The organism is Gordonia sp. AC31 (genome assembly GCF_031844505.1).
GTDB lineage: Bacteria > Actinomycetota > Actinomycetes > Mycobacteriales > Mycobacteriaceae > Gordonia > Gordonia hongkongensis.
This window is the reverse complement of record NZ_JAUZVK010000020.1, coordinates 1-57,671: the sequence shown is the minus strand read 5'-3', so window position 1 is coordinate 57,671 and position 57,671 is coordinate 1. Positions and strand designations below refer to the sequence as shown.

39 protein-coding genes and 1 tRNA gene (1 of these 40 running past the window's edge) are annotated in these 57,671 nt (G+C 68.3%); 22 read left to right on the top strand and 18 right to left on the bottom strand.

Annotation, left to right across the window (positions count from 1 at the left end):
- The 6 genes from Q9R39_RS19915 to Q9R39_RS19890 all read right to left on the bottom strand — a co-directional run.
- A protein-coding gene (locus Q9R39_RS19915; protein ID WP_211540442.1) for an erythromycin esterase family protein crosses the window boundary here: on the bottom strand, positions 1-146 show its 5' end (the start). It extends 1,801 nt beyond the left edge of the window; 146 of the gene's 1,947 nt are visible here — the first part of the coding sequence; its start codon is at positions 144-146; its stop codon lies beyond the left edge, outside the window.
- Positions 147-213: 67 nt separating this feature from the next.
- Positions 214-459, bottom strand: a complete 246-nt coding sequence (locus Q9R39_RS19910) for an acyl carrier protein (protein ID WP_058251833.1) — start codon at positions 457-459, stop codon at positions 214-216.
- Between the two features lie 9 nt (positions 460-468).
- Positions 469-1,464: a dihydrolipoamide acetyltransferase family protein gene (locus Q9R39_RS19905; RefSeq protein ID WP_091344348.1), complete on the bottom strand. Its 996-nt coding sequence runs from the start codon at positions 1,462-1,464 to the stop codon at positions 469-471.
- Between the two features lie 58 nt (positions 1,465-1,522).
- Positions 1,523-1,738: a hypothetical protein gene (locus Q9R39_RS19900; protein WP_058251835.1), complete on the bottom strand. Its 216-nt coding sequence runs from the start codon at positions 1,736-1,738 to the stop codon at positions 1,523-1,525.
- A gap of 9 nt (positions 1,739-1,747) precedes the next feature.
- Positions 1,748-1,876 carry a hypothetical protein gene (locus Q9R39_RS19895; protein WP_269434032.1) on the bottom strand — a complete coding sequence of 43 codons (129 nt, stop codon included), beginning with the start codon at positions 1,874-1,876 and terminating at the stop codon, positions 1,748-1,750.
- A gap of 25 nt (positions 1,877-1,901) precedes the next feature.
- On the bottom strand, positions 1,902-2,336 hold the full coding sequence (locus Q9R39_RS19890; RefSeq protein WP_139114208.1) for a hypothetical protein: 435 nt from the start codon (positions 2,334-2,336) through the stop codon (positions 1,902-1,904).
- 329 nt (positions 2,337-2,665) lie between these two features.
- On the opposite strand from Q9R39_RS19890, the gene Q9R39_RS19885 reads away from it, so the two are divergent.
- Positions 2,666-3,139: a hypothetical protein gene (locus tag Q9R39_RS19885; protein ID WP_058251837.1), complete on the top strand. Its 474-nt coding sequence runs from the start codon at positions 2,666-2,668 to the stop codon at positions 3,137-3,139.
- A 9-nt stretch (positions 3,140-3,148) separates the two neighbouring features.
- Positions 3,149-3,658, top strand: coding sequence for a DNA glycosylase AlkZ-like family protein (locus Q9R39_RS19880; RefSeq protein ID WP_175404319.1), 510 nt, complete (start codon positions 3,149-3,151; stop codon positions 3,656-3,658).
- A gap of 202 nt (positions 3,659-3,860) precedes the next feature.
- Here the strand turns inward: Q9R39_RS19880 and Q9R39_RS19875 are convergent.
- Positions 3,861-3,934, bottom strand: a tRNA-Leu gene (locus Q9R39_RS19875).
- A gap of 111 nt (positions 3,935-4,045) precedes the next feature.
- Here Q9R39_RS19875 and Q9R39_RS19870 point away from each other — a divergent pair.
- On the top strand, positions 4,046-4,669 hold the full coding sequence (locus tag Q9R39_RS19870) for an ANTAR domain-containing response regulator (RefSeq protein ID WP_058251875.1): 624 nt from the start codon (positions 4,046-4,048) through the stop codon (positions 4,667-4,669).
- Positions 4,670-4,863: 194 nt separating this feature from the next.
- Positions 4,864-6,228: an ABC transporter substrate-binding protein gene (locus tag Q9R39_RS19865; protein WP_058251839.1), complete on the top strand. Its 1,365-nt coding sequence runs from the start codon at positions 4,864-4,866 to the stop codon at positions 6,226-6,228.
- Positions 6,229-6,321: 93 nt separating this feature from the next.
- On the opposite strand, the gene Q9R39_RS19860 is transcribed toward Q9R39_RS19865, so the two are convergent.
- The 4 genes from Q9R39_RS19860 to Q9R39_RS19845 are packed head-to-tail and all read right to left on the bottom strand — an operon-like array spanning position 6,322 to position 10,446.
- The gene (locus Q9R39_RS19860; protein WP_058251840.1) at positions 6,322-7,134 is read right to left on the bottom strand and encodes an ABC transporter ATP-binding protein; all 813 of its coding nucleotides are present in this window, start codon (positions 7,132-7,134) and stop codon (positions 6,322-6,324) included.
- A complete protein-coding gene (locus Q9R39_RS19855; RefSeq protein WP_058251841.1) occupies positions 7,131-8,186 on the bottom strand; it encodes an ABC transporter ATP-binding protein in 1,056 nt (351 codons plus the stop codon). The genes Q9R39_RS19860 and Q9R39_RS19855 overlap by 4 nt, the downstream gene beginning before the upstream one ends.
- Complete coding sequence (locus Q9R39_RS19850) at positions 8,179-9,168, bottom strand: branched-chain amino acid ABC transporter permease (protein ID WP_058251842.1); 990 nt, start codon at positions 9,166-9,168, stop codon at positions 8,179-8,181. The genes Q9R39_RS19855 and Q9R39_RS19850 overlap by 8 nt, the downstream gene beginning before the upstream one ends.
- A gap of 3 nt (positions 9,169-9,171) precedes the next feature.
- Complete coding sequence (locus Q9R39_RS19845; protein WP_311278025.1) at positions 9,172-10,446, bottom strand: branched-chain amino acid ABC transporter permease; 1,275 nt, start codon at positions 10,444-10,446, stop codon at positions 9,172-9,174.
- Between the two features lie 239 nt (positions 10,447-10,685).
- Between Q9R39_RS19845 and Q9R39_RS19840 the strand changes: the two genes are divergently transcribed.
- The 6 genes from Q9R39_RS19840 to Q9R39_RS19815 all read left to right on the top strand — a co-directional run bounded on the left by Q9R39_RS19840 (position 10,686) and on the right by Q9R39_RS19815 (position 18,210).
- Positions 10,686-11,258, top strand: a complete 573-nt coding sequence (locus Q9R39_RS19840; protein WP_311278024.1) for a GNAT family N-acetyltransferase — start codon at positions 10,686-10,688, stop codon at positions 11,256-11,258.
- 60 nt (positions 11,259-11,318) lie between these two features.
- Entirely contained in the window at positions 11,319-14,099 is a 2,781-nt protein-coding gene (polA, locus tag Q9R39_RS19835; protein WP_311278023.1) for a DNA polymerase I, read from the top strand.
- A complete protein-coding gene (locus tag Q9R39_RS19830; protein ID WP_311278022.1) occupies positions 14,099-15,184 on the top strand; it encodes an isocitrate/isopropylmalate family dehydrogenase in 1,086 nt (361 codons plus the stop codon). Before polA ends, Q9R39_RS19830 begins: the two co-directional genes overlap by 1 nt.
- A gap of 359 nt (positions 15,185-15,543) precedes the next feature.
- On the top strand, positions 15,544-16,443 hold the full coding sequence (locus Q9R39_RS19825; protein ID WP_311278021.1) for an ABC transporter substrate-binding protein: 900 nt from the start codon (positions 15,544-15,546) through the stop codon (positions 16,441-16,443).
- Position 16,444: 1 nt separating this feature from the next.
- Positions 16,445-17,407: an amino acid ABC transporter permease gene (locus Q9R39_RS19820; RefSeq protein WP_247449444.1), complete on the top strand. Its 963-nt coding sequence runs from the start codon at positions 16,445-16,447 to the stop codon at positions 17,405-17,407.
- Positions 17,404-18,210, top strand: a complete 807-nt coding sequence (locus tag Q9R39_RS19815; protein ID WP_272498183.1) for an amino acid ABC transporter ATP-binding protein — start codon at positions 17,404-17,406, stop codon at positions 18,208-18,210. The genes Q9R39_RS19820 and Q9R39_RS19815 overlap by 4 nt, the downstream gene beginning before the upstream one ends.
- 6 nt (positions 18,211-18,216) lie before the next feature.
- On the opposite strand, the gene Q9R39_RS19810 is transcribed toward Q9R39_RS19815, so the two are convergent.
- Complete coding sequence (locus Q9R39_RS19810; protein ID WP_078113172.1) at positions 18,217-19,080, bottom strand: class I SAM-dependent methyltransferase; 864 nt, start codon at positions 19,078-19,080, stop codon at positions 18,217-18,219.
- A 17-nt stretch (positions 19,081-19,097) separates the two neighbouring features.
- On the opposite strand from Q9R39_RS19810, the gene Q9R39_RS19805 reads away from it, so the two are divergent.
- Positions 19,098-22,112: a BTAD domain-containing putative transcriptional regulator gene (locus tag Q9R39_RS19805; RefSeq protein ID WP_311278020.1), complete on the top strand. Its 3,015-nt coding sequence runs from the start codon at positions 19,098-19,100 to the stop codon at positions 22,110-22,112.
- On the opposite strand, the gene Q9R39_RS19800 is transcribed toward Q9R39_RS19805, so the two are convergent.
- Positions 22,062-23,159: a class I SAM-dependent methyltransferase gene (locus Q9R39_RS19800; protein WP_311278019.1), complete on the bottom strand. Its 1,098-nt coding sequence runs from the start codon at positions 23,157-23,159 to the stop codon at positions 22,062-22,064. The genes Q9R39_RS19805 and Q9R39_RS19800 overlap by 51 nt on opposite strands.
- A 17-nt stretch (positions 23,160-23,176) precedes the next feature.
- On the opposite strand from Q9R39_RS19800, the gene Q9R39_RS19795 reads away from it, so the two are divergent.
- A complete protein-coding gene (locus tag Q9R39_RS19795; RefSeq protein ID WP_277244742.1) occupies positions 23,177-23,308 on the top strand; it encodes a hypothetical protein in 132 nt (43 codons plus the stop codon).
- A gap of 202 nt (positions 23,309-23,510) precedes the next feature.
- Here Q9R39_RS19795 and Q9R39_RS19790 read toward each other — a convergent pair whose 3' ends face one another.
- Positions 23,511-24,089: a 2'-5' RNA ligase family protein gene (locus tag Q9R39_RS19790; RefSeq protein ID WP_205334145.1), complete on the bottom strand. Its 579-nt coding sequence runs from the start codon at positions 24,087-24,089 to the stop codon at positions 23,511-23,513.
- A gap of 225 nt (positions 24,090-24,314) precedes the next feature.
- Here Q9R39_RS19790 and rpsA point away from each other — a divergent pair, with 225 nt between their 5' ends.
- Positions 24,315-25,793, top strand: a complete 1,479-nt coding sequence (gene rpsA / locus Q9R39_RS19785; protein WP_058251851.1) for a 30S ribosomal protein S1 — start codon at positions 24,315-24,317, stop codon at positions 25,791-25,793.
- A gap of 76 nt (positions 25,794-25,869) precedes the next feature.
- Here rpsA and Q9R39_RS19780 read toward each other — a convergent pair whose 3' ends face one another.
- Positions 25,870-26,469 carry an SWIM zinc finger family protein gene (locus Q9R39_RS19780; protein WP_280359771.1) on the bottom strand — a complete coding sequence of 200 codons (600 nt, stop codon included), beginning with the start codon at positions 26,467-26,469 and terminating at the stop codon, positions 25,870-25,872.
- Positions 26,466-28,061 (bottom strand): DEAD/DEAH box helicase, encoded by a 1,596-nt coding sequence (locus tag Q9R39_RS19775; protein ID WP_396275706.1) that lies wholly within the window; start codon positions 28,059-28,061, stop codon positions 26,466-26,468. The genes Q9R39_RS19780 and Q9R39_RS19775 overlap by 4 nt, the downstream gene beginning before the upstream one ends.
- Before the next feature lie 234 nt (positions 28,062-28,295).
- On the opposite strand from Q9R39_RS19775, the gene Q9R39_RS19770 reads away from it, so the two are divergent.
- The 4 genes from Q9R39_RS19770 (at position 28,296) to Q9R39_RS19755 (ending at position 31,999) form a co-directional block, all read left to right on the top strand.
- Positions 28,296-29,042 (top strand): TetR/AcrR family transcriptional regulator, encoded by a 747-nt coding sequence (locus tag Q9R39_RS19770; protein ID WP_280359770.1) that lies wholly within the window; start codon positions 28,296-28,298, stop codon positions 29,040-29,042.
- Between the two features lie 91 nt (positions 29,043-29,133).
- The gene (gene aztD, locus Q9R39_RS19765) at positions 29,134-30,366 is read left to right on the top strand and encodes a zinc metallochaperone AztD (RefSeq protein WP_311278017.1); all 1,233 of its coding nucleotides are present in this window, start codon (positions 29,134-29,136) and stop codon (positions 30,364-30,366) included.
- A 128-nt stretch (positions 30,367-30,494) separates the two neighbouring features.
- Positions 30,495-31,391 (top strand): dephospho-CoA kinase, encoded by an 897-nt coding sequence (gene coaE / locus Q9R39_RS19760; protein WP_058251879.1) that lies wholly within the window; start codon positions 30,495-30,497, stop codon positions 31,389-31,391.
- A 215-nt stretch (positions 31,392-31,606) separates the two neighbouring features.
- Positions 31,607-31,999 carry a hypothetical protein gene (locus Q9R39_RS19755; RefSeq protein ID WP_396275703.1) on the top strand — a complete coding sequence of 131 codons (393 nt, stop codon included), beginning with the start codon at positions 31,607-31,609 and terminating at the stop codon, positions 31,997-31,999.
- A gap of 1 nt (position 32,000) precedes the next feature.
- Here the strand turns inward: Q9R39_RS19755 and Q9R39_RS19750 are convergent, their stop codons facing one another.
- Positions 32,001-32,594, bottom strand: coding sequence for a DUF402 domain-containing protein (locus Q9R39_RS19750; protein WP_311278015.1), 594 nt, complete (start codon positions 32,592-32,594; stop codon positions 32,001-32,003).
- 94 nt (positions 32,595-32,688) lie between these two features.
- Here Q9R39_RS19750 and Q9R39_RS19745 point away from each other — a divergent pair, with 94 nt between their 5' ends.
- The 3 genes from Q9R39_RS19745 to Q9R39_RS19735 all read left to right on the top strand — a co-directional run bounded on the left by Q9R39_RS19745 (position 32,689) and on the right by Q9R39_RS19735 (position 36,144).
- A complete protein-coding gene (locus Q9R39_RS19745; protein WP_311278014.1) occupies positions 32,689-33,354 on the top strand; it encodes a hypothetical protein in 666 nt (221 codons plus the stop codon).
- Between the two features lie 20 nt (positions 33,355-33,374).
- Complete coding sequence (gene uvrB, locus Q9R39_RS19740; protein ID WP_058251857.1) at positions 33,375-35,531, top strand: excinuclease ABC subunit UvrB; 2,157 nt, start codon at positions 33,375-33,377, stop codon at positions 35,529-35,531.
- Between the two features lie 169 nt (positions 35,532-35,700).
- Positions 35,701-36,144, top strand: a complete 444-nt coding sequence (locus tag Q9R39_RS19735) for a universal stress protein (protein WP_058251858.1) — start codon at positions 35,701-35,703, stop codon at positions 36,142-36,144.
- A 47-nt stretch (positions 36,145-36,191) separates the two neighbouring features.
- Here Q9R39_RS19735 and Q9R39_RS19730 read toward each other — a convergent pair whose 3' ends face one another.
- Positions 36,192-37,109, bottom strand: coding sequence for a hydroxymethylglutaryl-CoA lyase (locus Q9R39_RS19730; protein WP_311278013.1), 918 nt, complete (start codon positions 37,107-37,109; stop codon positions 36,192-36,194).
- Between the two features lie 603 nt (positions 37,110-37,712).
- On the opposite strand from Q9R39_RS19730, the gene Q9R39_RS19725 reads away from it, so the two are divergent.
- On the top strand, positions 37,713-45,905 hold the full coding sequence (locus tag Q9R39_RS19725) for an amino acid adenylation domain-containing protein (RefSeq protein ID WP_396275702.1): 8,193 nt from the start codon (positions 37,713-37,715) through the stop codon (positions 45,903-45,905).
- The coding region (locus Q9R39_RS19720) for a non-ribosomal peptide synthetase (RefSeq protein ID WP_311278011.1) at positions 45,902-57,671 on the top strand (11,770 nt) is incomplete at its 3' end. The genes Q9R39_RS19725 and Q9R39_RS19720, both read left to right, overlap by 4 nt.

Sequence of the window (57,671 nt, the reverse complement as noted above, 5' to 3'; positions counted from 1 at the left end):
TCCTCGTGGCCTGGCAGTCCGAGCTTGCGAACCACGAACACATCCAACGGTAGTCGCAGAGCCGATGCCACCTCGAACGCGACCGGAACCCCGCCACGCGCCAATGCGAGGACGACGACGTCGTCGTGATCGTGGAATCCGGACAAGAGTTCGGCGAGGACCCGTCCGGCCTCGCGACGGTCGCGAACAACTGGGGTATCGTCATCGGCGAGTTCATCGCGGGATTCCCTTCACGTACCGAACGACGTCGGTGACGGTTTGCAAAGTGGCATAGTCGTTCTCGGGCACTTCGATCTCGAGCCGCTTCTTGATGCCCGTCAAGAAGCTCAGCCAGTCGACCGAGTCCAGTTCGGCGATTTCGCGTATCGGCTCATCGACCGAGATGCTCTCCCTGGACAGTTCTGGTGCTACCGCGAGCAGAGCGTCCACGACCGCCGTGGTGATCGTCTCGTCGTCCATGAGTGCTCCTCAAAGCTCGTTTGGTTGTTGCAGCAGTTCTCGGACGGCGCAGAGAAATCGTGCGCCCTGGCGCCCGTCGCTGGCTCGATGGTCGGCCGACAGTGACGTGTTGACGAGCGGCACAGGGCGCATCTCGCCGTCGATCACCCAGGGTCGATAGGTCATCGTTCCGGTGCCGACCAGCGCGACCTGCGGCGGATAGATCGCGCCGAACACGGTCTCGACGCCGTTGTCGCCGAGATTGGTCACGGTTATCGTCGAGTCCGTGAATTCCGAGCTGCGAAGTCGGCCGCTACGGGCACGGGCCACCAGATCGATCAGGTCGGCCTGCAGGGCGTCGAGTGATTTGTCCGTCACGTCGTGAATGGCAGGGGCGATCAATCCGCCTCGCCGCAAGGCGATCGCCACACCCACGTGAACGCGTGCTTGCGGTGTGAAATCGTCGTCGCGCCAGAATCCGTTCATCTCCGGGTACCTCTGCGCGGCCAGTGCCACCGCCTTGAGGAAGAGAACCGCGGAGAGGATCCGTTCCTCCACGGGACGTCGGGCTTTGCGTTCGGACAACCATCTCGTCGCCGCTTCCATCGGGATCGTCTCGGCGAGGTAGTAGTGCGGGATCTCTCGTTTGGAACGACTCATCGCGGCCGCGATCGTCCGGCGCATGTCACTCGCGCGTCTGTCGGGCTCATCCGGGCGACAATGCTCGACGTCGTCGAGAGTGATCGCGCCATCAGGTCCGGTTCCCCGGACACGACCGGGATCGACGGCGAGTTCTCGCGCGCGACGGGCGGCTGCGGGGGAGATGCGCACTCGGCTCCGCACGCCCGGGCCGGTGTAGGGGCCTACCGGCTTCGTGGACGCCGCCGGAGCCCGGGGCGCGGCCCGGTCGACGGAGATGCCCGAGCCATCTCCGGGGCGGGCTCTGGCTGGGCGGGCTCTGGTTGGGCATGGATGGCCGCCTCCGGCGACGTCGCTTCGCCGGGACGGGGTTGCGCCGCGTCGCATGCCGCCTCACCCGGTTCATAGAAGGTTGCCATCACCGTGCCGACCGGGATGGTCTCGCCTAGGTGGCGCTGCGCAGTACCTCTCCGGTCGCTTCGCCTTCGGCGTCCCTGACCCGGGCGAGGAATCGCATGAGCGTGCCGCCCATCGGCATCGAGAGGGTCACCGCCAGACTGGCCGGGGCCGAGGCGCCACCGGCGTCCTCGATGTCGATCGACGCCGTCTCGCGATGCGGATCGTCTGCTCGTCGACTCGCGTCATCATTCGGTGCCGCCAAGACGCGTCCTCAACAACGGGACGCGACCCGCATCGGCACACTGCCCGCAAGGACGTCGGTGACGACGGGTCCTGGAACCGGGAGGTAATGCAGGATCGTCAACGACGTACCGAAGGCAGTACCGACAGTGTCCTTCATCGAATCGTCCCTCCTAGTTGCGAGATCACGGTCGTGGGCGGGTGCGGGAGCCGAGCTCGTGACGCACGGACATGCCGAGTCCGATCAGGACGGCTCCGACGCCGACGCAGGCGGCCTGCAACGGATTGAGCGTGCGGATCACGGCGAGTTGCACGCCGATCCATCCGATCAACCATCCTCCGGCAAAGATCGAGATCATCGCCGTGTCGGAGCGTTGATTGTTATGTAAAAGCCAGGCTGCGACCGTCATCGGGAGTCCGACCAGTAGCGCCAACCCGATCCCGGCCAGCACCGGACTGTGCCAGGGAAGGCGCGCATTGACCGTCGGCCCGAAGTCGGTGCCACCCCCGGCCAGTCCCACCGCCCCCGCGTAGGCCAGCAGCGCGGTGAGTGCGGTGAAAAAGACAGCGAGCGATCGTTTCCAGCCGATGCGACGATCCATCGAAGAGGTCGTGGCCATCGGCATGTCCGTTCGTGGTGCGTGGTCTGCTCCAATGTCCATCATCGATGTCGACAGACACGGCGAGGAGGGGCGAAGGTCACCTATGTCTGAAGTCGTGACCGTGCCGCCGTCCGGGGCACACGGTGCGACCCTCGAGGGTCGTGGTTAGGGACTTTGGACTCGGGCGTCTCAACTGCGCATGGGTTCAACTGGACTTGGTGACGTGCGCGCGCCAATCCTCGTCGCACTCTGTCACGGTTCCGGACCGAGTCACACCGGCTCTTCGCCGACGACAAGCAGGCTCGACGTCATCTCCGTGCGACGCTCCAGCACAGAAGGAGGCCCACATGGCTCTCAGTTCGACAGTCTCACCGGCATCCGGCCGCCGCCGGTTCGGCTATCTGGCCACTCTGGTCGTCGACGGCGCCCTCCTCGGGTTGCTGGTGCGATGGCCGGGCTGGGATACGGTCCCGTTCCTCACCGAGGAAACAGGCGATGTGCTCGGCTGGCTTATTGCGGCACTGGTAGCGGGAATCGTCGTCAACGCGGTGTACCTCATCGCCGACCCGCCGCCGCTGAAAGCCATCGGCGAAGTGGTCTCCGATGCGATCACCCTCGTGGCCCTGATCCGTCTCTGGCAGGTCTTCCCGTTCGACTTCGCCGATGAGTCCACCGTGCCGTGGACGACGCTCACGCGCACGGTGCTCATCGTGGCCATCGCGGGCACCGTGCTCGCCCTGGTGGTGACAGTCGTCCGCTTCGTTCGTCACGCACTCGTCGATCGCTCGACAACAGAACCTACGAGTGCGTCCGATCGGTGAGTGTGCGGCGTGGCTGACAGTGTCTCGGCGGAGCAGGTGATCGCGTATCGGTTGTCCGCGCACGGGTTGGCAAATCGTCTGGGAGACAATGGTATTGTCGCGGGCAGTGCACGATGCGGCATCCAGAACAGCCCACCAGGATCTGCGCTTCTGTCGCTGCACGCGAGGGTGCACGGCGTGACGGCAAACATGGTCGCAGCGGCTGTGGAGGACCGAATACTGCTGCAAACCTGGGCGATGCGAGGCGCACCGTACTTCATCCCCACCCGGGACGTGACGGTGTTCACCACTGGTGTGCTACCCGCCAGCGACGACGCACTGCGCCACTTCGTCAGCGGCGCCCAACAGTTGCTCGATGAGCTCGGCATGACAATTACCGACGCCGTCGAGCTGTGTGGTGTCGAAATCTGCGACGTCCTAGGGCGGGGGTGTCAGATGGTCTGTGTAAGTCCAGTGCTCATCAGTGAGAGGACAATCTATGAGCATGGCGTTAGACGACATGAATCGCGCCGGGTTTGAATCGGGAATCGGGTCCATACGGGTGTTTTCCAGTCGGCGTTTACACCGACGGAGACGAAGCGAAACAGGGAAGGGTGATTACCTGTCGGTCGGAGAGGCAAAAGACTGAGGCGGGGAGATCGGGTGTCATGCGTCTGCCATGCGTCATCTGTGCATGGCAAGGACGAGAACCCGGAAACCACCTTTGAACATGTGAGCTACGTGCCCCCGGTCAGACTCGAACTGACACTGGACGGGTTTTGAATCCGTTGCCTCTGCCAATTGGGCTACGGGGGCCAGTGCGCGGGTTGCCCGCGCCGGGAACCAACTCTAGATGATCGGCCGAGCGGCCTGCCAACCGGTACTCTGCGTGCACACAGACGTGGCGTCAGCGACGTGGAGGAGGGGATGGTGACGGTGACCGACAGTGCGACGACCGCAGCCGGTGAGACCACGACAACACACCGCGTGCTGGTGGCCGAGGACGATTCCTTGATCCGGATGGACCTGATCGAGATGCTCCGCGAAGAGGGGTACGAGGTCGTCGGGGAAGCGCCGAACGGGCAGGTCGCGGTGGAACTGACCGAGTCGCTGTCGCCCGACCTCGTCATCATGGACATCAAGATGCCGGTGCGCGACGGTATCGATGCCGCGACCGAGATCGCCGAGAAGCGACTCGCCCCGGTCGTCATGCTGACCGCGTTCAGCCAGCGCGACTTCATCGACAAGGCGCGCGACGCCGGCGCCATGGCCTATCTCGTCAAGCCGTTCACGAAGGCCGATCTGGTGCCGGCCATCGAGGTGGCGGTGAGTCGCTACCAGGAGCTCAAACAGCTCGAGCGCGAGGTCGCGACCATGAACGAGCGGCTGGAGACCCGCAAGCTCGTGGAGCGGGCCAAGGGCCTGCTGATGGAGAAGCAGGCTCTGTCCGAACCAGAGGCCTTCAAATGGATACAGCGCGCGGCCATGGACCGCCGGACCACCATGAAAGCCGTTGCGCAGGTTGTCGTCGAGACGCTCGGCAGCGACTGATCCAGAACCCCTGGACGACGCAATGCCTCTGCGCGCAAACCAGTTTCACTGTCTTTACGCAGCCGCAACAAGATCGCGCTAGCTTTTCTCCTGCGAGGCGCGGTTCGCCCTTCGGCGATGCGCCGCCTTCGTGACAAACGCCGAACGCACCGGCCGACCGCCGAACGCAGAGGCCAGACGCAAGGAGAGCATCGATGTCCGTACGCTTTTTGAGGAGCGGGGCAGTGGTCGTGACCGCGGCGGCGACGCTGGTGATCGCGGGCTGTAGCAGTTCAGATTCGGGTTCCGACGGCGGTTCCGAGGCGTCGTCGAGTGCCGCCGTCGAGTCGACCCCCGCACCTCCGGGCCTCGGCCTCGCGCAGAAGCTGGCGTGCAACCCGCCCAAGGCTGTCCCCGGCCCGGCGAGCACGGCCGCACTCAAGGTCGGCACCCTGCTTCCGGCGACCGGTTCCCTGGCCTTCCTCGGACCGCCCATGGAGGCGGGCGTGGAGCTCGCGATCAAGGACATCAATGCCGCCGGCGGGGTTCTCGATCAACCCGTCGAGCTGGTCACCGGTGACTCCGGAGACACCACGACAGACACGGCCAACGCCACCGTCGACCGCGAACTCAGCGCCGGAACGCAGGTGATCATCGGTGCCGCGTCGTCCTCGGTGTCGTTGAAGGTGATCGACAAGGTCGCCAACGCGGGTGCGGTCATGTTCTCGCCCGCCAACACCTCCGACGAATTCACCTGCTACGAGGACAAGGGGCAGTACTTCCGCACCGCACCGGCGGATACCCTCCAGGCGCAGGCGCTCTCGCAGACGATGGCCGAGGACGGCGTGCAGCGCGTGTCGATCCTCGCGCTCAACGACCCGTACGGAACCGGACTGGCCGACAACACCGTTCGCGATCTCGAGGCCGCGGGTGTCCCGGCCGACCAGATCCAGAAGATCATCTACGACCCGAACGCCCAGTCGTTCAACGCCGAGGTCGATCAGGTGAAGAACTTCAACCCGGACGGCATCGCGGTCATCGGTTTCGAGGAGAGCGCCAAGATCATCACCCGTATGCACGAGGTGGGCATCGGCCCGAGCGACGGCAAGCTCGTCTACGGTGTCGACGGCAACATGGGCAACGCCCTCGGTGAGGCTGTCGGTCCGGGCCTGCTCGCAGGTATGAAGGGCACCACGCCGCTCACCCAGACCAGCGGTGACTTCCAGGCGGCCCTGAAGGAGGTCGACGGCGATCTCATCGACTTCAACTACTCGGGTGAGAGTTACGACGCCACGGTGCTGAGTGCTCTCGCGGCCACCGCGGCCAAGTCGACCGACGGCCGCGCGATCGCGGCAAACATCATCGGGGTGACCAACGGCGAGGAGAACTGCGACTCCTACCAGGCCTGCCTGGACCTGCTGAACGGTGGCAAGACGATCGCCTACGTCGGCAAGACCGGCAACCTGGCGTTCAACGCAGCCGGTGAGCCGAGTGTCGGCTCGTACGGTGTGTTGGAGTTCGACGACGCCAACAAGCTGCTCACCCCGACGCGCAAGTACGTCTCGGTCGCGGCGCAGTAAGACCCGCACACGACGAGACCCCCGGCTTCGGCCGGGGGTCTCGTCGTCGGTGCGGTCGGCGGGGGGAAGTGCCGTCGGGACGGGCCTATGACCTCAGTTCTTCTCGGAGCTGCCCGCGAGCGTGCCGAGGTAGAGCTCGATGATCTTGGGGTCGGTGGCCAGGTTGCGGCCGGTGTCGGTGTAGGCGTTGCGGCCCTGGTCGAGGACATACCCGCGGTCGCAGATCTGCAGGCACCGCCGGGCGTTCTGCTCGACCATGATGATCGAGACGCCGGTGGCGTTGATCGCCTTGCAGCGGATGAACACCTCGTCCTGGAACATCGGGGACAGACCGGCCGACGGCTCGTCGAGTAGCAGTACCGCCGGGTCCATCATCAGCGCACGGCCCATCGCGACCATCTGCCGTTCGCCGCCGGACAGCGCACCTGCCTTGATCTTTCGCCGTTCCGAGAGCAGCGGGAAGAGTTCGGACACGAAGTCGAACCGCTTGGCGAAGGTCTTGGGCCGCAGATAGACGCCCATCTCGAGATTCTCCTCGATCGTCAACGCGGGGAACACATTCTGTGTCTGCGGGACGTAACCGACACCCTTGTCGACGAGAACATGGGCCTTGGCCGAGGTGATGTCGTCGCCACGGAGGGTCACCGAACCCTTGCGCACCGGGATCAGTCCGAACAGGGTCTTCAACAGCGTCGACTTCCCGGCACCGTTGGGGCCGATGATCCCGACGATCTCCCCGTCACCGAGGTAGAAGTTGCATTCCTCGAGGATGTTGATGCCGGGCAGGTAGCCGGCGGTGATGTCGTCGGCCCGCATCAGGGCGTTGCCGGCCAGCTTGCGGTGCTCCTCGGCGGTGGCCGCGAGTTGCGCGGGCGTCAGCTGTCCGGGACCGGGGTCGGTGCTCATCGTCCGTCCTTCTTCGTGTCCGGGGTCGTGGGGGGCAGTTCGGTGACCTCCGAGAGATCCCCGCCGTCCTCCAGCGTCGCCTCGATGGCCGCCTCGACCTTCTCGGCGAGTACGGCGGTGGCGCCCACCGGCCGACCCTGGTCGTCGAACTCGAGGGCCTGGTCGTGGTGCCCGCCGAGGTACGCGTCGACGACGGCGTCGTTGTCGCCCAACCGATCCGGGAGCGACTCGGCGATGATCTGACCCTGGGCCATCACGACGACCCAGTCGCTGATGTCGCGGATGACGTCCATGTCGTGTTCGACGAAGACGACCGTGACCCCTTCGTCCCGCAACGACTTGATGTGTTCGAGCAGACTCTGGGTGAGGGCCGGGTTGACACCGGCCATGGGCTCGTCGAGCATCACGATCTCGGGGTCGGTCATCAGCGCGCGCGCCATCTCCAGCAGCTTGCGTTGCCCGCCCGACAGGGAGCCGGCGAAATCGTCGGCCTTGGCGTCGAGCTTGAAGCGCCGGAGCAACTCGTGTGCGCGTTCGGTGACCTCGGCCTCCTGTCTGCGCCACACCCAGGGCGCGAGTGCGGCGAGGAAATGCTCGCCCCGCTGCCCGGTTGCGCCGAGCCGGACATTGTCCAGCACAGTCAGTTTCGCGAGAGCCTTCGTGAGCTGGAAGGTGCGCACCATGCCGCGGCGGGCCACCTGATGCGGAACCATCCGGCCCAGGGAGTCGCCGTTGAGCGACCACGTGCCGGAGTCGGGCTTGTCGAAGCCGGTGATCAGGTTGAAGAAGGTGGTCTTGCCCGCGCCGTTGGGGCCGATGAGGCCGGTGATGGCGCCGCGCTGCACCTCGAGATGATCGACCTGCACCGCCTTGATGCCGCCGAAAGTGCGGGAGATGTTGTCCACCACGATGATCGGATCGGGTTTGGGCGAACCCGACTCGGCGGCAACGCCGGCGAACAGCTGGGCACGCTCCGCGGCCGACAACGCGGTGAGGTCCCGGCGCGTCGCCCGGATGGCCGCAGTACCCGTGTAGGCGGAGTCGTCAGGCATCGAGCTGCACCTCCCTCTTGTTCCCGAGCAGGCCCTGCGGTCTGAACACCATCATCAGGATGATCGCCAGACCGAGCAGAACGTAGCGGAATGCGCCGACCTGCTGCGCGGACAGATTCAACAGCGGGTCGTCGCCGGACGTGGCCTGCCGCAGCAGTGCGTCGGGCACGGCGAGGAGGAACCAGAACAGCATGGCACCGAGCACCGGGCCGAACACCGTCGCCGCCCCGCCGAGGATCAGCGCGCCGTAGGCGAAGAAGGTCTGTGCGGTCGAATAGAAGTCGGGATTGATCGACTGCGTTGCAAAGGCATTGAAGACACCCGCGAGGCCGCCGATGCAACCGCCGAGTACCAGGGCCTGCATCTTGTAGAAGTACGCGTTCTTACCCAGCGAGCGGGCGGCGTCCTCGTCCTCGCGTACCGCCTTGAGGACGCGGCCCCACGGACTGCGGACGAGCAGGTACACCATCACACACAGCAGGCCGACGACGATCCAGCCGACCACCATCGACCACAGGTCGCCGCCGAGGAACTTGACCCCGAGGAACGAGTACTGCTTGCCGTTGTCGAACGGGCTGATGGAGAAGAAGCTGCCCGCGTATCCGTAGATGCCGTTGGTGGAGCGGGTGAAATCGTCGGTCGACGTCGAACGGAAGACCAGACGCAGGATCTCCGATGCGGCGATGGTGACGATTGCCAGGTAGTCCGCGCGCAGACGCAGGGTCGGGAGGCCGAGCACCACGGCCAGCATCCCGGCCGCGGCGATGCCGATGATGGCGCCGAGCCACAACGGCTGGTCGTAGTTCACCGCCATGATCCCGACGCCGTATCCGCCGAGCAGTGCGAAGGCGATCTGGCCGAAGTTGAGCAGGCCGGCGTAGCCGAAGTGCAGGTTCAGGCCGATGGCCAGCAGGGCGTAGAAGATCGCCGACGGGCCGATCAGCTGGGCGATCGCTATCTGGAGCGCTGAGATGATGTCCATGGGTCAGCCGATCCTCGCTCGAGATCCGAGAATGCCCTGGGGCCGGATGGTCAGGATGATGATCAGGATCAGCAGCCCGCCGATGTATTTCAGGTCCGGACTGAGGATGTAGGTCGACAACTGGACCAGCAGACCGACGATGACACACCCGAGCAGTGCGCCGTAGGCCGTGCCGAGACCGCCGAGTGTGATGCCGGCGAACATCAGCAGGAGCAGTTTGAAGCCCATCTCCCACTGCACCCGGCCGCCGAGCTCGGAGAGCGCGAACATCACGCCGCCGAGTGTGGCCAGACCGCCCGCCAGGGCCCACACGAACAAGATGACCCGGTCGACGTCGATACCCGACGACTCGGCGAGATCCTTGTTGTCGGCGACCGCTCGCATGGCCTTGCCGATCCTGGTGCGCTGCAACAGCAGTGCGACGCCGAGCAGGACCACGATGCTGATGATGATGCAGGCCAGGTTGACCGGTGTGATCGCGAAGGGGCCCGAGCCGATCTGGGTCTGCGCCTGATAGTCGTCGAACGGTTCGGCGCGATCGGAGAAGAAGATCAGGATCAGGTAGCGAAGCACCAGCGACAGGCCGATCGACACGACGAGCATGGCGATCAGCCCGGTTCGTCGTCTTCGCAACGGTCTCCACAGACCGAGCTCGTTGAGGATGCCGATACCGATACCGACGATCACCGCCAGGATCGTCGCCGGGATCAGCTGGACGCCGAGCTTGACGTTGATCACCCATGCGATCACCGCGCCGAGTGTCACCAACTCGCCGTGCGCGAAGTTCGTCAGTCCGGTCGTGCCGAAGATGAGGCTGAGACCGACGCCGGTGATCGCGATGATCAGGCCGAAGCGTATGCCGTCGATGGCCAGCCGTGTCAGTTCGGAGACTGCCGACACCTCGGTGCCGGTGCGGACATCGCCGAAGGAGAAGATGACCGGTCGCGCGGTGCCACCGCTGACGTCGACGGGCAGCTCCGCCTTCTGCACCTCGACGCCATCGGGGAGTGAGTCGGTGTCGATGACGATCGTGTACTGGCCGGGCGGCACGTTGATGGACCACGCACCCGTGGCCGACGAGGTCGCGGTGCCGACAACGGTTCCGGACGCGTCCTTGGCCTCGAGTTCGACGCCTGCGACCTTGTCCGTACCGTTGCGCAGCACGCCGAAGACGCGGACCGAGTCGCCGGGCGCGGCCGCGGCCGGGGAGGCGCCGAACAGCCCGAACAGCATCGACGCGGCGAGAAACACCAGCATCGCGATCGCCGACCGGCGCATCGGTGGAAGGTGGCCAGACGGATGGCTCTCGTGATCGGGACGGTCGTCGAGAGCACATCGTGGCGGCGTCTGCGGCGTGGTGCCGGCGCGTTGCGATGTCACCCTGCGGGACATTAGCGCCAGCGTCGTCACCACGTGGCGACAACGACGTTTCCCGGAGGTAACTTCTCCTCGACGCTGCCCAGTCGGGAAGACGCGATGTGCTGTCGGAGACCCGATCCGGGTCGTACGCTGGTCCGATGGTCCCGGTCAGCGTGTCCACCACAACAGACGTCGAACTCGCCGCTTCGTTACTGGCACAGGCCTTCGCCGACGACCCGGTGACGGTCTGGATGCAGCCCGACACGGCGCGGCATCTCATCATGTTCCGCACCCTGCTCAAGTACAGCCACGGCCCGAATTCGACGCTCGATCTCGCGATGCGTGACGGGCAACCGGTCGGTGCCGCCGCCTGGGATCCCCCGGGCCACAAGGTCTCGGCCCTGTCGCAGATGGTGTCGATGGTCAGCTTCTTCCGGGCGATGGGCTCGCGGATGAGCCGCGGGATGAAGCTCGAGGAGGAGTTCGGCAAACGACGTCCCAAGGAGCCGCACTGGTACCTCGGTCAGATCGGGGCGCCGGTGCACGGGATAGGAGTGGGCACCTCCCTGCTGGGGCACCGACTCGAGCAGATCGACGGGCCCGCCTATCTCGAGTGCTCGAACGTCCGCAACGTGCCCCTCTACGAGCGTTTCGGGTTCAGCGTGACCGAGGAGTTCGAACTGCCGCTCGACGGCCCCAAGGTGTGGTCCATGTACCGGCCCCTCCCGTGAGAGGCCGAGTGTGAGGAGTCCGGCAGGCTGTGTCGGGGGCGGTCACTAGACTCGGCGATTGTGAGTCCAGCGCAGAGTTCCCCGGCAACGACCCCAGCCAAGGCCACCGGATCGACGGGCAAGGCGGCACCCGGAGCCAAGGGCAAGACCAAGCAGCCGGTGTTGATGCTGCTCGACGGGCACTCCCTGGCGTACCGGGCGTTCTTCGCGCTCCCGGCGGAGAACTTCAAAACTCATTCGGGTCAGACGACCAACGCCGTCTACGGCTTCACCTCGATGCTGATCAACCTGCTGCGCGATGAGGAGCCCACGCACATCGCCGCGGCCTTCGACGTCTCACGCAAGACGTTCCGGTCGGAGATGTATCCGGAGTACAAGGCGCAGCGGTCCAAATCCCCGGACGAGTTCAACGGCCAGGTCGATCTCACCAAAGAGGTCCTGGACGCGCTGGGTGTCTCGGTGCTGGCCATCGAGGGTTACGAGGCCGACGACATCATCGCGACCTTGGCGACGCGGGCCCGGGAGGATGGTTACAAGGTCCTGATCGTCACCGGCGACCGCGATTCGCTGCAGCTCGTCGACGCCTCCACCACGGTGCTCTATCCGCGCAAAGGTGTCTCGGACCTCACGCGGTTCACGCCCGAGGAGGTCGAGAAGAAGTACGGTCTCACCCCCACCCAGTACCCCGATTACGCCGCGCTGCGCGGCGACCCCAGCGACAACCTGCCGGGTATCCCCGGAGTCGGGGAGAAGACCGCCTCGAAGTGGATCCGCGAGTACGGGTCGCTCGCGGCCCTCGTCGATCACGTCGACGAGGTCAAGGGCAAGGTCGGCGACGCATTGCGCGCTCATCTGGCGTCGGTACAGACCAACCGACAGCTCACCGAGCTCGTCCGGGACATGCAGCTGCCGACGTCCCCCGACGACCTGGCCATGGTCGGGTGGGACCGGGACCGTATCCACCAGCTGTTCGACGACCTGGAATTCCGGGTGTTGCGGGACCGTCTCTTCTCGACGTTGAGCTCGGTCGAACCCGAGGCGGAAGCAGGTTTCGATCTCGACGGTGCGGTCCTGGGTGCCGGTGAGGTCGCCGGATGGCTGACCGAACATGCGCGCACCGGTCGCGTCGGTCTCGCCGTCACCGCCCCGCATGTCGTGGTCGGGGCGGACCCGACCGGGGTGGCGATCGCGGCCGCTGATGGGACCTCCGCCTATGTCGACGTGACCGCGCTGAATCCCGAAGACGAGGCGGCACTGGGGGATTGGTTCGCCGATCCGTCCGCGCCGAAGGCGGTTCACGAGGCGAAGTGGGCCGTACACGCGCTGCGCTCACGCGGCTGGAAGCTCGACGGTGTCACCAGCGACACCTCGCTCGCGGCCTACCTGGTCCGACCGGGACAACGGACGTTCAACCTCGACGACCTCGCGCTGCGCTACCTGCGTCGTGAACTGCGCGCCGACGGCGGCCCGGGCGACGGCCAGATGTCGCTGCTCGACGACGATTCCGACGGTCGGGTGGCCGAACAGCACATGCTCGAGGCGCGGGCGGTCCAGGAACTCGCCGACACGCTCGACACGGAACTGGACCGGATCGACTCCAAACCGCTGCTCACCGAGATGGAACTGCCGCTGTCGTTCGTGCTCGCCGATGCCGAGGCCGCGGGCATCGCCGTCGACGTCGACCACTTCGGTGCCCTCGAGCGGATGTTCGCCGACCGGATCCGCGCCGCGGCCGAGGCGGCCTACGAGGTCATCGGAGAACAGATCAACCTCGGTTCGCCGAAACAGTTGCAGACCATTCTCTTCGACAAGCTGGACATGCCGAAGACGAAGAAGACCAAGACCGGCTACACCACCGACGCCGACGCGTTGCAGTCGTTGTACGAGAAGACCGAGCATCCCTTTCTCGCACACCTCCTCGAGCACCGCGACGCGACGCGGCTGAAGGTCACTGTCGACGGGCTGCTGAAGTCGGTCGCGGACGACGGACGTATTCACACGACGTTCAATCAGACGATCGCCGCGACGGGACGCCTCTCGTCCACCGAACCGAATCTGCAGAACATCCCGGTGCGTACCGAGGCGGGCCGCGAGATCAGGCGGGGCTTCATCGTCGGCGCCGACACCGCGACCGGTGTGCCCTACGACTGCCTCATGACCGCCGACTACAGCCAGATCGAGATGCGGATCATGGCACACCTGTCGGAGGACGCCGGCCTCATCGAGGCCTTCAACACCGGGGAAGACCTCCACAACTTCGTCGGGTCACGGGCCTTCGGGGTGCCGATCGACGAGGTCACCACCGAGATGCGCCACCGGGTGAAGGCCATGTCGTACGGACTCGCTTACGGGCTCAGCGCATTCGGGCTCGCCGCCCAGCTCAAGATCAGCCGCGACGAGGCCAAGGAGCAGATGGAGGCGTACTTCGCGCGGTTCGGCGGGGTGCGCGATTATCTGCACGACGTGGTTGCCGAGGCCCGCCGAAACGAGTACACCGCAACACTGTTCGGTCGCCGGCGGTATCTGCCCGATCTGAACAGCGACAACTGGCAGCGCCGGCAGTCCGCGGAACGGATGGCGCTCAACGCTCCCATCCAGGGCACCGCCGCCGACATCATCAAGGTCGCGATGATCAACGTCCACAAGCGCCTCGCAGCTGAAGGGCTCAGGTCGCGAACACTTCTCCAGGTCCACGACGAACTCGTGATCGAGGTCGCCTCGGGTGAGCGGGAGGCCGTCGAGGTCGTTGTCCGGGAGGAGATGGGCAATGCCATCACCTTGTCCGTCCCGCTGGAGGTGTCGGTCGGGTTCGGACGCTCCTGGGACGACGCAGCTCACTGATGGGTGACCGGGACAGAGAGTTCGGAGTCCTCGTCGGGGACGGGATCGGACCCGAGATCGTGCCGGCGGCGGTGACGATCGCCGAGGCAGCCGCTCGTGCGGAGTCGATCGAGATCAGTTGGCAGCAACTACCTTTCGGGCTGTCTGCGATCACCTCGCACGGCGATCCGGTGCCCGCGGAGACGCTGACGGCCCTCGACGAGCTCGGCTTCTGGATCATCGGTCCCCACGACTCGGCGGCGTACCCGCCGGGTCATGGCGACCGCACGCCGGGAGCGGTCCTGCGAACCCGGTACGACCTGTTCGCCAATCTCCGTCCCGCCCGGGCATTTCCGGGTGTTCCGGCGCTCCGGTCGGACATGGATGTCCTGATCGTGCGGGAGAATTCCGAGGGCTTCTACGCCGATCGCAACATGGCGGTCGGCAGTGGCGAATTCATGCCGACACCCGACGTGGCACTGGCGGTCGGGCTCGTCACACGCGCGGCATCGGAGCGAATAGCGCGAGTCGCATGCGCCGCCGCGATCGAGCGCGCGGGTTCCGACAGGCAGCCGCGGTTGACCATCGTGCACAAGGCGAACGTCCTGCGCATGACCACCGGCCTGTTCCGGGATGCGTGCCGCGACATCGCCGCCGGGTTCCCCGAGATCGAGGTGTCCGAGCAACACGTCGATGCCATGGCGGCGCTGCTGGTTCGGCGTCCCGCGGACTTCGACGTCCTCGTCACCGAGAACCTCTTCGGCGACGTGCTGTCCGACCTCGCCGGCGAGCTCGCCGGTTCGCTGGGCATCGCCGGTTCGGTCAACAGCTCGGAGTCCCGCGTGATGGCGCAGGCGTCGCACGGTGCCGCACCCGACATCGCCGGGCGCGGCATCGCGAACCCGGTCGCGATGATCGCCTCGGTGGCAATGGGTTTTCAGAGGTACGGGCAGATGACCGACGACGCGGCCCTCGTCGCGGCCGGTGCCCGGATCGACTCGGCGGTTGCCGAGACGCTCGCGCACACCGCGACCCGCGACCTGGGCGGCGAGGCGAGCACCGCCGAGTTCGCCGACGCGGTGGTCCGGCGGATCGTCGAGCGATGAGCTACGCGAGCGGACTACGAAAAAATTCGTTGTGCTCGGAGGGAGGCCGATTACTGCTCCCTGAGGTGCGAGGAGCGCAAGCGACGACCCCCGTTGCTCCCTGAGGTGCGAGGAGCGCAAGCGACGAGCCGCGAAGGGTCCCGCAACCCGTCTCACCAGGACCCTTCGTGACGCAGCCTCCGCAAGCTCCGGCCGCTCCTCAGGGAGCAGGTGGTGACGCAGCCTCCGCAAGCTCCGGCCGCTCCTCAGGGAGCAGGTGGTGAGGCGCTCGCTACACGCGTGAACGGTGGGTGGCGAGCCGGGGTGCGGCGGGCGAACTACAGTGAGTTGGTGCGATCGGCCGGACGAAGGGTAGTGGTGTGACGCGGGTGGCTCGTTGGCTCGGCGTCCTGCTCGCCGTCGTGGTCGTCGTGACCGGGTGCGTGGACAACGAGGCGCGGGAGCGCGCCGGCCAGGTCGTCCCGATCGACGTCGACGTCGCGACCGTGCCGGAGATCGCCGCGCTGGTCCCACCCGAGATCGCGCGCACCGGACGCCTGATCGTCGGGGTCAACATCCCGTACCAGCCGAATGAGTTCAAGGACGCATCGGGAAAGATCATCGGCTACGACGTCGACCTGATGAACGCCGTCGGCAAGGTGCTCGGACTCGTTCCTGATTACAAGGAGTCCCAGTTCGACACCATCATCCCCTCGGTGCAGGCCGGGACCTATCAGCTGGGGATGTCGTCGTTCACCGACACCCTCGAGCGCGAGAAGCAGGTCGACTTCGTGACCTACTACAGCGCGGGCGTGCAGTGGGCGCAGGCGAGCGACAACGACGACGAGATCGACCCCGACAACGCCTGCGGGCTCCGGGTCGCGGTGCAGACCACCACCTATGAGGACACCGACGAGGTTCCCGCCAAGAGCGCGGCGTGCGTCGCTGCGGGCAAACCGGCGATCGACAAGGTCCGGTTCGACAGCCAGGACGAGGCCGTCAACGCACTGATCCTGGGTCGGGTGGACGCGATGTCGGCCGACTCACCAGTCACGGCCTACGCGATCAAACGCACCGAGGACCGTCTGAAGCCCGCCGGCGGGGTCTTCGACTCCGCGCCGTACGGGTGGCCGGTGCGGAAGGGCTCACCGCTCGCGCCCGCACTGCAGCGGGCCGTGCAGTACCTGATGGACAACGGACAGTACGAAGAGATCGCGGCCAACTGGGGCCTCGAGGAGGGCATGATCGATGTCTCCGTCATCAACGGCGCGGTGAGCTGACATGACGTCACCGCACAGCACCGCCGCCTCCCCGCCGGACGAACCCGAACCGATCCAGGCGGTTCCGCTCCGTCGTCCCGGACAGTGGGTCGCGGCGGTGATCATCGTCGTGCTGGGTGCACTGTTCGTCTACGGTGCCGCCACCAACGAGGCATACAGCTGGGGCACGTACGGCAACTATCTCTTCGACTCGCGGATCCTGTCGGGGGTCGGTTACACGCTCGCGCTGACCCTGCTGTCGATGACCATCGCCATCGTGCTCGGCGTCGTCCTCGCGATCATGCGGCTGAGCCCGAACCCGGTGTTGCGCGGGACCTCGTGGGTGTATCTGTGGGTCTTCCGCGGCACCCCCGTGTACGTGCAGCTGGTCTTCTGGGGCCTGTTCCCGGCGATCTACAAGCAGATCGACCTCGGCATCCCGTTCGTGCACCAGTTCGTGTCGCTCGACATCCAGACGCTCAACGCCGCGTTCCTCTTCGCGGTCATCGGACTCGGCCTGAACGAGGCCGCGTACATGGCCGAGATCGTCCGCGCCGGTGTGTCCTCGGTCGGTGAAGGACAGACCGAGGCGTCGGTGGCACTGGGTATGTCGTGGGCGCAGACCATGCGACGAACGGTGCTGCCCCAGGCCATGCGGGTGATCATCCCGCCCACCGGCAACGAGCTGATCAGCATGCTCAAGACCACGAGCCTGGTGGCGGCGGTGCCGCTCACCCTCGACCTCTACGGACGACAGCGGGACATCTCGGGCGTGATCTTCGAGCCGATCCCGCTGCTTCTCGTCGCGTCCACGTGGTACCTCGTCATCACCAGCGTCCTGATGGTGGGCCAGTACTACGTGGAGCGCTACTACGCGAAGGGCGCGACCCGACAGCTCACGGCGCGGCAACTCAAGACGATGGCCGACGGCGCGGCCACTGCGCCCGGCGGCGCCGCCGGGCCGGCAGGGGGAGAGAAGGCATGAGTCCCGCAGAAGACACGGCCGCACCGGCCGCCGGCGGATCGCCGCCGCCGATGGTGGTGGCCGACCGGGTCTGCAAGAGCTTCGGTTCGGTCCAGGTCCTCAAGGGGATCTCGCTGGAGGTGGCGCGCGGCGAGGTGCTGTGTCTCATCGGTCCGTCGGGATCGGGGAAGTCCACGTTCCTCCGCTGTGTGAACCACCTCGAAGTCGTCAACGCCGGCCGGCTCTACGTCGACGGTGATCTTATCGGCTACCGGGAACGCAACGGCAAGCTCCACGAGATGAGCGCCAAGGACGCGGCGACCCAGCGACGCGACATCGGCATGGTGTTCCAGCATTTCAATCTGTTCCCGCACCGCACGGCCCTCGAGAACGTGATCGAGGCGCCGATGCAGGTGAAGCGTCAGTCGCGTTCGGAGGCGGTCGACAAAGCCCGCTACCTGCTGGACCGGGTCGGCCTGTCCGACCGGGCCGACGCCTATCCGGCCCAGCTGTCGGGTGGCCAGCAGCAGCGTGTCGCCATCGCGCGTGCGCTCGCGATGGACCCCAAACTCATGTTGTTCGACGAACCCACCTCGGCGCTCGACCCCGAACTCGTCGGCGATGTCCTGAAGGTGATGCGTGAGCTGGCTGCGTCGGGCATGACCATGCTGGTCGTCACGCACGAGATGGGTTTTGCCCGGGAAGTCGCCGACCAGCTCGTGTTCATGGACGGCGGCGTCGTCGTGGAGAAGGGGAACCCTCGTCAGGTCCTCGCCGATCCGAGAGAACAGCGCACTCGGGAGTTCTTGTCGAAGCTGCTGTGAGCGCCGCTAGTCGGCCTTGTGGCTGCAGAATATGGCTGTTCCCGGAAAGTAGCTGCCGCGCAACGGGCTCCATTGCCCCCAGGTGCGGTCGAAACCGTCCGGCCACTCGGGTTCGATGATGTCGTCGAGAATGAACCCGGCGGCCCGGAGTTCGCGAACACGGTCACCGATGGTGCGGTGGTGCTCGACGTAGGTCAACGTTCCGTCGGCATCGGTCTCGGTGTACGGCGTGCGGTTGAAATAGGGGATCCGTACGGTCAGGCCCTCCGGCCCGGGATCGTCGAGGAACATCCAGCGCATCGGATGATTGACGGCGAAAACCCAACGCCCACCGGGCTTCAGCACCCGTGCGACCTCGTTCATCACCCCGGCCGAGTCGGCGACGAACGGTACCGCGCCGAAGGCCGAACAGGCGGCGTCGAACGACGCGGCCGCGAAGGGCAGGGTCTCGGCGGTCGCCTGGACGAGCGGGACCCGCACGCCTTCCGCCGCCATCGCGTCGAGTCCGATGCCCAGCATCCGCCGCGACAGGTCGACGCCGACTGCGCGCGCGCCGTGCGCGGCCAGCCACCGGGCACAGGGCGCCGAACCGCAGCCGATCTCGAGGATGTCCTGGTCCTCGATGTCCCCCAGGAGCCCGACATCGGCCTCGCGTAAACCCTCCGGACACCATACGAAATCCCCGCCTGCGGCATGGGCACCGAGAAAGTCGCCGTGCTCGACGTGATAGTTCTCCGCGTCGTGATCCCACCACCACCGGCTGGCACGGTCGCTGGTCGCGGAGTCCACGTCGCCGAGGATCCTCGGGGGACGGCTCGACCCCGGGCCGTTCGATGTCGTTTGTTCGGATTCCGCCTGGTTGGGGGACATCCTGCGATGATAAGGCCATGGTCTGTCTCACTCTGCTGGGTCCGGTGGACACACCGGATGACGCGGGTGTGTCCCGACCGCAGTTCGGCACGCCTCGCCTCCGCTGTCTGCTCGCCGCCCTGGCATCGCGCGCGAATGCGGTTGCCGATGTGGACTGGCTGACCGACATCCTGTGGCCCGACGCGCCGCCGGCCACCCCGGAGTCGGCCCTGCACAACCTCGTCTTCCGACTACGAACCACCCTGCGGCAACGTCAGGTCGACGGCCGTCTGCGAGTCGTCACGACCGCGCCCGGGTACACGCTCATCGTCGATCGGACCGATGTCGACGCACTGCTCTTCGACGACACCGTGGCACGGGCCGTCGCCGTCGTCGATGCCGAGCCCCAGCTGGCTGTCGATCTGCTCGACCAGGCCGAGAGTCTGTGGCATGGAACGCCATACGGCGAGTTCGCCGACTGTGCCTGGGCGCAGCCGGAGGTCGGGGCGCTCCTCGAACGGCGTGTCCTGGCCGCGGAGACAGCTGCCGATGCCCTGGTCACCCTCGGCCGTCCGGAAGACGCCTATGTCCGGTTGCTGCCCTTCGTCGATGATCATCCCTATCGCGAGGGGCTCCACCTCCGGGTAATGGCGGCGCTGTGGCGGACGGATCGTGCGGCCGAGGCGCTCGATGCCTACCAACGGTTGCGTCGACGCCTCGCGGAGGATCTCGGCACGGACCCGGCCCCGTCGGTCCGCGAGCTGCATGCCCGCATCCTCGACGGGGACCCGCCGCCGCGCCGCGTCCGCGGGGATCGGCGGCCGGCCGGAACAGTCGCGGTACCACATACCGAAATCGGCGCGGCGAACCATGATTCGGGCCAGCTGATAGGCCGGGATGCCGACCTGACGGGCCTGACGGCCACCGTGCGGGGACGCGGGGTCGTCACGATTCTCGGCCCCGGTGGTGTCGGCAAGACGGCGCTTGTCCGGCACCATGCCCGGTCGGCGAGTGACCGTCCCGTCTGGTTCGCCGAACTGGCAGCGGTCGCGAGCCGCGACGCGGTGGTGCACCTGGTGGCGTCGGCGACAGGCCTGTCGATGCGTCGCGATGTCGCGGCCCTGGACGCACTCACCGGCGCGCTGACCGGTCGACGCGGACTGCTCGTGCTCGACAATTGTGAGCACGTCCTCGAGGCAGCGGTCGAACTCGTTGTCGCGCTGCAGGATCGGTGCCCCGATATCACGGTGCTCGCCACCTCACGGGTGCCGCTGGGAATTGCCGCCGAACAGATCATCTCCCTCGATCCACTTCCGGTGCCGGACGTGGATGCGGCGCCCGCCGCCATCGAGTCGTCGGATGCCGTCCGGCTGTTCTGTGTCCGTGCCCGGGCACGCGATCCACGCTTCGAGCTGAACGAGGCAACTGCGCCGGCGATCGCGGAGATCTGCCGACGGCTCGACGGCCTGCCGCTCGGTGTCGAGCTCGCGGCGACGAAGGCGCGGGCGATACCCCCGGCAGTGCTCGTCGACCGACTGCACTGGCGTTTCCGGGTCCTGCGCGGTCCGCGCGGGATCGCGCCCCGGCACCGGAGCCTGCACGCTCTCGTCGACTGGTCCTATGGACTGCTGAGCGACCCGGCGCGTGGTCTGTTCAACGTCCTCAGCATCTTCCCCTCCCGGTTCGGCCTCGACGATGCGGAGTTCCTGGCCGCGGCGACGGGAGTGCTGGACCGCGAAGACGTGGCCGATGCGATGGCCGAACTGGTCGACGCGTGCATGGTGTCGGTCGATCCGGGGGGCTACCTCCTCTTGGAGACGTTGCGTGCCTTCGGTATCGATGCATTGGCGAGTCGGGACGCCCTCGACGGTGCGCGGTGCGCGCACACCGCGTGGGTCGCGGACTGGCTGGGTCCGTTGGGGTGCGAGGTCTACGGTCGCGGACACCTCGACGCCGCGCGCCTGGTCGATGCACGGCTCGACGATGTGCGGCAGGCGATCGATCATGCGAATGCTCACGACCCCGCTCTCGCCGACACGATCCTGCAGGGGTCGATCCCCTTCCTCGAACTGACCATGAGTCCGGAGGTCACCGCGTGGGCGCGGATGCTCATCGACCGTCACGACGACTCGTCGCTGGGGCCCGCGGTGTGGGCGGTGTCGGCCGGCGGTGCCCGCTTCGACGGCGACCTGCCGACCGCGCGGCGGTGCACGCGCCGGGGCCTCGACGCCGGCCCCGACCCGTCGGTCCGCGTCTACCTCCACATGATGCTCGTGGACATCGGGCTGTTCCAGGGGGATCTCGACGCTGCGCTCGACGACGCGCGGACGTTCCGCGAACTCGCACTGGCGGCCGGCATGCCGGGGGCGGCGCACATGGCCGACATCAGTGCACTGCTCATCCGCGCCTACCGCGGCGAGGACGCGTACCCGGCCGCGCGGTCCCTCGAGATCGCCTGTGCCACAGGGGGTGAAGACGTTGTCGCGGCCTGGTGTCGCTATGTGTCCGGCGAGTGTCTGCTCGACGCCGATCCCGGGCGGGCGCGGCAACTCCTCGAGGGTGCCATCGAGTCCGCGCGCCGACACGGTGACCGGTACCTACTGGGGGTGGCGATGGCGTCGCGGGCGTCGATCGAGGCCCGTTCCGGCGCAACCGACGCCGCCGCCCGGTCGTACGTGGAGGTGCTCGAGCATTTTCGGCAAGCGGGAAACTGGACGAATCAGTGGGTGACCCTGCGCTCGGTGATCGACGTCCTGGTCGATCTCGGGCGGTGCGAACAGGCGGCTCTGATCCTCGGTGCCACCCGGCGAGCACACGAGGCGGCCGGGTCCGATCCGTTCGGGAACGACGTCGAGCGACTCGGTTCCGTCGAGAATCGAATCCGAGCAGCGTTGGGCGAGGCGGTGACGGTCGATCTCGTCGCGACCGGTGCCGCCACGGCTCCGTCCGATGTTGTCGACGTCGCCGTCACCTCGTTGCGCGCCGGGCGCGCACCGACGGGGTCAGGTCGTCAGCTCGTAGAAGCGGAAGAAGCTGAAATCCTCGATGGGTAGGACCGTCACGTCGGCGTAACCCGCGTCGTGCGCGTACCGACGCAGCGTCGACGGTCGGAACACCGTGCCGGTGGCCGCGGACGGTGGTGAACTCATCGAGTCCGGCAGACACACCAGCAACGAGAACCCGTACATGATCTTGTCGAGATCGTCTGCGGGACCGTCGAACTCGTCGGATACGGCTTCATCCATGACGATCAGGGAAGCTCCGGGCGCCAGTGCGCGCCGGACCGCGGCGAGGACCTCGACCGGCCGCGGCATGTCGTGTAGGCACTCGAACGCGAAGGCGGCGTCGAACGGGCCGTGCGCCGCCGCCTCGTCGCCGTCGGCGACGAGGAACGTCACGCGGTCGATGACACCCGCCGACTCGGCATGCGCACGGGCCATCCGTACCGACGCCTCGTCGACGTCGAGCCCGATGAAGGTGGCCTCCGGGTAGGCCCGTGCGAGTGCGATGGTCGAGTGGCCCGCTCCGAACCCGACGTCGGCGATCCGCGCCCCGGGCCGCGACAACCGCTCGTGCAGGGTTTCGACGCCGGCCAGCGCGGGCGCGAGGCGTGCGTCGAACCAGGGCCGGTTGAGATCGGCCTGGCACTCCCGTGCGTCGGCGCCCAGGGTCTCCCAGCTGACGCCCCCACCGTTCCGGTAGGCATCGAGCAGCTCCGGGAGACGGCGTGCCGACGCCGCGAACATGCGGGGGAGCGCGCCGAGGTACGACAGGCTGGTGGTGTCGGTGAGTACCTCGGCGACGCCCGGCGAGATCGCGAAGGTGTGCGGCCGGGTGGTGAGGTCCGCGTCGAGAATGCCGAAGGCGCTCTGCATCTCCAGCCATTCCCGGGCATAGCGTGCGTTGGTGTCGGTTCGTTCGGCCAGCCCGTCGGCGGTGAGGGGGCCCGATTCGGCCAGGCATCGGTACCACCCGAGGCGCTCGCCGAGGTACACGCTCATGGTCTCGGCGGTGGCGAGCGTCGAACCGAAGAGTCGTTCGGCGAACTCGTCGGCGCTCGGTGCTGGTCGATCGGTGGAGGATCTCAGTGTTTCGGTCATACCCAGATCATCGGGCCGTGGGCTCTCGAGTCACTCTCATCGTGATCTCGGAGGCCTTCACCCGGTGGCGGTGGGACGCGCTCGTCGCCGTGGCGACGACGTGGGTCACAACCTTCGACGACCCCGGTCCGAAGACCCTGCTTGGGTAACCTGAGCGCCGTGGGCGACCAGACTTGCCGATGCGGTCACGACCGATCGGCTCACGAGCACTACCGGACGGGTACGGATTGCGCGCTCTGCGGCGAGCGGTCCTGCCCGCGGTTCCGTCCGGACTCCCGGCTTCGTCGGCTACTCGGCGCGTTGCCGGGCCGACGGGGAAACGGCGGCTCCTCCGTCTGACCCGCAGTGCGATCAGCAGGCCCGCCCCGCGAGCACGACGTCGGTTCCCGCATCTGGATTCCAGCGTCGCAGTGCGGTGAACTCGCCGACGATCTCGGCGCGGATGTCGAGGATGTCGAAGGCGCGGACGAGCTGTTCGGCGTCCATCCGCCGCGCGAGGGTGACGTGCGGGGTCCACTGCCCGGGAACGGTGTGCGCGAACGGCATTCGGCGACCATCGGTCGAGGCTGTCGCCGTGTCGGCCGGCTCGGGGTCGACGAACTCGGCGGATAGCCGCGAGACCTGGGCGTGGACCGACAGTAGTTCGCTCGACGGCACCACGAGCCGCGCGAGCGTGGATCGTCGACCGCCGCCGAAGACGATCGGAGCGCCGAGCCGCATCCCCACCGGCAGGCGCATGGCGACCGCGGCCAGTGCCGCATCGGCGTTCCCGTCGATCCGGGACGCGGCCACCAGCGTCACGTGGGGCCGATTCGTCGGCGACGCGACGCGACCCTGATGGGGGAGTCCGGCTGCGGCGAGGGCGTCCCATTCGGCCCGAACCTGCTGGTCGGACGAGTCGTCGAGGAGGAGTTCGAGTGAGTGCGCCACGTGGGGATCGTCTCATCTCCCGTCGGGCCGCACGTCCTGGCGGCCTCGTGCGACGAGCCATTTGCCCAGCACAATGCCGCTGGAGTAGGCTTCTACACGCGCGTGTGCCCGATGACGCGCGGTTCGCACCTGCCCTGACCGGTGACAGGCCGGTCCAGGTGGTGTCGATCAACAGAGCTTTGCAGAATCGTACCTACTACACACCTGTCCGGAGCAACTCAACATATGTCGTCCCCCACGATCACCTCGCCGCAAGTAGCCGTCAATGACATCGGCACTGCCGAGGACTTTCTCGCCGCCATCGACTCCACGATCAAGTACTTCAACGATGGCGACATCGTGGAAGGCACCATCGTCAAGGTCGACCGGGACGAGGTTCTGCTCGACATCGGTTACAAGACCGAAGGCGTCATCCCTTCTCGCGAACTGTCGATCAAGCACGACGTCGACCCCAATGAGGTCGTCAACGTCGGTGACGAGGTCGAAGCCCTGGTCCTCACCAAGGAGGACAAAGAAGGCCGTCTGATCCTCTCCAAGAAGCGTGCGCAGTACGAGCGGGCTTGGGGCACCATCGAGGAGCTCAAGGAGAAGGACGAGGCCGTCAAGGGCACCGTCATCGAGGTCGTCAAGGGCGGCCTGATCCTGGACATCGGCCTGCGCGGCTTCCTCCCGGCATCGCTCGTGGAGATGCGCCGCGTCCGCGATCTGCAGCCGTACATCGGCAAGGAGATCGAGGCCAAGATCATCGAACTCGACAAGAACCGCAACAACGTGGTCCTGTCGCGTCGCGCATGGCTCGAGCAGACCCAGTCCGAGGTCCGCAGCGAGTTCCTGCACCAGCTGCAGAAGGGCCAGGTCCGCAAGGGCGTCGTGTCCTCGATCGTCAACTTCGGTGCGTTCGTCGATCTCGGCGGCGTCGACGGTCTGGTCCACGTCTCCGAGCTGTCCTGGAAGCACATCGATCACCCGTCCGAGGTCGTCGCCGTCGGCGACGAGGTCACCGTCGAGGTCCTCGACGTCGATCTGGACCGCGAGCGTGTGTCGCTGTCGCTCAAGGCAACTCAGGAAGATCCCTGGCGCCAGTTCGCCCGCACCCACGCCATCGGCCAGATCGTGCCGGGCAAGGTCACCAAGCTGGTGCCGTTCGGTGCGTTCGTCCGGGTCGACGAGGGCATCGAGGGTCTGGTCCACATCTCCGAACTGGCCGAGCGCCACGTCGAGGTGCCGGATCAGGTCGTCGCCGTCGGTGACGACGCGATGGTCAAGGTCATCGACATCGACCTGGAGCGTCGTCGGATCTCGCTGAGCCTGAAGCAGGCCAACGAGGACTACACCGAGGAGTTCGACCCCTCGAAGTACGGCATGGCCGACAGCTACGACGAGCAGGGCAACTACATCTTCCCCGAGGGCTTCGACGCCGAGACCAACGAATGGCTCGAAGGCTTCGAGAAGCAGCGTGAGGCATGGGAGGCCCGGTACGCCGAGGCCGAGCGTCGCCACAAGATGCACACCGCCCAGATGGAGAAGTTCGCCGCTGCTGCCGCAGAGGCCGCCAACGCCCCGACCGACTACTCGTCGGCGTCGGAGAGCCGCGGCGGATCGTCGTCGAGCAGCAGCTCGACCGGCGGATCGTCGGCCGGCGGTTCGCTGGCCAGCGACGAGCAGCTTGCCGCACTGCGTGAGAAGCTGTCGGGCAACGCCTGACACGCCTCGCTCACCGAGCACGATGAAGAAGCCCTCCCGGGAGACCGGGAGGGCTTCTCTCGTCTGGTGCCGACGGTCAGTCGGGCGCCCCGGTGCGACGCCGAGCACTCCAGTAGTCCCGGGCGTCGAAGGTTGTTAGTGCCGCCCACCGCAGCGGCATCCGGCTCGGTGGTCCATCCGGGTGGTCCGTGCCACCGGCGACTCCGCTGCGCCGTGCTTCGAAGTCGCGTAGGCGGAGGGCCAGCAAGGGCTCTCGATCGACGGCCGCGGCGAGGGCATAAAGCGTGGCGAGGATGTGCAGGCACCGGTCGCCGCGGGCGCGGCAGGAGCAGTCGGCGACCTCGAGAACCGGTGACGACCACGACGCCGCTTCGATGAGGCGACGATGCATGTCGTCGGTCGGTTCGGTGGATTCGCCGAGCATCCCCCTCACCGTCGTCGCGTTCGCCGGGGTCATGGCATCGAACTCGAGATGTGCCATCGACGCCTCGCCGCCACGCTGCACCAGACCGCTGACCGAACGTCCGTCGACGGTGAGCGTGACGCCGCCGTTGCGGGCGACACTGCGGGCTCGTGGCGCCGAGGCGTTGGGGCCACGCGCCGAGATCGGCTCGGCGAGCCGGACGATCTCGGCGCCCCAGCGGGTGAACCCGAATTCGGCAGGAGTGCTGGTCATCGCGCCTCCCGGTGACGCCGCAGGATGTCCATCAACCGCTCGTCGTCGAGGCCGGTCAGCTCGGTGAGGGCGGACGTGTCGTCCGCGTGCGCGCCGAGCGCGGACTTGCGCCGGTGCAGGCGATCGATGTGCTCTTCGAGGGAGGTGGCCGAGGTTAGGGTGGTGATCGTGACGGGACGTTCCTGGCCGATTCGGTGCACCCGGTCGGACGCCTGGGCCTCGACCGCCGGGTTCCACCAGCGGTCGAAGTGGATGACGTCGCAGGCGCGCGTGAGGGTGAGCCCGACGCCGCCGGCTTTGAGGCTCATGACCATCAGCCCGGGGCCTTCGCCCGCCTGGAAGGCGGCGACGAGTTCGTCGCGACGGCTCGCCGAGAGACCGCCGTGGAAGAACGGTGCCTCGACCGCCAGTTGTTCGGCGAAGTGCCGGACGAGGAGTTCACCGGTTTCCCGGTACTGGGTGAAGACGAGCGTGGGGGAGCCGGTACGCAGGTTGTCACCGAGGATCTCTGTGCACACGTCGAGCTTGCCCGAGCGTCCCGCGAGCACCCGGGTGTCGCCGGTGACGAGGCCGGGATGGTTGCAGATCTGCTTGAGCCGGGTGAGTGTGGCGAGAATCCGTCCGTGTCGTTCGAATCCGTCGCCGAAGCCGGTGTCTTCCACGCGCGCGAGGTGAGCGTCGTAGAGCTGCGCCTGTTCGTCGGTGAGATCGACGAGCACCGGATTGCCGATCTTCGGCGGCAGCGCCGAGGCCACACGGGATTTGGTGCGCGCCAACATCACCGGCGCGACCGCCACCCGAAGTCGTCGCAGCGCGCCGGCGTCGCCGTCGTCCACGGCTTTGGTGAAGCGCCGCCGGAACACCGCCCGGTGAGGAAACAGTGCGGGCGCGACGACCCGGAGAATCGCCCAGAGGTCGTCGAGACTGTTCTCGATGGGAGTGCCGGTCAACGCGACGTGAGCCCGGGCGCCGACGGTGCGCGCCGCGCGTGACACCTGGGTGCGCGGATTCTTCAGGGCCTGCGCCTCGTCGAACACGGCTGTGGCCCAGTCGAATCGACGGACATCGGCGATGCTCAGTCGCAGTCTCGCGTAGGAGATCACGGTGATCGAACCGGGCCCGTCCGGCGCATGCTCGAGGGGGCCGGTGTACACGTTCAGATCGGGCGCGAAGCGGGCCACCTCGTGACTCCAATTGGTCACGAGGCTGGTCGGGCAGACGACCAGCTGTGGTCCCTCGTGCGCCCGAAGCGTCAGCAGTCCGATCGCCTGGACGGTCTTGCCCAGTCCCATCTCGTCGGCCAGCACGGCACCGCCGGTGACCTCCACGGTGCGGGCCAGCCAGGCGATACCGCGAATCTGATACGGCCGCAGGTGGGCTCGCAGAGTGTCTCGCAGTATGTCCTCGGCGGCGAGAGACTCCTGCAGCGCTGTACGGGCGAAGTCCGCAGTCGTCACCGCCGTCCCGGTGGGATCGATCTCGGCGTGTGCGGCGAGCGGCAGCGGTGTCGCGGAGTCGCCGGCGAGTGTGCGTCGCCACGCTTCGACCGACTCCGCGACTCGGCTCGGATCACCCTGGTCGCACGCGGCCAGGAGTGCCGGGGGATCGACGAGTTCGCAGCGGACGTCGCGAACGACGAGGTCGCGGCCGTCCGGGACCGCGAGACGGCAGGTGTCCGACAGGTTTCCGGCATCGGACTGGTGGGAAGACCAGAGCGCGAACTGGTGCAGGTCCGGCAGATAGGTGGCCTGAGTGGGCAGTGGACGCTCCTCTTGGTACGGTGTACGGGGTTATGGCTCAGTACACCGTACGGGAAAGGCGTCGCCGTGTCGACCGCAGATGATGCACGCACGCTGGTCCGACTGCTCTGGCGGGCCGAGGCCGGAGATGGCGGTCCGCGGCGGGGGCCGCGGCAGCGGGTGTCGGTCGACGACATCGTGACGGCGGCGATCGACCTCGCGGACGAGCGCGGGCTCGGTGCCGTCTCGATGCGCGCCCTGGCCGCCGAACTCGGCGTCGGGCCGATGAGTCTGTACACCTACGTGCCGACGCGTGACGTGCTGGTGGCGCTCATGATCGATCACGTGACAGCACGGACTCCGATGCCCGGGCCGGCACCGACCGTCGTCGAGTCCCTGGCGGGAGTCGCGCGCGCACTGCGTGCCGAGTGTCTCGACCACCCATGGCTGCTGGCGGCCTCGCCGTGGCGCCAGGTGCTGGGCCCGCACCGCCTGGCCCGGTACGAGCGGCAGCTCGAACTGCTCGAGGCGACCGACATCTCGGATGTCCAGCGGGACAACATCATCGCACTGCTCGGTGCCTTCGTGGCCGGCAACGCCCGCGAGGCGGTCGGGGAGCGGACGGCCGCCGAGGAATCCGGGATGAGCGACGCGCGATGGTGGGAGATCGTCGGTCCTGAACTCGCGGCGGTCATCCCCGATGGTGCGTACCCCCTGTCGGATCGGGTCGGCAGTGCGGTCGGAGAGATCCATCAGGCGCCCGGCGCCCCCGATGACGCCTTCGAATTCGGACTCGCCCGCGTGCTCGACGGGTTGCGGCCGTTGCTGGCCTGATGCCGGGGTGTTCGCGAGGAGCGGCCGTTGCGGGCCACCATCATCCCATGCGTTGTTGACAATGATTTTCATATCCATGTTCACTGTTCGGGTGTTTGCACAACGGACAAAACTGACCCGCTCTCTCGCGTTTCTCACCGCCGCGTCGTTCGCGCTCGTCGCCTGCGGGAGCGAGGATTCGAGCGAATCCGCGCCCGCCTCCAGCTCGGCCGCGGCCGTCGAGCAGCAGAGCGCCACGCCGCGCCTCGCGCTCAGCTACGACGGCGGCATCCTGGTCCTCGACGCGGAGTCGTTGGAGCAGGTCGCCGACCTCCCGATCGACGGCTTCATCCGACTCAACAGCGCCGACAACGGCCGTAATGTGTTCGTCTCGGAGTCGGACGGGTTCCGGGTTCTCGACATGGGTACCTGGACGCGTCAACACGGCGACCATGGTCACTACTACACGACGACACCGGCCCTCACCGACATGACGTTCGGCGGTGAAGAGCCGGGACACGTTGTGCCACACGACTCCCGGATCGCCCTCTTCACCGACGGCACGGGCCAGGTCGACATCGTCGAGCCCGCCGAGCTCCTGCGCGGGAACCCGGCGTCGACCTCGTTCACACTTCCCGAGCCGCACCACGGGGTCGCGGTGTTCCGTGAGGACGGCACGGTCGTCGTCACCGTCGGAAACGAGGAGTCGCGCAGCGGCATCGCGATCCTCGACCCGGAGCGCAAGGAGATCGTGCGCAACGACCAGTGCCCGGGTGTGCATGGCGAGGCCGCCGGCGCCGGCGGAGTGCTCGCTTTCGGTTGCGAGGACGGACTGCTCATCGTGAACGGGAACGACATCCGCAAGGTCGAGAGCCCCGACGAGTACGGCCGCATCGGCAACCAGGCCGGCAGCGAGGAGTCCCCGATCATCCTCGGCGACTACAAGTCCGATCCGGACGCCGAACTCGAACGGCCGACCCGGTTCTCGCTCACCGACACCCGCACCGGCCAGCTCCGGCTCGTCGACCTCGGCACCTCCTACAGCTTCCGGTCCATCGAGCGCGGTCCCGGCGGGTCCGCCGTGATCCTGGGAACCGACGGTGCCCTGCACGTCTTCGACGCCGACACGGCGGCCAAGACCGCCACGATCCCCGCCATCGGCGCGTGGACCGAACCCGACGAGTGGCAGTCCCCGATGCCGAACGTCGTGGTGCAGGAGGGCATCGCCTACGTCAGCGACCCGGCGGCCAAGAAGATCGTCGCCGTCGATCTGAACAAGAACGAAAAGGTAGGCGAGGCGGACCTGCCGCACGAGACCATCGAACTGGCGGCCGTCACCGGCTGATACCTCAACCCGAGGAGACCTCGTCTCGACGTCGTGACCTGCTGAGGGTCATCGCGCGAGACGGGGTCTCTGGTGTTCGGCGGGGCCCTTCCAACGTGTCGCAGACGGAATTTGTCACACTGGTGGGCGTGATCAGGCTTGGGCTGACCGGTGGCATCGGGGCCGGCAAATCGACTGTGGCAAAGACGTTCGTCGAGCGGGGCGCGTACATCATCGACGCGGACAAGGTCGCCCGGGAGGTGGTCGAGCCGGGATCCGAGGGTCTGGCTGCGCTCGTCGAGGCGTTCGGTCCGGACATCCTGGCCGCCGACGGGAGTCTCGATCGTCCGGCTCTCGCGGCGAAGGCCTTCGTCGACGACGAGTCGCGGCTGACGCTCAACGGCATCACCCACCCGCTCATCGGTGCGCGGACCCAGGCCATGCTCGACGACGCACCGGCCGACGCAATTGTGGTGCAAGACATCCCGCTGCTGGTCGAGAACCACACGGCGCCGTTCTTCCATCTGGTCGTGATCGTGTTCGCCGAGGCCGACGTGCGGTTGCACCGGCTGACCACCATGCGGGGTGTCGCCGAGGCCGATGCCCGTGCCCGCATCGCCGCGCAGGCGACCGACGAGCAGCGTCGTGCCGTGGCCGACGTATGGCTGGACAACTCGGGCGCCCCCGAGGAACTGGCGGCATCGGCCGCCCGGGTCTGGGACGAGCGCCTCGTGCCGCTCGAGCTGAACGTCCGCGAGCGTCGCGTCGCCGAGTCGGTGCCCGGGCTCGTGGCAGCAGAACCGAATCCCGATGGTCCGTCCGCGCGTCTGGTGAACCGATTGTGGGCGCTCGCCGGCGAACTTGCCACCGCGGTCGACATCGTCAACCCGGCGACGGTCGAGTTGCGGGTGACCGCACGTGACGCCGGCGCCGCGGAGGGCTTGGCGGATCGTCTCGCCGACGGTGGATTCGCACCGGCCGGACCGGATCAGTACGGGTCCTGTGACCCGGGGCGGCCGGCCGCGGTGCGGGTCGTGACACGCTGACCGGCGGTTGGCACAAAAACTGACTACAAACGTTGCCAAAATTGGCACATGCTGCCCCGTCCGCTGCTAACTTGTGAGTCGCACGCCCCCGCAGTGGGGGTGGTCGCTGAGGACGAAGCCCAGGAGTGGAGTACAGCATGGTCGGTCGGGGAAGTCGGAGTCGCGCGCGGATTGCCAGTGGCGCAGTAGCTTTCGGTGCAGTTGCGTGCGCAAGCGTGGCGCTGGCCGCGCCGGCGGAGGCGGCGCTGCAGGGCATCGCGGTGGACACTCTTCCGGGTTACGGCTCGTCGGCCAACGGCTCGTTCAACTACGGGGTGTACGGCGCGGGATGTTCCTACACACTGTCGGTTCTCGTCAGCGATCCGCGTTCGGCGAAGTCGAATCTGAAGGTCACCCTGGTGGGCGCCGGGCGCTCGGTCACGATCTACGACCAGAAGCCCACGAGTGTCGAGATCCGGCCCAAGTGGCGGCCGTCGACCCCGGGCCGCTACCTGCTGAAGGCGACCCTCGACGGAGTCGAGAAGTCGAGGGCGGTCACGGTGGGCACCGGCGTCCAGCTCCCCGACTTCATCCGTAACGGATCCTGTTTCGTGCTGCCGACGTACTGATCTACCGGGCCTCGCCGTGGCGACGGTGGTCGTGGTCGCGAAAGGCCACCGCGCCACCCGCCGCGGCGTCGAGCCAGGCCTGTATGTCGTTGCCGTGTTCCGCCGCACCGACGAGTGCACGCGTGGCGATCCCGACGGCTTCGACGCACTGCCCGGTGTCGAGCAGTCCCTCACGGTGGGCCTCGAGCAGCTCGTCGGTGTCGAGCAGCAGGGGAGGGGTGCCCGGCACGTCGACGAGATCGAGGTACCAGTCCTCGGCATGCCACCGGCCGTCGTCGTCGGGGCCGGCGAACCGGCCGACATCCAGGTACAGGCGCTGCCCTTCACGGTAGCCGCCCTGGTAGTGGAAGATGTTGGCGCGCAACCCCAAGGCGGGTAGCAGCCATGACTCCAGGTGGTCGAATCTGGGGTGCCCGGGAGCGTGGCGCGACATGTACAGCCCGAAGTCGGTGACGCGATACTCCTCTACCTCCCGGACGAATCCCTTGTTGTCGGTGTTCGTCATCGCCGGGACGTCGAAAGTCTCGCATTTGGGCGGGTGCAGCGGGTGCGGTGCTGACCCGGGGTCGGCGGTGCGCCCGCCATCGCTCGTCATGCTCTGAATCTAGACAGCCTCACCGACGATCTCAGGGTGAAAGCCCGAGTTCTCACCGATGCGTCCGACCGCCGATTCGCGGGATGGTCGGAACATGAGGACTTTCGTCGCCGAACGGGGCCGTGGAGTGGCCCGCGAACGAATCACAGCGCGGCCGACCGTCAAGTGCGCACGGCACCTGCTGCTGTGGATACATGTGCTCTCGTCGGTCTGTTGGATGAGCCAGGCGCTCGCGATGGCGGTTCTGATGCTGAGTCCCGGGGACGGGGGCGCGGTCGCAGCACACGTCCTCGACACCACGGTCCTGGTGGTCTCTGCCAATGTGTCCGCGATGTCGGGATTCCTGCTGTCCGCGACGACGCCGTGGGGCTTCTTCCTCCACTGGTGGGTCCTCGTGAAGTTCGCGATCACGGTGAGCCAGCTCGTCGTCGGGATCTCGGTGCTCTCACCAGCTCTCGACTCAGCGGCGCGCGCCCGCGAAGTCGCGTCGACCGGCCTGCTCGCGTCGACGGTCCTGATGGCCACGTTGATCGCGTTCCAGGGCTGGCTGTCGATCGCGAAACCGTGGTCGCGCGTGCCGCGCCGGTCCCGCGGCAAGGCGCCGGTTCCGGGCCCGGCGGTCCGGATCGCGGCGCCCGTCGCGGTCCTCGCCGACGTCGGGGTGTTCGTCGTCGTCGGCCAGCCGATCCCGCTGTGCTCGGCGCTCGTGCTCGTCGCCGCGCTCGTCGGACGCCGGTCCGCGGGAACATCAATGTCATAGGTCGCGTTTACCCTGGCACTATGGCTTTTGCAGCAGAACGCCCCGTCATCGCGCACTCGGAGTTCCGGCCGGTCGGCGAGATCGAGCGGACCGATGCCCGCCTGCAGGTCGTCAGCGAGTACGAACCGGCCGGCGACCAGCCCGCCGCCATCGAAGACCTCACCCGCCGGATCAAGGCCGGGGAGAAGGACATCGTCCTCCTCGGCGCGACCGGCACCGGAAAGTCGGCGACCACGGCCTGGCTCATCGAGCAGGTGCAGCGCCCGACGCTCGTGATGGCGCCGAACAAGACGCTCGCAGCGCAGCTCGCGAACGAACTGCGCGAGATGCTGCCCAACAACGCGGTCGAGTACTTCGTCTCGTACTACGACTACTACCAACCAGAGGCGTACATCGCGCAGACCGACACCTACATCGAGAAGGACTCGTCGATCAACGACGACGTCGAGCGCCTACGTCACTCGGCGACGTCGAGCCTGCTGTCGCGACGCGACGTGGTCGTCGTCGCCTCGGTGTCCTGCATCTACGGCCTCGGTACGCCGCAGTCCTATCTCGACCGGTCCGTCGAGATCGAGGTCGGTCAGGAGATCGATCGCGACGCCCTGCTGCGTCTGCTCGTCGACGTCCAGTACACGCGCAACGACATGTCGTTCACCCGCGGCAGCTTCCGGGTGCGCGGGGACACGGTCGAGATCATCCCGTCCTACGAGGAACTGGCTGTGCGCATCGAGTTCTTCGGCGACGAGGTCGAGTCGCTGTATTTCCTGCATCCGCTGACCGGTGACGTCGTGCGCCAGGTCGACTCGCTGCGCATCTTCCCGGCCACCCATTATGTTGCCGGGCCCGAGCGTATGGAGAAGGCGATGGCGAGCATCGAGCGCGAGCTCGAGGAACGACTCGCCGAGCTGGAGGGCAAGGGCAAGCTGCTGGAGGCCCAGCGTCTGCGCATGCGCACCACCTACGACCTGGAGATGATGCGTCAGGTCGGATTCTGCTCAGGCATCGAGAACTACTCGCGCCACATCGACGGCCGAGCCGCGGGGAGCGCGCCGGCCACGCTCATCGACTACTTCCCGGACGACTTCCTCCTCGTCATCGACGAGTCGCACGTGACGGTGCCCCAGATCGGCGGCATGTACGAAGGCGACATGTCGCGCAAGCGCAACCTCGTCGAGTACGGATTCCGGTTGCCTTCGGCGGTCGACAACCGACCGCTCACATGGGACGAGTTCGTCGACCGCATCGGACAGACCGTCTATCTGTCCGCGACTCCCGGGCCCTACGAACTGGGCCAGTCCAACGGCGAGTTCGTCGAACAGGTGATCCGTCCGACGGGACTCGTGGACCCGCAGGTCGTGGTGAAACCCACCAAGGGCCAGATCGACGATCTGGTCCATGAGATCCGCGAGCGAACCGATCGCGACGAGCGCGTCCTGGTGACCACCCTGACCAAGAAGATGGCCGAGGATCTCACCGATTACCTGCTCGAACTCGGTATCCGCGTCCGGTACCTGCACTCGGAGGTCGACACCCTGCGTCGTGTCGAACTGCTCCGCCAGCTGCGGTCCGGTGATTACGACGTTCTGGTCGGCATCAACCTGCTCCGCGAGGGTCTCGACCTGCCCGAGGTCTCGCTCGTCGCGATTCTCGACGCCGACAAAGAGGGCTTCCTGCGGAGCACCACGTCGCTCATCCAGACGATCGGTCGCGCGGCCCGCAACGTGTCCGGCGAGGTCCACATGTATGCGGACAAGATCACCGACTCGATGCGCAACGCCATCGACGAGACCGAGCGGCGTCGCGAGAAGCAGATCGCGTACAACAAGGCGAACGGCATCGATCCGAAGCCGCTGCGCAAAAAGATCGCCGACATCCTGGACCAGGTCTACAAGGAAGCCGAGGACGAGGCCGTGGCGGTCGGCGGTTCCGGACGCAACTCCAGCCGCGGACGCCGCGCACAGGGTGAGGTGTCGAAAGCCGGTAGTTCGGGGGTCATCGAGAAGCGTGACGTGTCGATGATGCCCCGCGCCGAGCTCGCCGACCTCGTGTCCCAACTCACCGACCAGATGATGAGTGCCGCTCGGGATCTGCAGTTCGAACTCGCCGGACGACTCCGCGACGAGATCGCCGATCTGAAGAAGGAGATGCGAGGGATGGACGCGGCCGGGATCAAGTGACGTCTGTTCGGGGTGGCAGCGTCGGGTTCACGATGTGCCGATCACCACGAACGGGGGACAGACGCGCCCGTGGCACACTAATGTCCCCGTGCAGGACCCCTGCATTGTGGGTATACGCGATGACGCCTCGCTGATGGGCAGCGAGGCGAATTCATGTCGAGAGGTTGGGATGAGCTCTTACGAAACCGTCGTCGTCGGAACGGACGGCTCCGAGTCGTCGATGAAGGCTGTGGAGCGTGCGGGTGCACTCGCGGGCGACGCTCAGTTGGTGATCGCGTGCGCGTACTTCCCGAACGAGCGCGGAGCCGGCGACGCCGCGGATGTCCTGAAAGACGAGGCGTACCAGGTCACCGGATCGACGCCGACCGAGGAAATCCTGCGAACCGCGAAGGAACGGGCCACCAAGGCCGGTGCGTCGAACGTGGTGCAGCGCCCGGTCAAGGGTGCTCCGGTCGACGCGCTCCTGCAGTTGGTGAGCGACGTCAAGGCCGATCTTCTCGTCGTGGGCAATCGCGGCCTGAATTCGATCGCCGGCCGGCTCCTCGGATCGGTCCCCGCCGATGTGGCCCGCAAGTCGGCGTGCGACGTGCTGATCGTCCACACCACCGGATAGTCGACGAAGGGTATCCCACCGGTGCGTTCGCACCGATGGGGTCCCGCTCAGATGTCCCCGTCTGCGCGGACGGCCGGAAATGCTCCGGCACGTCCGAGGAGTGCGGGGACATTCTTGTCGAGGGCCCGGCCCAGCCACGCGGCGGTGTCGATCAGCCCCTGCATGTCGACACCCGTGATGACCTCGGACCGATCGAGTGCGTAGACGAGATCCTCAGACGCGATGTTGCCGGTCGCCGCGGGCGCGAACGGACACCCACCGAATCCGCCGACACTGGCGTCGATGGCGCCGGCACCCGAATCGAGCGCGGTGAGAGCATTCGCGTAACCGGTGTTCCGCGTGTTGTGGAAGTGCCAGCGCTGTGGAATACCGGGTGCACTATCCGTCGTGCGGGCGGCGAGATCGCGGACCTGCGCCGGGACCCCGACGCCGATCGTGTCGGCGAGAGCGATCTCGTCCGGGGCGGCCTGATCGGTCAACCGCGCCACGATGTCGGAGATCCGGCGCGGGTCGACCTCGCCCGTGAACGGGCAGCCGAACGCGACCGCGATGGTCACCGTCGTCGCGAGGCCGGCCGCACGCGCGTCGCGCACCACGTCGACGGCCGCGGAAACGGTGTCCTCGACGCTGCAGCCCTGATTACGGCGGCTGAACGCCTCGGTGGCCACGACGACCGCGTTCACCTCGTCGACCGCGGAGGCGAGAGCGCGGTCGAGACCACGACGATTCAGGACGAGCCCGATATAGGAGACACCGTCCACGCGGGGCACCCCGGCCATGACCTCCTCGGCGCCGGCCATCTGCGGTACGCGTTTGGGGTTCACGAAACTCACCGCCTCGATCCGGCGCAAGCCGGCGTCGACGGCCCGGGCGATGAACTCGATCTTCTCCTCGACGGAGAGCAGGGTCTGCTCGTTCTGCAACCCGTCCCGCGGGCCCACCTCGATCAACTGCACGTCTGACACCAGTCCGATCTTGCCTTGTCCGGCGCTGCGACTCCATCGATCGAGGCCCCTCGCTTCGCTCCCGGCGCCGGTGTCCATTCGGCCCGCTCGCTTCGCTCCCGGCGCCGGTGTCTATTCGGCCCGCTCGCTTCGCTCCCGGCGCCGGTGTCTATTCGGCCCGCTCGCTTCGCTCCCGGCGCCGGGCGAAGCCGTGTCCGAGATGCCGTTCTGCCCCGGTGTCGGTCGAACGACCGAATCCTACGGTCCCGGAACCACGCCAGACGGTACGAAAGTGACCAGTGTGGCTCCATCGCACTCGGGTGATCCCATCTGTCACACCAGTTTTCGAACTCGTCTGATCGTCGGGAACGGCCGGTCGTGCGGGATGTATCACTTTTCGAAGCGGATGCGATGTACCGCGTATGATTCGTTGCTGTTCGACGATCGCTGCGGGGGGACGCGGGGGCGTCATCGTCGAGCGACCCAATCGCCGAAACCGACGTCGGACGTTGCATGGATGACACTGTGTCCCACCGAGATGGGACTGGGGGAGACTGGCGCCCGGGGGCACCCCGCGCGCCCCGAGGGGCGGATCTACTGGATCTGACCGCGGCCCAACGCGCCATGTGGTTTGCCGAGAACCTGGTCGACGACTCGGTCACCGTCGCGCACTACCTCGACATCGTCGACGACGGACGCCCGTTCGATCGGGAGCTGTTCCGTCGGGGAGTGCTGGAGGCGGCACGCGACCTGCAGACGGCGTACACGCGTGTGATCGAGGTCGACGGCACGCCTCGGCAATACATCGACTTCTCCGTTCCGTTCGACGTGATCGACGTCGATCTGCGGACGCACCCGGATCCCGAATCGGCAGCCGCCGACTGGATGCGCGCCGACCATCAGCGGTCGGTGGACCTGCTGGCCGATCCGGTCGCCGTCGCGGCCTTCATCCGGATCGCCGACGACCGGACGTACTGGTACATGCGCGGTCACCACATCGCGTTCGATGGATACGGCGCACTGATGTGCTTGCACGAAGCGGTGGCGCGCTACAACGAGCACCGCGCGCCGAGTTCTGCTGCGGAGGTCGCTGCCACGGTCCCGCCGCGAACCGGACGCCGACCGGTCCGCCGCGCCAGCATCGCCGAAGTGGTCGCCGACGACGCCGCCTACCGGCAGAGCACGCGGTTCGAGAAAGACCGCGAATTCTGGCAGGAACGCGCCGCCGGGCTCCCCGAGCGGGTCAGCCTCGCGGCACACCCGGCCACCGCCGGCGTCCGCAACGAGACCGTCGTCTCCGCCGGGCTGCTCGGTCCCGAACTGGATGAGGCACTGCGTCGGTGCGCCCGGTACCTCGACGCCTCGGTTGCCGCCATCCTCACCGCCGCGTTCGCCGCGTTCCTCGCGCGCATGTCCGGCAGCGACGACATCGTCCTCAGTCTGCCGGTCACCGCACGGACGACGGCGCGCGTCCGGCACTCGGCCGGGATGGTCTCCAACATGTTGCCGCTGCGCGTGGACGGAATCTCCTCCGCGACGTGCGCCGACGTCGTCGTGGCGGTCAGCGCGGAGATCACCGCGGGTCTGCGCCATCAACGGTATCGATCCGAGGACATCAGGGCGGCAGCCGGTTTCGGTGATGCCCGCGGCACGTCGTTCGGACCGCTGGTCAACCTGTTGCTGTTCGACAAGCCGATCGTCATCGACGGCGCCCGCGTGCGCTATCACATGCTGTCCGCCGGTCTGGTCGAAGACCTGGTGATGAACGTCTTCGCGGCCGGCCCGGAGGCCCCGCTGGAAGTGGGTCTGCACGCGAACCCCACGCTGTACGGGTCGGCGGAACTGGAGGCACATCGCGGTCGCCTGCTCAACGTGCTCACACAGTTCGTCGCGCACCCGAACCTGCCGGTCACCGACCTCGACCTGCTGATGGCCGGGGAGTCGGCAACCCTGGATCACCTCGGTTCCGGCGGGCCGGCCGTCGGCGTGGTCGGTGAGCACGTGCTGGCCGCCTTCGATCGCCAGGTCGAGTCGACGCCGGACGCGGCCGCGGTGACGTTCGGCGACACCACCCTCACCTACCGCGAATTCGCGCGTGCGTGCGACACATTCGCGGACCGGTTCACGAGTCTGGGCGTCCGGCGCGGCGATCGCATCGTCGTGGCACTGGACCGCTCGATCGAGCAGGTGTGCGCCGTGTATGCCGCGATCGGGCTGGGTGCGGCCTACGTGCCGGTCGATCCGGCCGAACCGGAAGAGAGGCGGCAGGCGATCATCGCCGCGGTCGAACCCGCCCTGGTCGTCGACGCACACTTCGTCGCCGGTCTCGCCTCCCCGCGTCGAGGTCCGACGGCACGGCCGCATCGGGAGACCCGAGTTCCGGCTGATCTGGCCGCCTACGTCATCTTCACGTCAGGATCGACCGGGACCCCCAAAGGTGTCGAGATCGGTCATCGGGCGATCGAGCAACGCCTCGGGTGGATGCAGCACGATCACCCGATCGCCGCGGGGGACGTCGTGCTGTACAAGACGCCGGCGACCTTCGACGTGTCGGTCTGGGAGTTGCTGTGGCCGTTGCGCGTCGGGGCGCGGATGGTGATCGCGATGCCCGGCGGACACCGCGATCCCGCGTACCTCCGCGACCTCATCGCGCGCTCCGGCGTCACCGTCCTGCATTTCGTGCCGTCGATGCTCGATGCCTATCTCGACGTGGTGCTCGGACCGGACCCCGGTGGTTCGACAACTCAGTCCGTCGACGACTTCGGCGGAACCGACACGATGGCGCACGAACGGCTCTCCCTACCCGACCACGTGCGCTGGGTGTTCACGTCGGGCGAGGCGCTGCCGGCCCGGCTCGCCCGGCGCGTACGGTCGACCACCCGTGCCGGACTGGTGAATCTGTACGGGCCGACCGAGGCGGCGATCGACGTGACCGCCCAGCGGGTCACGACGGATGGTCCCGCCGTTCCGATCGGACACCCGGTACCGGGGACCGAGGTGCGGGTCCTCGACGGCCGACTCCGTCCGGTTCCGGTCGGGGTCGCCGGCGAGTTGTATCTGGTGGGGCCGCAGCTGGCATCGTGCTACGTCGGTGCGCCGGGACTGACATCGGGCAGGTTCACGGCCGATCCGCGGGGGGACATGGGTGCCCGGATGTACCGCACCGGGGATCTGGTCCGATGGACTGCGGACGGTGAACTGGAGTATCTGGGACGAACCGATCAGCAGATCAAGATCCGGGGTCAGCGCGTGGAACCCGGCGAGGTCGAGGCGGTGATCGCCGCGATCCCGGGCGTCGACGCGGTAGCGGTCGTCGCCCGCCGCGATCTCGGGCCCGCACCCGTTCTCGTCGCCTACCTCCGTGCTCGCCGGGATGGGTCCGTGCCCGACTCCCGCGCCGATCGTGATGCCGGTGACACCCGGCAACTGCTCGACGCCGACGCTGTGCGCGCGCACTGCCGACGGCGCCTCCCCGGACACATGGTTCCGCCTGGGATCGTCTTCCTCGACGCGTTTCCCACCACCCGGTCGGGCAAGCTGGACACACGCGCGCTGCCGGTTCCCGTACTCGGCTCCGCCGCAACGAGTTTCCGGACGCCGCAGACCCCGGTCGAGCGGGCGATCGTGTCGCTGGTGGAGGAGGCGTTGGACCGTGAGGGGGTCAGCGTCTCGGACAATCTCTTCGCTTTGGGGGCGGATTCGTTGCTCGCCGCCCGGATGGTGGCCCGCGCGCGTGTCGACCACGGCCTGGGGATTGCCCTGACCGACGTCTTCGACGCGGTCGACCTCGCCGATCTCGCGTCACGCGCCGTGGTCGTCCCGCAGTCCGACCGGTCCGCAGCGAGCCGGTCGCAACCACCGCGTCCGGCGCGAATCCCGCTGTCGCAGGCGCAGACCCGGTTGTGGTTCATCAACCGGATGTCGCCGGCCGAGTCGACCTATAACATGTCGGGCGCGCTGCGCCTGGCGCACGCGCTGGACACCGATGCCATGCACCGGGCGGTCCTGGACGTCGTCGACCGGCACGAGATCCTGCGCACGGTGTTCCCGGTCGTCGACGGCGAACCCGAGCAGCGAATCCTGGACACGCGCACGGCTGCCGATCTTCTGGGCGGGACACACGTCCAGCTCGTCGCCGGGAGCGCAGCGAGCGGGACACATGTGACCGACGCCGGAGACGATGTGAACGTGGCGATCTCCGCCATCACCGACGTGGGCTTCGATCTGGCCGAGGAGATCCCGTTCCGGTACCGCCTGGTGACCGGACATCCGGATGGCGACATCGTCGTGCTGGTCCTTCATCACATCGCGGCCGACGGGCACTCGCTCCGGCCGCTGCTGCGAGATCTGATGACCGCGTACGACAGTCGACGCGCGGGTGCGGAACCGGATCTCTCACCGTTGCCGATGCAGTACGCCGATGTCGCCGTCGAGCGCGCCGAGACGCTCGGAACGCCGGATGCGCCGTCGTCGGTTCTGGTCGAGGGCCTGGAGTTCTGGCGGGCGGAGTTGCGCGGCGCGCCGGATCTGCTGCAGTTGCCCACCGATCGGCCGCGTCCGCGGGTGATGTCGAGTAGCGGAGCGCATGTGGACACCGTGCTCGGGACGGGCCTGACCGCGGGGATCCGGCAGCTCGCGAGATCGTTGGCGGTCACCCCGTTCGCGGTGTTCCAGTCCGCCCTGGCGATCACCGTGGGTCGGCTGGCCGCCACCGACGACGTGAGTATCGGGACCGCGGTCGCCGGCCGCGACGATCCGGCGCTCGCCGACCTCGTCGGCATGTTCGTCAACACCGTCGTGCTGCGAACGACCCTGCAACCCGGGGACACCGTCGCCGACTTCGTCACCGCCGCGCATCGCCGCTGCGCGCACGCGATGAGCCGCGTCGACGTCCCGTTCGAACGGGTCGTGGACGCTGTCGCGCCACACCGGTCGCCGTCGCACTCGCCGCTGTTCCAGGTCGCGCTGACGGTTCAACCCGATCAGTTGGCCGAGCTCGCCCGATGGGCCGGGTCCGCGGAGGTCCTCGATGCCCGGGTACCGTCCGCGAAGTACGACGTGACCGTGTCGGTCACTGACCGCACCGACCGTTACGACGTCGAATTCGCCTATGCAACTGACCTTTTCGACGAAGCTACGGTGCGTGACATGGCGCGGCGGCTGGAGTTCGTCCTGGAGCAGATGGTGCACGAGTCGTCGCGGAGCATCGGTGCGATCGACCTGCTCCGCCCGGACGAGATGCGTACCCTGGCGGCGCCGGCCCGGGGATCGCGTTCGGAGCAGACCCTCGCGACACTGCTGACGCGCGGTCTCGCGAGCGCCGACCCCGGCGCCCCTGCCCTGCTCGGGGAGAGCGCGGTCCGCTGGTCCGAGGTGACGACCACGACCAATCAGATCGCCCGCGTCCTGATCGAACGCGGCATCGGCCCAGGCGACGTCGTAGCGGTGAGCATCCCGCGCTCGCCCCGGTCGGTCCTGGCCGTACTGGGCGTGGCCATGAGCGGCGCCGCCTTCGTGATGATCGACTCCCGTCTGCCCGCCGCCCGCCGTTCGGCGATGCTCGCCGACAGCGGTGCGGTTCTGGTCATCACGGCGGATCCCGTCACCACGGACGGCGCCGGGTCCTCGGCGACCCGATCCACGGTCGCGCAGCTGGTTCTCGATGACCTCGAGGTGGATCTGGGAATCGCCGGACGGCCGACGCACCGGGTGGCCGACGCCGAGCGGGTACGGCCGATCGCCCTCGACGACGCGGCCTACCTCCAATTCACCTCCGGGTCCACCGGCCGGCCCAAGGCCGTCACGGTGACCAACGCCGGGTTCGCCGAACTGGTCGGTGAGCAGCAGCATCGCCTGGGCGCGGGCCCGGACTCGCGGATACTCCATGTCGCCGCACCGGGATTCGATGTCGCGGTCTGGGAGATCGTGTTCGCGGTGTGTTCGGGCGCCCAGCTGGCGATCAGCCCACCCGAGGTGTTCGCCGGTCCCGAGCTGGCGACCATCATCGCCCGTGACCGGGTCACCCACACGATCATGACGCCCACCGCGCTCGCCACTCTCGATCCTGCCGCGGTGCCCGAACTCTCGGTCGTGATGGTGGCGGGCGAGGCCTGCCCTCCGGAGTTGGTCGCGAGGTGGCATGCGGCCGGCCGCCCGCTGCTCAATCTCTACGGTCCCAGCGAGACCACGATCTGGGCCACCGCCTCCGCGCCCCTCCGGCCCGCGGAACCGGTCACGATCGGTGGGCCGATCGCCGGAGTCGGCGTCCGGGTCCTCGACGCCTGCCTGCGTCCGGTGCCGGACGGTGTCCTGGGTGAGCTGTACCTGTCGGGACGGGCACTCGGGCGCGGCTACCACGGTCGTCCCGGACTGACGGCGGGCCGGTTCGTCGCCGATCCGTTCGAGACCGGGGGGCGGATGTACCGCACCGGGGACCTCGTCACGCGCACGCCGTCCGGCGACATCGTCTACCACGGGCGCAACGACTTCCAGATCAAGATCCGCGGCATGCGGGTCGAACCCGGCGAGGTCGACGGCGTGCTGGCAAGTCATCCCGACGTGGACATCGCGGTTACCGTCGGGACGTCGACCCCCGCTGGGGACACGGTGCTGGTGTCGTATGTGACCGCCCCTGCCGACCGGGTCCCCGCACCCGAGCACATCCTCGACCACGCCGCCGCCCGCCTGCCGTCGCACCTCGTACCGCACACCGTGGTGGTGCTCGACGAGTTGCCGATGACCCGGACCGGCAAGGTCGACCGCCGCGCCCTGCCCGGGGTGGAGATCTCGCCCGCACGTGAATATGTCGGCCCCCGCAGCCGGCTCGAGGGCGTCGTGGCCCAGATCTTCGCCGACGTGCTCGGTCTGCGGGAGGTCAGTGTGTACGACGGGTTCTTCGAACTCGGCGGGAGCTCGCTGTCGGCGACCAAGGTCGCCTATCGCGTCGAACAGCATGTCGGACGCCGCGTGCCGATGTCGCTGCTCTTCGAGAACCCGACCGTCGCGGACTTCGTGGCGGCGGTGGCGACGGCAGACCGGGCGGTCTCGGGACGCATGCTGACGCCGCGCGAACGCACTCATGTCGTCGACCTCACGGGAGTGCAACGCGGCCTGTGGTCGATCAACCAGACCGATCCGGCCTCGCCTGCCTACAACGTCGGCCTGACCCTGGAGCTCGACGGCCGGCTCGACGTCCCGGCCCTCACGGGCGCGGTGGGTGACCTCGTCGCGCGGCACGAGTCGCTGCGCACGCGTTACCCGCTGCACGACGGCACACCGGTGCAACTCATCATCCCCGCTGCGGATGCGGTGCACGCGTTGCGGATTCCGCTCGTCGATCTCGCCGCCGGTGACCGGCCCGACATGCCCGCCGAGGACCGGTTGGGCGCCGAGGTCGCCGCTGTCGTCGGAGCGGGTTTCGACCTGACCGGCCCCCCGGCGGTCCGCGCGACGATCCTGCGGGTGAGCCCGGACCGGCACCTGCTGGTGTTCGTCGTCCACCACATCAACGCCGACGGTGGGTCGCTCGGCCCGCTGTCCCGCGACCTCGCCGAGTTCTACTCCGCCCGCATCTCGGGGCGAGCCGGATCGAGAAGTGCGGTGGGGCAGCGCGTGCAGTTCGCCGACTATGCGATCTGGCACGCCGAGCGCCTGCAGACCACGCGGCCCGACGGGGAGACGGAACGTCAGCGTCAACTGCGGTACTGGGGGCGACGTCTGGATCGGGCGGGGGAGCCGGCGACGATCCCGACCGACCGGCCCCGGCCCGTGGAGCCCCGCCATGTGGGCGGAGTCGTCGATCTCGACATCCCGTCGCCCACCGCGACGATGCTCCGCCAGATGGCGCGGGTGGGCAACACGACGCGGTTCGCCGTCCTGCACGCGGCGCTCGCGGTCCTGCTCGGGCGGTTGTCGGGAAGCGACGACATCGTCATCGGCACACCGTTCGCCGGTCGTGATGATCCCGCCCTGACCGACATGGTGGGGATGCTCGCGACCACGGTGCCCCTGCGTACGCGGCTTCGTCTCGACGAGCCGTTCGCGGACCTCTTGCGACGGGTGCACACCGATGATTTCGCCGACCTGGGTCACACCGACGTGTCCTTCGACGAGATCGTCGATCATCTCGCCCGGACCGACCGTGCGTCGGTCCGCCGCGGACGCCGAAACCCGTTGTTCTCGGTGATGCTTTCGTACCAGAATCTCGAGTTCCCGGACGTCGAACTCGACGGGCTGCACGTCCGGCCGCGTCTGCCCGAGTCCTTTCCCGCCAAGGTGGACCTCGAGGTCATGCTCTACCCGGGCGACCCCGACGGCGTCGACCGGAACGGCGCGTTGGGCGGGCAGATCGCCTTCGACACCGATCTCTTCGACCCCGGCACGGTGGCCCTGTTCGCCGAGAGATTCCGAAATCTGTTGGCCGACATCGTGTCACGGCCGGATACTGCGATCGGGGATCTCGCCGTCTGGGCGGAGCAAAACGCGCCGCAAGCGCGCGGGAACGATGCCGTCCGGCCGCTGCACGAGCTGGTGTCGGAGGTCGCGGCAGTCGCGCCCGACACGGTCATCGGCGTCGCGGGGGCGCCACAGGTGACCTTCGCCGATCTCGAGGCAACCGCGGTCGCGATGTCGATGTCGATTCCCGACGAAGACCCGGCGGAGGCGTTGACGATCGCCGTGGCGACGCTCCTCGCCGACGCCGACCGATCCATCGACGAGGTCTTCGACAGCGTGCGAACCGCCGCCGATGCCGTCGTGCACGGCCACACGGGCGCCGGATCGGGCGCGGTCCAGCGAAATCGAGTGGAACCCGCGTGACGTCGGACACCTCGATTCCCCGCACTTCGACGGGGCATGCCCAGCCGTCGCTGCGCCGCCTGTCCGCGCTGCGGCTGCTGGCGCTCGCCGCCGCCCACGCGGGCGACGACGAGGCGATGTCCGGGGCGGCCGGTCCGGTGACCTTCCGTGCTCTGCACCGCCGGGTCTCGGCCTCGGCGATCACCCTGGCGGAGCGGGGCGTCGCGCCCGACGCCGCCCTCCGCGCGACGGTGACGGCGCTGATGCCGCGCGCGGGGCTGAGCGGATCGCAACTGGCTACCGCCGCGGCCGGAATCGTCGATGAACTCGACCGGCGGATCACCGAGATCCTGGGCCTCGGTGACCGCGAGTCGCTGCCGGGGCTTTTCCGGATCGCCGCACGACGACGTGCCGACGCCGTCGCTCTCGCCGACCTCGACGGGGCGTCGCTCACCTACCGGGAACTCGACGAGCGCTCCGAACGGATGGCGCACGCCCTCGTCGATCGTGGTGCGGGTCCCGAAACACTCGTGGGGGTCGCGCTTCCGCGCTCGGTGGACCTCATCGTGGCGTTGCTCGCGGTTCTCAAGACCGGTGCCGCCTATCTACCCCTCGACCGGACACACCCGGTTGCGCGCCTGCGCGGGATCGTCGAGGACGCGTCGCCGGTCGCCGTCGTGGCCGACGCCGAGACGGTCGGGGCCTGGGCTGCGATGCCCGCGCCGCTGTGCACGCCGCAGGACCTGTTGGCGCAGTACGACATCGATGCCCGGTCGGTCTCGACCCCACCGCTGCCGGAGCACGTGACCGCCCAGTCGAGCGCCTACGTGATGTACACCTCCGGATCCACCGGGCGCCCCAAAGGCGTTGTGGTCACCCACGACAACGTGGTGTCGCTGCTCGATGCGCTCGACGCCGTAGTGGAGAGTTCGCCCGACGACGTGTGGTCGATGTTCCACTCCTACGCGTTCGACGTCTCGGTCGGCGAGATCTGGGCCGCACTGCGCGCCGGCGGTCGTCTCCTCGTGCTCGACCACGCGACGACCCGCGCCCCGGACGACGTGGTCGAGGCGTTCGACCGACACGGGGTCACGATCGTCAACTTCACCCCGTCGTCGTTCTATCAGTTCGCGGCGGTCGTCCGCCCACCCCTCGGCCGTCGATTGCCCGACTCCGTTCGGCGCCTGCACTTCTCGGGCGAACTCCTCGACTACGAGCATGTCCGGACATGGCAGACGGACCGGGCGGCCGACGGGTCGGCGACCCGTCCCGGCGCCGATGTCGCGGGCCCGCAACTGAACAACATGTACGGTCCCACCGAGACCACCGTCTACATGACCCGTCGGGATCTGACGCGCGCATTCGTCGACCGGGCAACCGCCTCCGACATCGGGACCCCGCTGCTCGGTTCGCGGGTGTACGTCCTCGACGGTCGGCTCGCCCCCGTGCCCGACGGCGTGCCCGGTGAACTGTACGTCGCGGGCGCCCAGGTCACCCGCGGGTTCCTGAACCGGCACGGTCAGACGTCCACACGGTACGTCGCCGACCCGTTCGGACCGCCGGGCGGTCGGATGTACCGGACCGGCGACGTCGGGATGTCCCGCAACGGGTCCATCGAATTCGTGGGACGACGCGATGGCCAGGTGAAACTCCGCGGCTTCCGGATCGAGCTGGGAGAGGTCGAGTCGGCGATGTCGGCGCTCGACGGCGTCGACGCGGCGGGGGCGGACATCCGTACGCTCGGCGACACCGAGCATCTGGTCGGCTACCTCGTCGCCGCGGGCGGCGCCGCTTCGGCGGCGGATGACGCAGTCGGGCTGTCGGATAGCGAGATCCGCACGCGCCTGGCGACCGCGGTGCCCGAGTACATGGTGCCCACCCGGTTCGTCCGGCTACCCCGACTTCCGCTCACCGTGAACGGCAAGCTCGATCGCGGCGCCCTGCCCGATCCGGGGTCCGGCGATGGCCCGGAGGTTGCCGAGCCGCCCGCCGGCGCGACCGAGGCGGCCCTGGCCGCACTGGTCGCCGAGATCTTGGGCGTGAGCGACGTCGGGGTCACCACGTCGTTGTTCGATCTCGGTGGCAACTCGCTCACCGCTACCCGGGTGGCCGCCCGGGCAGCCGAGCATTTCGGCACGACGGTTTCCGCGCGAGATGTGTTCGCCGATCCGACGGTCCGGGGTCTGGCAGCGGTCATCGACGGACGCGACCCCGGAGACCACGACGGACGCGGGGGAGCTGATCGCCGGGTGTCCCTGCGCCGAGTGGGCCGCGACGGGGTGCTCCCGTTGTCGCCCGCACAGCGTCGAATCTGGTTTCTGGAGACGCTGGATCCGGGCGGGGCCGGGTATCTCATCCCGGCCGTGCTCCGCCTCGATGCCGCATCGGGTTCGGTCCAGGAGGCGGCGGATGACCGGTCCCCGGACCCTGCGGTCGTCGCCGCGGCTCTCGCGGATCTGCTTGCGCGACACGAGGTGTTGCGCACTCGATTCGTATCGGTGGACGGCGTTCCCGAGCAGGTCATCGCGCCCGCGGGAGACCCTCGACACGACGTCCGGGTGACACCCCCGATCGACATGCGCGGCGCCGGCGAGGGCGACGTCACGGCCACCATCGCCGAGATCACCAGTCGTGGTTTCGATCTCGAAGCCGGTGCGCCTGTTCGGGCCCGCCTGATCCGCGTCGCCGACGACGCCGTGATCCTGGTCCTGGTGGTGCACCACATCATCAGCGACGGTGGCTCCGTCGCGCCGATGGTCACCGACTTCGTCACCGCATACGAGGCGCGCGCGGCCGGCCGCGAACCCAGCTGGGCGCCCCTGCCGGTTCAGTACGTCGACTACTCGGTGTGGCAGCACCTTCGGCTCGGGGACGCCGCCGACCCCACGTCTCTCGCAGCACGTCAGCTCGACCACTGGCGAACCCGTCTCGCCGGGGTGCCGGCACTCATCGAGTTGCCGGTGGACCGGCCGCGCACCGCGGTCCGGGACGACTCGGGTGCCGAGCTGTCGGCGACGTTCGACGCCGCCACCTGGAACGCTCTGGGAGACCTCGCCGGTCGGCACGGCGCGACGATGTTCATGGCCGTCCACGCCCTGCTCGCGGTCACTCTTGTCCGGTCCGGCGCCGACGAGGACGTCGTCATCGGGACCCCGGTCGCGGGTCGGGGCGAGCGCGATCTGGACCCATTGATCGGGATGTTCGTCAACACGCTGGCGCTGCGCAGCCGGGTGCGTCGAGCGGCCTCGTTCACCGATCTGCTGGACGACATCCGCGAGATCGACGTGACCGCACTCGATCACGCCGACCTGCCGTTCGAGACTGTCGTCGACGAGGTCGTCGCGGTACGCGACACCGCGCACCCGCCGCTGGTCCAGGTCGCTCTGGCATTCCAGAACGCCGCACGGCCGACCGTCGAGTTGCCGGGGCTCGTCGTCTCCGAGATCGAGGCCCCGGTCACCACCGCGAAGGTCGACCTGCAGATCACGGTCCTCGACGAGCCGGGCCGCAGCCCGGCCGACGACACGCGCGTGATCGTCACCTATGCCACCGCCCTCTTCGACGCCGGCACGGTGGACGCGTTCGTCCGTCGGATGACCGCCATCGCGCGAGCGGTGGTGGACGAGCCGCACACGCCGGTCGGCGACCTGTCCACCGGAGACGATCACTTGGATGCGGTGATCGCGGCACCGGGTCTCGCGTCGGCGAGGTCGACGCTCGCCGACCTGCTGGACGCCGCGATCGCCGTGAATCCCGACGGCATCGCGGTCACCGAGAACGGGCAGCACCTGACGTACACCGAGCTCGACCTCCGTACGCGCCGGCTGGCCGACGTACTCCGTGCGCGTGGCGCCGGGCCGGACGCCGTGATCGCCCTCGCCACACCGAGATCTCTCGAAGGCACGGTCGGGTTCTGGGCGATCGCGCGCACGGGCGCGGCGGTGGCGCCCGTCGACCCCGGCCTGCCCGGGGAGCGCCTGCGCTACATGCTGGACACCGTCGACGCGCGTCTCGGGGTCACCTCGTCCGAGGTCGTCGCCGGGCTGCGACCGGCGGCTGCGGCGGTGGACTGGGTTGTCGCCGAACAGCCCGGCGATCCGGACGAGACCGGAGTCGCGTCCGCCCGACGTCCGCGCCCCGACGAGACGGCCTATGTCATCTTCACGTCCGGCTCGACCGGCCGGCCGAAAGGCGTCGCGGTCACCCACCGCGGGCTGGCCGATCTGATCGCCGATGCCCGTGCGAGATTCGGGCTCACGCCGGCGGCGCGCGTACTCCGCTTCGCGGCACCGGGTTTCGACGCCGCGGTGTTCGAGACGCTGGTCGCGGTGGCGGCCGCGTCGACCATGGTCGTGGTGCCCGGCGGGGTCACGGGCGGCACCGAACTCGCGGCGATCCTGCGGCGGGAGCGTATCACCCACGCGACGATCACCCCGACCGCCCTCGCCACGGTGTCCGAGGCGGTCACCGAATCGGGCGCGGCGACCGGCACCGGGTTCCCCGATCTCGAGGTCATCTCCGTCGCCGGTGACGTCTGTTCGCCGGAACTGGTCCGGGCCTGGTCCGCCGGTCGCTCGATGCACAATCTCTACGGTCCCACCGAGACCACCATCTGGGCGACATCGTCGGCACCGATGCGGCCCGACTCCGCGGTCACCATCGGTGGTCCGATCGCCGGTGTCACCGCCGCAGTTCTCGATCCCCGCCTGCATCCCGTTCCCGCCGGCGTGGCCGGGGAACTGTATCTGGCGGGTTCCGCCCTCGCCGTCGGCTACGTCGGCCAGACCGCGTTGACCGCCGAGCGCTTCGTCGCGGCACCGTTCGGCGCGCCGGGCGAGCGGATGTACCGGACCGGTGATCTCGTACGATGGCGCCGACGGAGCGGCCGCTGGACGCTGGACTTCCTGGGCCGCAGCGACTTCCAGGTCAAGATCCGGGGTTTCCGGATCGAGCTCGGTGAGATCGACGCCGTTCTCGGCGAGCACCCGGGGGTGGACTTCTCGACGACCGCCGGAATCGAGCACCCGACCTCGGGTGAGACGGTCCTCGTGTCCTGGGTCCATGGTGTCGTCGGCGCTGCGCCCGACACCGCAGACGTCGCGACCCACGCGGCTCGACGGCTCCCCGCCCACATGGTGCCCACCGTGATCGTGCCGATCGACGACATCCCGCTGACGGACACCGGAAAGCTCGACAGCAGGGCGTTGCCCACACCGCGTTTCGGTGCACACGTCCACGTCCGTCCGTCGACGGCAACCGAGCAGGCGGTCGCTGCGGTCTACGCAGAGGTCCTCGGACTCGATGCCGCGGAGGAGGTGTCGGCCGAGGCGTCGTTCTTCGATCTCGGCGGCACCTCGCTGTCGGCGACCCGGGTGGTGGCCCGCCTGGGTGGCTCGCTCGGTGTGGAGATCGGAGTCCGCGCGCTGTTCGAGACGCCGACGGTCCGGGCGCTGGCCGCCGCCGTCGATGCGGGGGAACACGGTCGCGGTGCCGATCTGCCCGCGCTCGAGGCGATCAGCCGGCCGGACCCGGTACCCCTCTCGTACGCCCAGCGTCGGATGTGGTTCCTGAACCAGTTCGATCCGCACTCCGCCGCCTACGTGATCCCCATCGTGGTCCGTCTGCGCGGGGACCTCGACGTGTCCGCGATGCGGGCGGCCATCCTCGACGTCGTCGACCGCCACGAGGTGCTGCGCACGATCTACCCGACGACGACGCCCGACGGCGACACCGGCGCGGAATCCATCGCGGCCGGGTCCGCGTCGGCCGAAACGGGCGCTCGCGCCGTCGAACCCGTGGCGCATGCGCCCGACGACTGGGCCGGGCGCATCAAGATCGGGCACACCGTGGTCCCGCCGCGGGCCGCCGCATCATCCGACGAGGTCGTCGACCAGGAGATCCAGGAACTCGTCACGACCACGTTCGACGTGACGACGGACCTACCGGTACGGGTGCGCGTCATCACCGCGTCGGCGGATCACCACGTACTCGTCATCGCGCTGCACCACATCGCCGCCGACGGTGAGTCGGCACCGGTGCTGGCGGCCGAGATCGCGCGGGCGTACGCGGCCCGGCGGTCGGGCCGCGCACCGGACTGGCCGGCCCTGCGCTTCCAGTACGCGGATTACGCGGTGTGGCAACGGCATCGGCTCGGTGACCCCGCGGACGCCGACTCCCTGATCGCGCGCCAGTTGCGGTTCTGGGTCGAGCGGTTGACCGGCCTGCCCGACATCCTCCCGCTGCCGATCGACCGCCCGCGCCCCGCCGACACCGATGGACGCGCGGCCACCGTGCGGTGGTCATTGCCCGCGGCCGTGGTGTCGCGACTGCGCCGACGCGCCGCCGCCCGCCGTGCCACCCTGTTCATGGTCGCGCACACGGCCACCGCCGCGGTCCTCGCGCGCCTGACGTCGACGAACCGGATCGCCGTGGCCACACCCGTCGCGGGACGAGGCCGACGCGAGATCGACCAGCTGATCGGCATGTTCGTCAACACCGTCATCCTGTCGGTCGACGTCGAGCCGCACCTCACCGTCGGCGCGTTGCTCGAGCAGGTCAAGAACGCCGACCTCGCGGCGTTCGACAACGCCGACGTGCCGTTCGAGCGGGTGATCGACGCGGTGAACCCGCAGCGCATCGAGAACGTGGAGCCGCTCGCCCAGGTGCTGCTCGTCCACTCCACGAGCCGCGGACCGGCGCTCGGCACACTGGCCGATCTCGACACCGAGTTCGTCGAGATCGAGGACACCGCCGCGAAATTCGACCTCACCATCGGTTTCCGCGAGACCGCCGACGGTGGGCTGACCGGCTCGATCGCCTATGCCACTGCGCTGTTCGACCCGGCGACCGCGGAGATGATCTCCGCGGCGTTGTCCGCGGCACTCAGCTCGCTCGCCGACGACGCCGACCTGCCGGTCGCCGACCTCCCGATCCTCACCGCAGCCGAAGCCGATGCGCAACAACAGCTCTCGGTCGGTCCCGCGGTCGTCCTGCCCGACCTCACGATCCCGGCCGCGATCGCGGCCGCCGACCATCTGCGAGCGTCGGAGGCGGTTGCGGTGCGTTTCGGGGACCGCACTCTCACCCAGCGCGAGTTCGCGGCGCGGGTGGCCACCCTCGCGCGGGAACTCATCGCGCTCGGGATCGGCCCGGAGGACTGCGTCGCGGTGTGCATGCCGCGGTCGATCGAACTGGTCATCGCGGTCCACGCGGTACTCGCCGCCGGCGGTCAGTACATGCCGGTGGCACCCGACGCTCCCTCCGACCGCGTTCGCCACATGGTCGACACCGCGCACGCGAGGATCGCGCTGATCTGCGACGACCGGGCGCCCGCGGCGCAAGTTGTCGCCCGCGCGATCGTTGTGGACGCCGCGAACCCTGTCGACCTCGACACTGTCCCGGTCGCCGCCGACGAACGTCTGTCGATACTGCGCCCCGACCACGCGGCGTACACCATCTTCACGTCGGGGTCCACCGGCCGACCCAAGGGCGTCACGGTGTCCCATCGCGCCGTACTCAACCGATTGCGATGGGGAGTCGACGAATTCGGGATCGGACCGCACGACTCGATCCTCCTGAAGACGCCCTTCACCTTCGACGTGTCGGTGCCCGAACTGCTGACCCCGGCGCTGACCGGCGCCCGGTTGGTCATCGCGCCCGACGACGCCCATCTCGATCCGCATTCGATGGCTCGGCTGATCGACGCCGAGCAGATCACCACGGTGCACTTCGTACCGTCACTGCTCGCCGTGTTCATCGACGAAATCCGGCCCGTTCGCTCCGCTCCCGACGCCGGTGACATTCGGCCCGCTCGCTCCGCTCCCGGCGCCTGTGACATTCGGCCCGCTCGCTCCGCTCCCGGCGCCGGTGACATTCGCGACGATGCGAGTTCGCCGCTACCGAGCCTGCGACACCTCTACTGTTCCGGTGAGGCCCTGCCACCGGCGACACTGCGGGCGACGCGCGCGGCGCTCCCACGCGTACGCGTCTCCAACCTGTTCGGTCCCACCGAAGCCGCCGTCGAGGTCGCCGTCGCGACTCCGGACCCCGGCGCGGACGTGGTGCCCATCGGGCGGCCGGTGTGGAACACCCAGACGTTCGTCTTCGACGCACGCTTGCGTCCCGTGCCGGCGGGCGTCACCGGCGAGTTGTATCTGGGAGGCGTCCAGCTCGCCCGCGGATATGCGGCACGGCCGGACCTCACCGCCGAACGCTTCGTCGCCGATCCCGCAGGCGGCGGCCGACGCCTGTACCGCACCGGCGACCTCGTCCGGCGTAACCGTGCGGGCGACCTGGAGTATCTGGGACGCAGGGACTTCCAGGTCAAACTCCGCGGACAGCGGATCGAACTCGGTGAGATCGAGGCGGTCCTGTCCGACATCGACGGCGTACGCCAGGCCGTGGTCACCGTCGCGAGCGCCCCGGGCGGTTCGGACCACCTGGTGGGATATCTCATCGGACCCGGCGGCGGTGGACCGGACGGGGACGAGTTCATCGCACGCGCGCGGGAGGCGGTGACCGCGTCGTTGCCGGTGTACATGCGGCCGACACTGTGGGTGCCGCTGACCGAAGCGCCGCTCGGCAGCACCGGCAAACTGGACCGGAAATCGCTGCCGGCGCCGCGCTTCGACCCGTTGTCGGAAGCCGTCCACGCCGACGCCGCACCCGCCGACGACGCGGAACGGACCGTCGCCGCAATCGTTGCATCACTCCTCGGGGTCGAGGACGTCCCGGTGACCCGGTCGTTCTTCGAACTCGGCGGGGACTCCATCGCATCCATCCGCCTCGCGTCGATGCTGCGCGCCGCGGGGCTCCATCTGACCCCGCGCGAGGTGTTCGCGGCGTCGACCATCCGTGAGCTGGCCCGTCGTGCACAGACGGAGGCGATCCGGAAACTCGACGAAATACCGGGCGGGGCAGTCGGTCCGGTTGGGATGACCCCGGGCCTGGCGTGGATGCTCGACCTCGCCGACGACCCGGACGACCTCGCGGACTTCTCGCAGAGCACGGTGCTTGCGCTGCCGGTCGAGGCGGACGAGGCCGCCGTCCGCGCGGTGGTGACCGCGGTCGTCGCGGCCCATCCGATGCTGACGGCATCGCTGCGGACCGACTCCGTCGGGGGTCCGGTCGTCGTGGCGGGCGACGGCGACCCGGGTGACATCACGGTCGAGATCCTCGACCGCTCGGACATCTCGACATCGAGCCGGCCATCGACGCCGGCGCGCTCCGTCGACAGCGCCATCCGGGCAGCCCATGCGCGCGCCCTCGCGACCTTGTCGCCGGCCGACGGACGACTGGTCGCGGCGATCGGCGTCCGCTTCGCCGACGGCACCGGCCGACTCGTCGTCGCCGCCCATCATCTCGGCGTCGACGCCGTGTCGTGGCCGACCATCGTGGCGGGTCTGGGACGCGCGTGGTGGCAGTACCGCAACGGGGAGACGCCGGGCCTCGCGGCCGCGGGTACCTCGTTCCGGCGCTGGTCGGGTGTGCTGGCGGGACTCGCCGATCGCGCAGAGGAGATTGAGTGGTGGTCGCGCCAGCTGCCGCCGACCCCGGCGGAGTGGGAGATCGACCGGGCCCGGGACCGTCTCGCGACCACGATCTCGGTGTCCCGCACCGTCGGAGCCGGCCTGGCAGAGCGGGTCTTGGGCACGGTCGCCGAGACGTTCGGTGCGCGCCCGGACACCGTGGTGGCCGCGGCCGTGGCATTCGCGCTGCGGGATCCGGTCACGGCGTCCGGTCCGGTGTCGATGGTGATCGAGAACCACGGCCGCGAAGAGGGCATCGCACCCGGCGCCGACCTGACCGAGACGGTCGGATGGTTCACCTCGTTCGTACCCGTGAGCGTCGACGTCCCCGGGCCGGTGGAGGCGACCGCCCCGGCAGCACGAGGTGAGGCCGCCGCGGAGGCCACCCCCGGTCATCGTCTGGCGACGATGGTCAAGGCGCTCAAGGACACTCAGTCGCGAATGCCGGACAACGGCATCGCGTTCGGGCCGCTGCGATGGCTGCGTCCCGGCTCGCCGCTGCGAAACCGGCCCCTCCCGCCGATCACGGTCAATTACCTGGGTCTGCTCGGGGGCGGAGGCATCGACGACACCGATTCGACGGCAACGGATTTCGTGCCGATCGGTGACGCGCCGCCGCTTCCGCCGTCGGTTCGGGGAGACATGATCGCGTTGGCGGCGCTGACCGTGACGGCCGCCTCGGTGGCGACCGCGGGTGGTCGGGAGTTGCGAGTGGACCTCACGGCACCCGAGGGGTTGTTGGACGAGCCCGCGCTGGGCGGGATCGCCGATCGCTGGGAATCTGCACTGTCCTCGCTCGCCGCGTATGTGGATGCCGTGGGCGACCCGGGTCCGAGCGAGACCGACGTGATCGGCGGGCTCGACCAGACGGACATCGACCACGTGCTCGCCACCCGGACACGCGCAGCACGGACGCGCGGTCGCTACGCGATCTGGCCGCCGACGCCGCTCCAACAGGGGCTCTTCTACGAAGCCCAGCGGCTGGTCGGCGTCGATCCCTATGTGACCCAGTCGGTCATCGAGTTCGACGGAGCTCACCCCGCCGACATGCTCCTGCCGGCCGTCCGTGAGCTGTTGACCAGGCAACGTGTACTGCGCTCGGGGTTCACCCGCACGCCGTCGGGTCGACTGGTCGTGGTGGTACCCCCGGCCGATCATCCCGCGGTGACCGAGCCCGACTTCCGCGGCGTGGACCTCACCGGTCTGAGCACGGCCGACGCGGCCTCGCGGATCGTGCAGATCGCCGATGAGGACCTACGACGCCCGTTTGTCCTGGACGACCCGCCGCTCATCCGGTTCTCCGCGGTGTCCCACGACACGGTGACGGGCCCCGCGTGCACACTGGTCATCACCGCACACCACATCATCCTGGACGGATGGTCGGGGCCGATTCTCGTCGCCGACCTCCTCGCGGCCCAACTCGGCCGCCCGGCGATCACGCCGGCACGTGACTTCGAGTCCTACCTCGATTGGCTCGACCGACGCGACGCCGCGACCGCGATCACCGCCTGGCGCGAGCATCTCGCCGACATCGTTCCGACGCTGGTCCGTCCACAGGTGCACCCCGGTGCCGACCGCGAGCCCCGGCGGCACGAGGTGACGGCGCGGGTGTCCGCGACCACCCGGGCCGCCCTCGAACGGACGGTGCGGACGCTGGGCACGACGACGAGCACCGTGCTGAATGCGGCATGGTCGATCGTGTTGTCCCGCTTCACCGGCGAGCAACGAGTCGTTTTCGGTGAGACGGTGTCGGGGCGGCCCGCCGACCTCGACGGTGCCGACGGCATGATCGGCCTGTTCATCAACACCGTGCCGGTCGTTGCCGACGTCGCACCGGGTCGATCGCTGGCCGCTCTCATCGGTGAACTGCACCATGCCCGCGCCCGCATGCTCGACCACCAGTTCGTCGGACTCGGCGACATCACCGCGGCGACCGGCCACCCGCGCCTGTTCGACACCCTCGTGGTCTTCGAGTCGTATCCGGTCGACGTGGACACGGTCGTGGCGGGGTCGCGGACCTCGGGCCTCGAGATCCGCGACGTGAGCACGTCCGACGCCACGCACTATCCGCTCGCGCTCATCGCCGCACCGGAGGGCGACGACCTCTGCCTCACGGTCAAGACGGATCTGTCCGTCGTCGGCGAGGGTGTCGCCGAGACGGTCGCCGCCATGCTGACCGACCTGCTCGACGCGGTGATCGACGACCCGTCCCTGCCGGTGGCCGCGCTCGACCCGATGCCGACTGCCCTGCGCCCGACGG

Excerpts from the sequence above, each read along its gene's own strand:
- uvrB (WP_058251857.1), top strand. The coding sequence starts at position 33,375 with ATGGCTTTTGCAGCAGAACGCCCCGTCATCGCGCACTCGGAGTTCCGG.
- Q9R39_RS19800 (WP_311278019.1), bottom strand. The coding sequence starts at position 23,159 with ATGACCGAAACACTGAGATCCTCCACCGATCGACCAGCACCGAGCGCC.
- Q9R39_RS19820 (WP_247449444.1), top strand. The coding sequence starts at position 16,445 with ATGACGTCACCGCACAGCACCGCCGCCTCCCCGCCGGACGAACCCGAA.
- Q9R39_RS19850 (WP_058251842.1), bottom strand. The coding sequence starts at position 9,168 with ATGGACATCATCTCAGCGCTCCAGATAGCGATCGCCCAGCTGATCGGC.
- Q9R39_RS19870 (WP_058251875.1), top strand. The coding sequence starts at position 4,046 with ATGGTGACGGTGACCGACAGTGCGACGACCGCAGCCGGTGAGACCACG.
- Q9R39_RS19735 (WP_058251858.1), top strand. The coding sequence starts at position 35,701 with ATGAGCTCTTACGAAACCGTCGTCGTCGGAACGGACGGCTCCGAGTCG.
- Q9R39_RS19890 (WP_139114208.1), bottom strand. The coding sequence starts at position 2,336 with ATGGCCACGACCTCTTCGATGGATCGTCGCATCGGCTGGAAACGATCG.
- Q9R39_RS19895 (WP_269434032.1), bottom strand. The coding sequence starts at position 1,876 with ATGAAGGACACTGTCGGTACTGCCTTCGGTACGTCGTTGACGATCCTG.
- Q9R39_RS19750 (WP_311278015.1), bottom strand. The coding sequence starts at position 32,594 with ATGACGAGCGATGGCGGGCGCACCGCCGACCCCGGGTCAGCACCGCAC.
- Q9R39_RS19780 (WP_280359771.1), bottom strand. The coding sequence starts at position 26,469 with ATGACCAGCACTCCTGCCGAATTCGGGTTCACCCGCTGGGGCGCCGAG.
- rpsA (WP_058251851.1), top strand. The coding sequence starts at position 24,315 with ATGTCGTCCCCCACGATCACCTCGCCGCAAGTAGCCGTCAATGACATC.
- Q9R39_RS19860 (WP_058251840.1), bottom strand. The coding sequence starts at position 7,134 with ATGAGCACCGACCCCGGTCCCGGACAGCTGACGCCCGCGCAACTCGCG.
- Q9R39_RS19885 (WP_058251837.1), top strand. The coding sequence starts at position 2,666 with ATGGCTCTCAGTTCGACAGTCTCACCGGCATCCGGCCGCCGCCGGTTC.
- Q9R39_RS19805 (WP_311278020.1), top strand. The coding sequence starts at position 19,098 with ATGGTCTGTCTCACTCTGCTGGGTCCGGTGGACACACCGGATGACGCG.
- Q9R39_RS19865 (WP_058251839.1), top strand. The coding sequence starts at position 4,864 with ATGTCCGTACGCTTTTTGAGGAGCGGGGCAGTGGTCGTGACCGCGGCG.
- Q9R39_RS19910 (WP_058251833.1), bottom strand. The coding sequence starts at position 459 with ATGGACGACGAGACGATCACCACGGCGGTCGTGGACGCTCTGCTCGCG.
- Q9R39_RS19855 (WP_058251841.1), bottom strand. The coding sequence starts at position 8,186 with ATGCCTGACGACTCCGCCTACACGGGTACTGCGGCCATCCGGGCGACG.
- Q9R39_RS19745 (WP_311278014.1), top strand. The coding sequence starts at position 32,689 with ATGAGGACTTTCGTCGCCGAACGGGGCCGTGGAGTGGCCCGCGAACGA.
- Q9R39_RS19810 (WP_078113172.1), bottom strand. The coding sequence starts at position 19,080 with ATGTCCCCCAACCAGGCGGAATCCGAACAAACGACATCGAACGGCCCG.
- Q9R39_RS19845 (WP_311278025.1), bottom strand. The coding sequence starts at position 10,446 with ATGCGCCGGTCGGCGATCGCGATGCTGGTGTTTCTCGCCGCGTCGATG.
- Q9R39_RS19830 (WP_311278022.1), top strand. The coding sequence starts at position 14,099 with ATGGGTGACCGGGACAGAGAGTTCGGAGTCCTCGTCGGGGACGGGATC.
- Q9R39_RS19815 (WP_272498183.1), top strand. The coding sequence starts at position 17,404 with ATGAGTCCCGCAGAAGACACGGCCGCACCGGCCGCCGGCGGATCGCCG.
- Q9R39_RS19905 (WP_091344348.1), bottom strand. The coding sequence starts at position 1,464 with ATGCGACGCGGCGCAACCCCGTCCCGGCGAAGCGACGTCGCCGGAGGC.
- Q9R39_RS19840 (WP_311278024.1), top strand. The coding sequence starts at position 10,686 with ATGGTCCCGGTCAGCGTGTCCACCACAACAGACGTCGAACTCGCCGCT.
- Q9R39_RS19725 (WP_396275702.1), top strand. The coding sequence starts at position 37,713 with ATGTGGTTTGCCGAGAACCTGGTCGACGACTCGGTCACCGTCGCGCAC.